Origin of the sequence: Micromonospora sp. NPDC023737, assembly GCF_040639715.1 — a bacterium.
GTDB lineage: Bacteria > Actinomycetota > Actinomycetes > Mycobacteriales > Micromonosporaceae > Micromonospora.
On record NZ_JBFAAL010000006.1, the window covers coordinates 1 to 57,111 of the forward strand.

Annotated in this window: 53 protein-coding genes and 2 pseudogenes; 19 read left to right on the forward strand and 36 right to left on the reverse strand. The window is 68.1% G+C overall.

Annotated features, from left to right (window positions below; genetic code table 11):
* The 3 genes from AB0F98_RS15405 to AB0F98_RS15415 form a co-directional block, all read left to right on the forward strand.
* Nucleotides 1–236, forward strand: a 236-nt coding sequence (locus tag AB0F98_RS15405; protein WP_357734802.1) for a transposase, incomplete at its 5' end; no start/stop codon positions are given.
* A gap of 161 nt (nucleotides 237–397) precedes the next feature.
* Nucleotides 398–1,288, forward strand: coding sequence for a hypothetical protein (locus AB0F98_RS15410; RefSeq protein ID WP_357734805.1), 891 nt, complete (start codon nucleotides 398–400; stop codon nucleotides 1,286–1,288).
* Between the two features lie 34 nt (nucleotides 1,289–1,322).
* On the forward strand, nucleotides 1,323–1,505 hold the full coding sequence (locus AB0F98_RS15415; protein ID WP_357734808.1) for a hypothetical protein: 183 nt from the start codon (nucleotides 1,323–1,325) through the stop codon (nucleotides 1,503–1,505).
* A gap of 351 nt (nucleotides 1,506–1,856) precedes the next feature.
* Here the strand turns inward: AB0F98_RS15415 and AB0F98_RS15420 are convergent, their stop codons facing one another.
* The 3 genes and pseudogenes from AB0F98_RS15420 to AB0F98_RS15430 all read right to left on the reverse strand — a co-directional run bounded on the left by AB0F98_RS15420 (nucleotide 1,857) and on the right by AB0F98_RS15430 (nucleotide 4,069).
* Nucleotides 1,857–2,039: a hypothetical protein gene (locus AB0F98_RS15420; protein ID WP_357734811.1), complete on the reverse strand. Its 183-nt coding sequence runs from the start codon at nucleotides 2,037–2,039 to the stop codon at nucleotides 1,857–1,859.
* A 116-nt stretch (nucleotides 2,040–2,155) separates the two neighbouring features.
* Nucleotides 2,156–3,021, reverse strand: a protein-coding gene (locus tag AB0F98_RS15425) for an IS5 family transposase (protein ID WP_357735689.1) whose coding sequence is annotated in 2 segments (ribosomal slippage) — nucleotides 2,156–2,688 and nucleotides 2,688–3,021 — 867 coding nt in all. Because the reading frame shifts where the segments join, the coding sequence is not laid out codon by codon here.
* A 50-nt stretch (nucleotides 3,022–3,071) separates the two neighbouring features.
* Nucleotides 3,072–4,069 (reverse strand): annotated as a pseudogene (locus AB0F98_RS15430) (IS481 family transposase).
* A 747-nt stretch (nucleotides 4,070–4,816) separates the two neighbouring features.
* Here AB0F98_RS15430 and AB0F98_RS15435 point away from each other — a divergent pair.
* Together AB0F98_RS15435 and AB0F98_RS15440 are read left to right on the forward strand one after the other, a co-directional pair.
* Nucleotides 4,817–5,254, forward strand: coding sequence for a MarR family winged helix-turn-helix transcriptional regulator (locus AB0F98_RS15435; protein ID WP_357734814.1), 438 nt, complete (start codon nucleotides 4,817–4,819; stop codon nucleotides 5,252–5,254).
* Nucleotides 5,241–5,768: a hypothetical protein gene (locus tag AB0F98_RS15440; RefSeq protein ID WP_357734817.1), complete on the forward strand. Its 528-nt coding sequence runs from the start codon at nucleotides 5,241–5,243 to the stop codon at nucleotides 5,766–5,768. The genes AB0F98_RS15435 and AB0F98_RS15440 overlap by 14 nt, the downstream gene beginning before the upstream one ends.
* Before the next feature lie 446 nt (nucleotides 5,769–6,214).
* Here AB0F98_RS15440 and AB0F98_RS15445 read toward each other — a convergent pair whose 3' ends face one another.
* A complete protein-coding gene (locus AB0F98_RS15445) occupies nucleotides 6,215–6,514 on the reverse strand; it encodes a hypothetical protein (protein ID WP_357734820.1) in 300 nt (99 codons plus the stop codon).
* A gap of 98 nt (nucleotides 6,515–6,612) precedes the next feature.
* On the opposite strand from AB0F98_RS15445, the gene AB0F98_RS15450 reads away from it, so the two are divergent.
* The gene (locus tag AB0F98_RS15450; RefSeq protein WP_357734823.1) at nucleotides 6,613–9,549 is read left to right on the forward strand and encodes a M4 family metallopeptidase; all 2,937 of its coding nucleotides are present in this window, start codon (nucleotides 6,613–6,615) and stop codon (nucleotides 9,547–9,549) included.
* A gap of 158 nt (nucleotides 9,550–9,707) precedes the next feature.
* Here the strand turns inward: AB0F98_RS15450 and AB0F98_RS15455 are convergent, their stop codons facing one another.
* Nucleotides 9,708–10,814, reverse strand: coding sequence for a LuxR C-terminal-related transcriptional regulator (locus AB0F98_RS15455; RefSeq protein ID WP_357734826.1), 1,107 nt, complete (start codon nucleotides 10,812–10,814; stop codon nucleotides 9,708–9,710).
* Between the two features lie 763 nt (nucleotides 10,815–11,577).
* Between AB0F98_RS15455 and AB0F98_RS15460 the strand changes: the two genes are divergently transcribed.
* From AB0F98_RS15460 to AB0F98_RS15470, 3 genes are read left to right on the forward strand one after another with little or no spacing between them, the layout of a single operon-like run.
* A complete protein-coding gene (locus tag AB0F98_RS15460) occupies nucleotides 11,578–12,045 on the forward strand; it encodes a 2,4'-dihydroxyacetophenone dioxygenase family protein (protein WP_357734835.1) in 468 nt (155 codons plus the stop codon).
* Between the two features lie 8 nt (nucleotides 12,046–12,053).
* On the forward strand, nucleotides 12,054–12,812 hold the full coding sequence (gene eda / locus AB0F98_RS15465) for a bifunctional 4-hydroxy-2-oxoglutarate aldolase/2-dehydro-3-deoxy-phosphogluconate aldolase (RefSeq protein ID WP_357734838.1): 759 nt from the start codon (nucleotides 12,054–12,056) through the stop codon (nucleotides 12,810–12,812).
* The gene (locus AB0F98_RS15470) at nucleotides 12,760–13,263 is read left to right on the forward strand and encodes a GNAT family N-acetyltransferase (protein WP_357734842.1); all 504 of its coding nucleotides are present in this window, start codon (nucleotides 12,760–12,762) and stop codon (nucleotides 13,261–13,263) included. Before eda ends, AB0F98_RS15470 begins: the two co-directional genes overlap by 53 nt.
* Nucleotides 13,264–13,409: 146 nt before the next feature.
* On the opposite strand, the gene AB0F98_RS15475 is transcribed toward AB0F98_RS15470, so the two are convergent.
* The 12 genes from AB0F98_RS15475 to AB0F98_RS15530 all read right to left on the reverse strand — a co-directional run bounded on the left by AB0F98_RS15475 (nucleotide 13,410) and on the right by AB0F98_RS15530 (nucleotide 26,245).
* A complete protein-coding gene (locus AB0F98_RS15475) occupies nucleotides 13,410–14,729 on the reverse strand; it encodes an amidohydrolase/deacetylase family metallohydrolase (RefSeq protein WP_357734845.1) in 1,320 nt (439 codons plus the stop codon).
* Between the two features lie 110 nt (nucleotides 14,730–14,839).
* Nucleotides 14,840–15,334, reverse strand: a complete 495-nt coding sequence (locus AB0F98_RS15480) for a RidA family protein (protein WP_357734848.1) — start codon at nucleotides 15,332–15,334, stop codon at nucleotides 14,840–14,842.
* Nucleotides 15,335–15,419: 85 nt separating this feature from the next.
* Nucleotides 15,420–17,015, reverse strand: coding sequence for a hypothetical protein (locus AB0F98_RS15485; protein WP_357734851.1), 1,596 nt, complete (start codon nucleotides 17,013–17,015; stop codon nucleotides 15,420–15,422).
* Between the two features lie 715 nt (nucleotides 17,016–17,730).
* Nucleotides 17,731–19,404 carry an FAD-binding protein gene (locus AB0F98_RS15490; protein ID WP_357734854.1) on the reverse strand — a complete coding sequence of 558 codons (1,674 nt, stop codon included), beginning with the start codon at nucleotides 19,402–19,404 and terminating at the stop codon, nucleotides 17,731–17,733.
* A gap of 485 nt (nucleotides 19,405–19,889) precedes the next feature.
* Complete coding sequence (locus tag AB0F98_RS15495) at nucleotides 19,890–20,186, reverse strand: hypothetical protein (RefSeq protein ID WP_357734857.1); 297 nt, start codon at nucleotides 20,184–20,186, stop codon at nucleotides 19,890–19,892.
* A 37-nt stretch (nucleotides 20,187–20,223) separates the two neighbouring features.
* A complete protein-coding gene (locus AB0F98_RS15500; protein WP_357734860.1) occupies nucleotides 20,224–21,021 on the reverse strand; it encodes an ABC transporter ATP-binding protein in 798 nt (265 codons plus the stop codon).
* A complete protein-coding gene (locus tag AB0F98_RS15505) occupies nucleotides 21,018–21,857 on the reverse strand; it encodes an ABC transporter permease (protein ID WP_357734863.1) in 840 nt (279 codons plus the stop codon). The genes AB0F98_RS15500 and AB0F98_RS15505 overlap by 4 nt, the downstream gene beginning before the upstream one ends.
* On the reverse strand, nucleotides 21,858–22,697 hold the full coding sequence (locus tag AB0F98_RS15510) for an ABC transporter permease (RefSeq protein ID WP_357734866.1): 840 nt from the start codon (nucleotides 22,695–22,697) through the stop codon (nucleotides 21,858–21,860).
* Nucleotides 22,694–23,806, reverse strand: a complete 1,113-nt coding sequence (locus tag AB0F98_RS15515; protein ID WP_357734869.1) for an ABC transporter substrate-binding protein — start codon at nucleotides 23,804–23,806, stop codon at nucleotides 22,694–22,696. Before AB0F98_RS15515 ends, AB0F98_RS15510 begins: the two co-directional genes overlap by 4 nt.
* 7 nt (nucleotides 23,807–23,813) lie before the next feature.
* Nucleotides 23,814–24,785, reverse strand: coding sequence for a sugar kinase (locus AB0F98_RS15520; protein WP_357734872.1), 972 nt, complete (start codon nucleotides 24,783–24,785; stop codon nucleotides 23,814–23,816).
* 7 nt (nucleotides 24,786–24,792) lie between these two features.
* On the reverse strand, nucleotides 24,793–25,446 hold the full coding sequence (locus AB0F98_RS15525; RefSeq protein WP_355142519.1) for an RraA family protein: 654 nt from the start codon (nucleotides 25,444–25,446) through the stop codon (nucleotides 24,793–24,795).
* Nucleotides 25,447–25,477: 31 nt separating this feature from the next.
* Nucleotides 25,478–26,245, reverse strand: a complete 768-nt coding sequence (locus tag AB0F98_RS15530) for an SDR family oxidoreductase (protein WP_357734876.1) — start codon at nucleotides 26,243–26,245, stop codon at nucleotides 25,478–25,480.
* A gap of 757 nt (nucleotides 26,246–27,002) precedes the next feature.
* Here AB0F98_RS15530 and AB0F98_RS15535 point away from each other — a divergent pair.
* The gene (locus AB0F98_RS15535) at nucleotides 27,003–28,361 is read left to right on the forward strand and encodes a mandelate racemase/muconate lactonizing enzyme family protein (RefSeq protein ID WP_357734879.1); all 1,359 of its coding nucleotides are present in this window, start codon (nucleotides 27,003–27,005) and stop codon (nucleotides 28,359–28,361) included.
* Nucleotides 28,362–28,492: 131 nt separating this feature from the next.
* Here AB0F98_RS15535 and AB0F98_RS15540 read toward each other — a convergent pair whose 3' ends face one another.
* Together AB0F98_RS15540 and AB0F98_RS15545 are read right to left on the reverse strand one after the other, a co-directional pair.
* Complete coding sequence (locus AB0F98_RS15540) at nucleotides 28,493–30,133, reverse strand: molecular chaperone GroEL (RefSeq protein ID WP_357734882.1); 1,641 nt, start codon at nucleotides 30,131–30,133, stop codon at nucleotides 28,493–28,495.
* Between the two features lie 71 nt (nucleotides 30,134–30,204).
* Nucleotides 30,205–31,656 (reverse strand): mannonate dehydratase, encoded by a 1,452-nt coding sequence (locus AB0F98_RS15545; RefSeq protein WP_357734885.1) that lies wholly within the window; start codon nucleotides 31,654–31,656, stop codon nucleotides 30,205–30,207.
* A gap of 427 nt (nucleotides 31,657–32,083) precedes the next feature.
* Between AB0F98_RS15545 and AB0F98_RS15550 the strand changes: the two genes are divergently transcribed.
* Complete coding sequence (locus tag AB0F98_RS15550) at nucleotides 32,084–33,049, forward strand: LysR family transcriptional regulator (RefSeq protein ID WP_357734888.1); 966 nt, start codon at nucleotides 32,084–32,086, stop codon at nucleotides 33,047–33,049.
* A 152-nt stretch (nucleotides 33,050–33,201) separates the two neighbouring features.
* On the opposite strand, the pseudogene AB0F98_RS15555 reads toward AB0F98_RS15550, so the two are convergent.
* Nucleotides 33,202–33,336: pseudogene (locus AB0F98_RS15555) on the reverse strand (IS3 family transposase); the annotation flags it as partial.
* 486 nt (nucleotides 33,337–33,822) lie between these two features.
* Nucleotides 33,823–34,197, reverse strand: a complete 375-nt coding sequence (locus AB0F98_RS15560; protein WP_318399210.1) for a nuclear transport factor 2 family protein — start codon at nucleotides 34,195–34,197, stop codon at nucleotides 33,823–33,825.
* 69 nt (nucleotides 34,198–34,266) lie between these two features.
* Here AB0F98_RS15560 and AB0F98_RS15565 point away from each other — a divergent pair, with 69 nt between their 5' ends.
* The gene (locus AB0F98_RS15565; RefSeq protein ID WP_357734892.1) at nucleotides 34,267–34,863 is read left to right on the forward strand and encodes a TetR/AcrR family transcriptional regulator; all 597 of its coding nucleotides are present in this window, start codon (nucleotides 34,267–34,269) and stop codon (nucleotides 34,861–34,863) included.
* Between the two features lie 172 nt (nucleotides 34,864–35,035).
* On the opposite strand, the gene AB0F98_RS15570 is transcribed toward AB0F98_RS15565, so the two are convergent.
* The 3 genes from AB0F98_RS15570 to AB0F98_RS15580 all read right to left on the reverse strand — a co-directional run bounded on the left by AB0F98_RS15570 (nucleotide 35,036) and on the right by AB0F98_RS15580 (nucleotide 37,767).
* Nucleotides 35,036–35,281, reverse strand: a complete 246-nt coding sequence (locus AB0F98_RS15570; RefSeq protein ID WP_357734894.1) for a hypothetical protein — start codon at nucleotides 35,279–35,281, stop codon at nucleotides 35,036–35,038.
* Nucleotides 35,282–35,374: 93 nt separating this feature from the next.
* Nucleotides 35,375–36,502, reverse strand: coding sequence for a HEAT repeat domain-containing protein (locus AB0F98_RS15575; protein WP_357734896.1), 1,128 nt, complete (start codon nucleotides 36,500–36,502; stop codon nucleotides 35,375–35,377).
* Nucleotides 36,503–37,275: 773 nt separating this feature from the next.
* Nucleotides 37,276–37,767, reverse strand: coding sequence for a carboxymuconolactone decarboxylase family protein (locus AB0F98_RS15580; protein ID WP_357734898.1), 492 nt, complete (start codon nucleotides 37,765–37,767; stop codon nucleotides 37,276–37,278).
* A gap of 241 nt (nucleotides 37,768–38,008) precedes the next feature.
* Between AB0F98_RS15580 and AB0F98_RS15585 the strand changes: the two genes are divergently transcribed.
* Entirely contained in the window at nucleotides 38,009–38,881 is an 873-nt protein-coding gene (locus tag AB0F98_RS15585; RefSeq protein WP_357734901.1) for a Rieske 2Fe-2S domain-containing protein, read from the forward strand.
* A gap of 80 nt (nucleotides 38,882–38,961) precedes the next feature.
* Here the strand turns inward: AB0F98_RS15585 and AB0F98_RS15590 are convergent, their stop codons facing one another.
* Nucleotides 38,962–41,889 carry a TIR domain-containing protein gene (locus AB0F98_RS15590; RefSeq protein ID WP_357734904.1) on the reverse strand — a complete coding sequence of 976 codons (2,928 nt, stop codon included), beginning with the start codon at nucleotides 41,887–41,889 and terminating at the stop codon, nucleotides 38,962–38,964.
* Nucleotides 41,834–42,562: a hypothetical protein gene (locus AB0F98_RS15595; RefSeq protein WP_357734909.1), complete on the reverse strand. Its 729-nt coding sequence runs from the start codon at nucleotides 42,560–42,562 to the stop codon at nucleotides 41,834–41,836. Before AB0F98_RS15595 ends, AB0F98_RS15590 begins: the two co-directional genes overlap by 56 nt.
* A 441-nt stretch (nucleotides 42,563–43,003) precedes the next feature.
* Between AB0F98_RS15595 and AB0F98_RS15600 the strand changes: the two genes are divergently transcribed.
* On the forward strand, nucleotides 43,004–43,228 hold the full coding sequence (locus AB0F98_RS15600; RefSeq protein ID WP_357734912.1) for a hypothetical protein: 225 nt from the start codon (nucleotides 43,004–43,006) through the stop codon (nucleotides 43,226–43,228).
* A 418-nt stretch (nucleotides 43,229–43,646) separates the two neighbouring features.
* Nucleotides 43,647–44,195, forward strand: a complete 549-nt coding sequence (locus tag AB0F98_RS15605; RefSeq protein WP_357734915.1) for a hypothetical protein — start codon at nucleotides 43,647–43,649, stop codon at nucleotides 44,193–44,195.
* Nucleotides 44,196–44,387: 192 nt separating this feature from the next.
* Here AB0F98_RS15605 and AB0F98_RS15610 read toward each other — a convergent pair whose 3' ends face one another.
* Entirely contained in the window at nucleotides 44,388–45,776 is a 1,389-nt protein-coding gene (locus AB0F98_RS15610; RefSeq protein ID WP_357734918.1) for an alkaline phosphatase PhoX, read from the reverse strand.
* Nucleotides 45,777–45,921: 145 nt separating this feature from the next.
* Nucleotides 45,922–46,413 (reverse strand): aminoglycoside nucleotidyltransferase, encoded by a 492-nt coding sequence (locus tag AB0F98_RS15615; RefSeq protein WP_357734921.1) that lies wholly within the window; start codon nucleotides 46,411–46,413, stop codon nucleotides 45,922–45,924.
* Nucleotides 46,414–46,603: 190 nt separating this feature from the next.
* Here AB0F98_RS15615 and AB0F98_RS15620 point away from each other — a divergent pair, with 190 nt between their 5' ends.
* A complete protein-coding gene (locus tag AB0F98_RS15620) occupies nucleotides 46,604–48,250 on the forward strand; it encodes a hypothetical protein (RefSeq protein WP_357734924.1) in 1,647 nt (548 codons plus the stop codon).
* A gap of 152 nt (nucleotides 48,251–48,402) precedes the next feature.
* Here AB0F98_RS15620 and AB0F98_RS15625 read toward each other — a convergent pair whose 3' ends face one another.
* From AB0F98_RS15625 to AB0F98_RS15640, 4 genes are all read right to left on the reverse strand, one after another.
* Nucleotides 48,403–49,056, reverse strand: coding sequence for a Type 1 glutamine amidotransferase-like domain-containing protein (locus AB0F98_RS15625; RefSeq protein WP_357734927.1), 654 nt, complete (start codon nucleotides 49,054–49,056; stop codon nucleotides 48,403–48,405).
* 275 nt (nucleotides 49,057–49,331) lie between these two features.
* Nucleotides 49,332–49,646 carry a hypothetical protein gene (locus AB0F98_RS15630; protein ID WP_357734930.1) on the reverse strand — a complete coding sequence of 105 codons (315 nt, stop codon included), beginning with the start codon at nucleotides 49,644–49,646 and terminating at the stop codon, nucleotides 49,332–49,334.
* 116 nt (nucleotides 49,647–49,762) lie between these two features.
* Nucleotides 49,763–50,527: a 3-keto-5-aminohexanoate cleavage protein gene (locus tag AB0F98_RS15635; protein ID WP_357734933.1), complete on the reverse strand. Its 765-nt coding sequence runs from the start codon at nucleotides 50,525–50,527 to the stop codon at nucleotides 49,763–49,765.
* A 266-nt stretch (nucleotides 50,528–50,793) separates the two neighbouring features.
* Entirely contained in the window at nucleotides 50,794–51,330 is a 537-nt protein-coding gene (locus AB0F98_RS15640) for a GyrI-like domain-containing protein (protein WP_357734937.1), read from the reverse strand.
* A gap of 110 nt (nucleotides 51,331–51,440) precedes the next feature.
* Between AB0F98_RS15640 and AB0F98_RS15645 the strand changes: the two genes are divergently transcribed.
* Together AB0F98_RS15645 and AB0F98_RS15650 are read left to right on the forward strand one after the other, a co-directional pair.
* Nucleotides 51,441–52,271 carry a phytanoyl-CoA dioxygenase family protein gene (locus AB0F98_RS15645; RefSeq protein WP_357734940.1) on the forward strand — a complete coding sequence of 277 codons (831 nt, stop codon included), beginning with the start codon at nucleotides 51,441–51,443 and terminating at the stop codon, nucleotides 52,269–52,271.
* A 200-nt stretch (nucleotides 52,272–52,471) separates the two neighbouring features.
* Complete coding sequence (locus tag AB0F98_RS15650; protein WP_357734943.1) at nucleotides 52,472–53,302, forward strand: RNA methyltransferase; 831 nt, start codon at nucleotides 52,472–52,474, stop codon at nucleotides 53,300–53,302.
* A gap of 375 nt (nucleotides 53,303–53,677) precedes the next feature.
* On the opposite strand, the gene AB0F98_RS15655 is transcribed toward AB0F98_RS15650, so the two are convergent.
* From AB0F98_RS15655 to AB0F98_RS15665, 3 genes are all read right to left on the reverse strand, one after another.
* Entirely contained in the window at nucleotides 53,678–54,148 is a 471-nt protein-coding gene (locus AB0F98_RS15655) for a UPF0158 family protein (RefSeq protein WP_357734946.1), read from the reverse strand.
* 72 nt (nucleotides 54,149–54,220) lie between these two features.
* A complete protein-coding gene (locus AB0F98_RS15660) occupies nucleotides 54,221–54,547 on the reverse strand; it encodes a hypothetical protein (protein ID WP_357734949.1) in 327 nt (108 codons plus the stop codon).
* A gap of 10 nt (nucleotides 54,548–54,557) precedes the next feature.
* Nucleotides 54,558–55,799: a transposase gene (locus AB0F98_RS15665; RefSeq protein WP_357734952.1), complete on the reverse strand. Its 1,242-nt coding sequence runs from the start codon at nucleotides 55,797–55,799 to the stop codon at nucleotides 54,558–54,560.
* A gap of 16 nt (nucleotides 55,800–55,815) precedes the next feature.
* Between AB0F98_RS15665 and tnpA the strand changes: the two genes are divergently transcribed.
* On the forward strand, nucleotides 55,816–56,232 hold the full coding sequence (gene tnpA / locus AB0F98_RS15670; RefSeq protein WP_357734955.1) for an IS200/IS605 family transposase: 417 nt from the start codon (nucleotides 55,816–55,818) through the stop codon (nucleotides 56,230–56,232).
* 207 nt (nucleotides 56,233–56,439) lie between these two features.
* On the opposite strand, the gene AB0F98_RS15675 is transcribed toward tnpA, so the two are convergent.
* On the reverse strand, nucleotides 56,440–57,054 hold the full coding sequence (locus tag AB0F98_RS15675) for an alpha/beta hydrolase (protein WP_357734958.1): 615 nt from the start codon (nucleotides 57,052–57,054) through the stop codon (nucleotides 56,440–56,442).
* Nucleotides 57,055–57,111 lie beyond the last annotated feature (57 nt).

The following is a 57,111-nucleotide window of genomic DNA, read 5'->3' on the forward strand; positions in this document are numbered from 1 at the left end:
GCATCCGGCACGTCATCCCCGAACGGTCCGACCAGGTCGCCCGCCGCACCGCCAAGGGCAGCACCGGAGGGCGACCACCAGCCTTCGACAAGGCGACCTACCGCAAGCGCAACGTCGTCGAACGCTGCTTCAACCGCCTCAAGCAATGGCGCGACCTGGCCACCCGCTACGCCAAACGGGCATCCCTATACCGGGCCAGCCTGGTCCTCATCGCCACTGTCATCTGGCTGCCATGATCGACAGGACACGCCCTAGTCGAGGCGTCAGCGTCGAATGAGCTCCTTGCCCGTCGTACTGCGGTAGATCGAGTCCACCGGTCGAGTATCGCCCGTGCCGTGTCGGTGGGTGGTGACAGGATGATGCCCCATCAGGCCGCACGGACATTGGAGAGACCTGCATGACCCTGCTGACGTCCGAAATGACCGACCGGCTCGCGGAGTTCCGCGAGCGTGCCCTCGGAGCGGGAGTGCCCCTCGACGAGGTAGAGCGGTGGGTGGAGCTCTCCCGCCCGGCGGTGGTCCTCGCACCTACGGGAGACGGGCCGGAGGCGGGATGGTTCGGTGACGAGCGCCGGCCCGGCCCTGGCCCGGACGGCACGTACTCGGCGACGCGGGAGCGGCACCCGGAGGAGAAGCACCTGATCGCGACGGTTGATCTGTCGGCGATTCCCACAGGCGCGACCGGTCTGCCGCTGCCTACCGACGGCCATCTGCTTCTCTTCGCGACCCCCGAGATGGGTGACGAGGACGGCTTCGGCTCCGCGGATTACCTCCCGGTGGGCACCGGGCTCGGCGACCGCGCACGCGAGTACAGCGACTACGACAACTACGAGGTCCCGAAGCTGGCCGGCGTCGGAACCCACGCGGACCTGGAGGCCGACCTGCGGGAGATCGACCCGCTGCGCCCACAGCCGGTGGTGACTCTGCCTGACCACGAGCCGACGTATTACGCGGCCAGGTACCCCGATCCCCTTGCCGCGCGGTTCGAGAACGCGAAAGCGCTTCGCCGGGCCTGGCACGATGTCCGCTGGCCGGGCGGGTGGCCCGGGGGCCACCTGCAGCTCGGGGGCTGGGCCAGTGCCCGGGGCCAGGAGTTCGGCGACCCGGTCCGGTTCGCCGCGTCCATCCGCAGGCGCGGCCGCGAGGAGCTCGACCCTGACGGCTGGGTCCTGCTGGCCCAGTGGATCGGACACCTCGAAGGGATATCCCTGTTCTGGACGATCCCGGCGGCCGACCTGGAGGACCTCCGCTTCGACCGGGTCCAGGTCATCCAGCACTGGACGCCCTGAGCTCTTCCGCGGGACGTCGAGGCAGGACCCCGCCATGACCGACCACCGGCAGCCCGATGCACCGGCACACCCCTCCGGTCCCGCTGCCGGACCGACCCTCTGGACCCGCCGTCGCCAGGCCATGCTGTCCAGCGCCCTGCGCGGAGCCGCCTACTCGGTCGGCGCGGGCAGCGTGGGACTCCTCTTCTGGTGGCTGCAGCAGCGGCTCTTCCGGTAGACGCCCACCGGGCCCGTTCCCACTCCGCCCGGGTGAGTCCGTACTCGGCCTCGCCCGGGCTCGGGGCCCTCAATCGTCTCCGGCCGGTCCCGGTGAAGCCCCTCGGTGGCGCAACCTCGTCCCCGCGCCGCCCGGTTTGGCCGGTGACCGAGTTCGCGGCCGATGCCGCGACGATCACTCGGAGACCTGCGAGCACGATCGCCAGGAGCGCAGGACCGACGACCCTATGGCGGCGGCGGTCGGTACCGGAGTAGATGGCGGCTTCGGGGACGGAGGGTGGACGCTGGCGGCTCTCGGCGGCCGGCTCGGCTGTTCCCCGGCCACCGCCATTCCCTCCCTGGTCCGTAGCCGTTAACGGCACCCGAGGTGCTCGCCGATCCACTCCCACTCCCAGCCGGTGGCGCCGCCGGGGACGTGGCCGTCGGCGACGTAGCGGACCGGGTCGTTGACGACCGGGTTGTGCGGGTGGGCGTAGCGGGCGGCATGGTCCTCGGCCGCGCGCGCCAGCTCGGCCTGCCTCTGAGGGGTGATCATGACGCCTCCGGGGTAGTCGACGAGCGGGGGCAAGACGGCGGCCCCGGCCGGGGGCTGGCCGGGGCCGCTCTGGGTCAGTTGCCGAGAAGCTGGGCGACTAGGGCGTGTCCTGCCGATCATGGAAGCCAGATGATGGCGGCGATGAGGAGGAGGCTGGTCCGGTAGAGGGATGCGCGTTTGGCGTAGCGGGTGGCCAGGTCGCGCCACTGCTTGAGGCGGTTGAAGCAGCGTTCGACGACGTTGCGCTTGCGGTAGGTCGCCTTGTCGAAGGTAGGTGGCCTGCCGCCGGCGCTGCCCTTGGCGGCTCGGCGAACGATCTGGTCCGAGCGTTCGGGGATGACATGCCGGATTCCCCGTTGCCGCAGGGCACGTCTGGTGCAGTCGTGGGCATAACCCTTGTCGGCGATCAACACGTCCGGGCGCTTGCGCGGCCGGCCAGGTCCGGGCTCGTTGACGCGGATCGCGTCGAGCAAGGCGAGGAGTTGGGGGTTGTCGCCGGCCTGGCCGGGCGTGAGCAGGATCGACAGCGGCCGGCCGCGTCCGTCGACGGCCAGGTGGATCTTCGTGCTCAGCCCGCCGCGGGAGCGGCCGATGGCCTCACCATCTTGCGTACCAGGCGTCGCCGGACTTGTCGGGGAGCCCCCTTTTTGCGGGCGCCAGCGGCATGCTGATGCGCCCGCACGATCGACGAGTCGATGCTGATCGTCCACTGCACCGGTGTGCCGTCGTCGTGAACCTGCGCCGCGGCCAGGATCCGATCCCACGTCCCATCCGCGGTCCACCGTCGCAGGCGCTCGTGGCAGGTCTTCCACGGTCCATAGCGCTCCGGCAGGTCACGCCACGGCGCACCCGTGCGCAGCTTCCACAGGATCCCGTTGATCACCTGGCGGTGATCCCGCCACCGCCCCCGGGCACCGCCCGGCTCGGGAAGCAGCGGCGCGATCACCGCCCACGCTTCATCGGTCAACTCGCCACGACGCACCACCGCGACATCGTCAACGATCAACCACTACAAGATCGGCAGGACACGCCCTAGGTGCGCTGTCCAGGGACGTTGGTCAACCTGGTGATGGGTGGTAGGCCGCCGATGGCTGAGTGAGGCCGGTGGTGATTGTAGTGATGCAGGAAGGCCGGTAGAGCCTTCCGGCGGGCTTGTTCGCTGTTGTAGAAGCGGGCGATGGCCCAGCCGTCGGTAAGGGTGCGGTGGAAGCGCTCGACTTTTCCGTTGGTCTGTGGCCGGTAGGGGCGGGTCTTCTTCGGCCGGATGCCGAGCTCGGTGCAGGCGTCACGCCAGGCGAAGGATTTGTAGGCCGAGCCGTTGTCCGACAGCACGCGTTCGACGGTGACGCCTCGGGCGGCGAACCGGGCGACGGCGTTGCGCAGCACGTCGATCGCGGTGGCGGCTTTCTCGTCGTCGCGGATCTCGGCGTAGGCGACGCGGGAGTGGTCGTCGAGGACGGTATGCGCGAACGCGGTACCGATCTGCGGTTCGTAGGTTTTGCTGCGGGCGCCGGTGCGTCCGGCTGCGGCCTCACGGTTGCGTCGGCCCTGGACCCGGCCGACGTAGCGCCAGCCGCCGCCGTCCGGAATGCTGCCGTACTTGGTGACGTCGACGTGCAGCATCGCTCCGGGCCGGTCGTGTTCGTAACGCCGGACGGGTTCGCCGGTGACCCGGTCGAGATGGCTGAGCCGGCTGAGCCGGCAGCGGGTCGGCACCGCATACACGGTCGAGGCCGGTATACCGAGCCGACCGCCGATCTGCACTGGGCCAGTCGCTGTTTCCACCGCAGATGCACGATCTTGCGGACCACCGGCCGTGGTGTCCGGGCCGGGCTGTGATGCGGGCGTGACGAGCGGTCCTGCATCCCGGCCTCGCCCTGCTCGGCGTAACGCTGGGCCCATCGTTTCGCCGTGCGCCAGGACACGTCATAGCGTTCGGCAGCCCGGGCGACCGGCCAGCGTTCGTCGATGATCAGACGCGCCAGCCGCAGACGCGCCCCTGGCGTCAAATCAGCATTACGGTGAAGCACGAAGGCCTCCTGGTTGCCGGAGCGGTTCCTGGACAGCTCCACTCCACAACCGGAGGCCTTCAGCAGTCCAGGATCTGGATCAGGTCGTCACACAACCTCGACCAACCTCCCTGGACAGCACACCTAGGCCGTGTCCTGTCGATCATGTCGAGCCGAGGCGGGATCCAGGTGGCGGCCCGGCAAGGCAGAGGTTCGTCCGGATACCGGTGTTGTATCCGGACGAACTGAGAACCCAGCCGGTCGTCGGCTGGACCCGACGCAGGCCGGCATTGATCGGCAGGACAGGGCCTATCCCGAGTGTTGCCAGGGTCTGCCCGTTGCTGGTCAGCCGGGCGACTCGGTGCGATCGCGCATGGGTACCGGGCGCTCAGCTCGCCGTTGCTGCTGCAGGCCAGGCTTCGGCTCGTTCGCCTTTCCACGTGGGCTGATAGGAAGTCGCCCTGCGGTGCTCCCAACTCATCAGGCTGACGGTGGTGCGGTCAGGTCAACGCCACCGAGTCGGGCGAGCGGGGATCGGTACTCGCCGCATGAAGGGCGGCCAGCAGTCTGGCCTCGCCCCGAGGTCAGCGTGGGGTACGCACTGGGATCGGCGAGGTCCGCGGCTGGTCGGCTCGATCCGGCCGACGCGCCACGCTTCGTGGCCGAGATTGCTCTGGCCGTCTGCGTTGTCCCGACCGCAGCGCCTTCGCGCTGACGCAAGCCGGAATTTGGTTGTACCACCGAACCATCCGGTTGTATGGTCGAACCATGCAGAACGGGGAGGTCGACGCCGCGCAGGAGGCCCTGATGCGGTTCGTCCGCAACTTCGGTCTCCATCAACCGGACCGCACCCCGTGCGGACAGCCGCTGCCGGTCTCGGAGGCACACGCCATGGTGGAGGTGGCCCGCGAGGGGCGGATCCGTCAGGTCGAACTCGCCCGCCGGCTGCGGCTGGAAAAGAGCAGCGTCAGTCGCCTGGTCAGCAACCTGGTCAGCCGTGGCTGGGTGCACCGGGAGACCGCCGACGGGGACGGTCGCGGCGTCCTGCTGGTGCTCACCGATGCCGGTAGCACCGCTGCCGCCCGGCAGGCCGACGCCCGCCGCGACCGGCTCGCCGCCCTCCTCGACCGCATCCCCGACGACCAACGCGACGCCGTGGTGCGCGCGCTCCAGACCCTTGCGGAGGCCGCTGTTGAACCGTCCTGACCACCCCCACGCCCGCCGAGCCCTGCTCCTGGCGGCCGCGGCAGCCGCGACCGCACTGGTCAGCGGCTGCACCAACGACTCATCGGCGCCGACACCGACACCGGCGAGCTCCAGCCGGCAGGCCGAGGTCGCCGATCGGGGCGCGTCCGTCATGCCGTTCGACCTGGACCGCACCACCCATCAGTTCACCAAGACCGACACCGGCGGGGTGCAGACCGTGGTCGCCGACGACCCCCAGGACGCCACCCAGATCACCCTCATCCGGCAACACCTCACCGCCGAGGTCAACCGTTTCCGGCGCGGCGACTTCACCGACCCGGCCCGCATCCACGGCAACCAGATGCCCGGCCTGGAAACGCTCCGTGCGCACGGCGGGCGCATCACCATCGACTACACCGCCACCTCCGACGGGGGACGCGTCACCTACACCACCAGCGACGCCGAGCTCCGCGACGCCCTACACCACTGGTTCGACGCCCAAGTCAGCGACCACGGCCAACACGCCACCCGCTAACACCAAGGCACGATCGCCCAGCGGCTCCCGCAGCACTTGCGTGTTTGCATCGTCGACAGCATTGCCGTGCGGCCGGTCTCCGGCGCCGACGATCACAACCAGAGCGTCGGCCCTGTACGCGAAGGTGACGCCATCACCATGTACGACCTCGACGTTCGCGCCGGCGGCATCCACCGCCGCCCGCTCCGAGACAACCGACCATCCCTCGATCGCCGGGCGATGATAGGAGCCCGGATCGAACCCAACATCGTGCGCTGACGCCCGCAACTCACCGTTGCGGGGCGCCCGCCACACCGACCGTTGCCGAACCGGGGGACGTCTACCCACCGGCACCAGCGAGGGACGGGCCACTGATTGTCCGGGCCGGATCGCTGCTGCCTGCCCGGTCCGGGTTGACCATTACCGACCGTCACCGCCTCCGCAGACAGGCCACGCGGGCCTACCGGTCAGCCGCGGATCAGGGCGACGACCCGGGCGAGTTCGGTCCGGGGTGACGCGGGCGTCGAGGAGAGTCGCGATACCCCGAGGTTCCGCGCCCGGAGCTGGTCGACATCCTGGCCAGCCGCCCGCATGCGCTCCGCGACGAACCAGTACCGGTCAACGCGTTCCGCCAGCGTGGCGCGCTCCGCGGCGAGGTCAACGCCCGGCACGACAACCGTCCCACCGTGCGCGACGAGCTGTCGGCCGAGGTGTGCCGTTCGGATCGCCTCTTCCTCGGCGGGCTTCTGGTTTGTGCAGGTGCGCAAAGTGGTCCTTGTGTCGGTGGCGACACCGCAGTGAGGGTGATCAAATCCCGTGCCGCAAGGAGCCGGCCGGGCGCTGAACCACCTTGCAGGAGCAACAGATGCGCAGAGTCAAGGCACCACCCGCCCTCGCCATCCTGGCGACGGCCGCCCTCCTCGGTACCACCGCCCAGGCCGCGAACGCCGCACCGTCGAGCACGGCGACGGACGCGGAGGCGTCGGTCCCGGCCTCCGTGGCGCCCGCTACGGACACCCCGGCGCTCGTTGACGACCTGGCCGAGCCGGTCGACGCCACGATCGCACCGGACAAGGCCGCCAAGGCCCACCTCACGGGCCACAAAGACCGCTACAAGATCGCCGACCCGGCCGGCACGCTCACCACGGCAGGCGTCGACACCCGGGGAGAGCGGGAGACGGTCCGGCTGAACCAGAAGTACAAGGGCCTGCCCGTGTTCGGCGGCCAGTACGTGGTGCGTATGGAGAAGAAGGCCGGCAAGCGTGCGGTGACCGGCACGTCGGGCAGCTACTTCACGGACCTCGACGTCGACACGACCCGTCCGACGATGCCCGCCGACGTCGCGATCGCCCGAGCGGTCGAGGACGTACGCAGGAGCCTGCACCCCGGTGCCGCCGTCGTGGCCGGGGCGCCGCGGCCCGGTGCGGCCAGCACGGACCTCACCGGCACCGACCAGGGGCTCGTGGTCATGCCGACCGGCACCGGCGTCCTCGCGCGCCGGGTGCTCGTCAAGGGCAAGGACGTCGCCACGGGCCAGCCGGTGCTCCGCGACGTGTACGTGGGCGCGACGAACGGGGTGACGCTGCTCAGCGTCAGCCGGATCAAGTCCTTTGCCACCGCGCAGCAGGCCGCCGCCCTGGCCGCCGGCGGGACCGCTGTCGCGCCGCGGACCGTGCCGGCGCCGTCCACGTCGGCCGACGGCACGACCTCGGTCGTCGGTGAGGGCACGAGCCTGCACGGCGCCACCGTGCCGGTCCCGCTCGTCCGGACCGGCGACGCGGACTCGTACCTCATGATCGACCAGACGCACACCCTCCCGGACGGCCGGACGGTGCCGATCACCACCTGGGACGCCCGCGGCCGGGACTACTACGACCTGCTCGACGGGCAGCTGCCCGAGGGCGTCGGGCCGTTCACGTCGCCGTCGAGCACGCTCGGTGCGGACCTCACCGACGCCGGCGCCGTGGACGCGGCCTGGGACGCCGCGAAGGTGTTCGAGTGGTACCAGACGAAGCTCGGACGTAACAGCCTGGACGACAACGGCATGGCGATCAACTCGATCGTCGGCATCACCTACGGCGGCTACCCGTGGGTCAACGCCTACTGGGACGGCACCCGGATGGTGTACGGCAGCGGCGACGCCGAGTACCTGCCGCTGGCCGCCGACCCGGACGTGGTGGGCCACGAGATGACGCACGGCGTGGTGGAGAACTCCGCCAGCCTCGTCTACGCCGGCCAGCCGGGCGCGCTCAACGAGGCGATCGCCGACTACTTCGGCAACGCCATCGACGTCGACGCGACCGGCACGCCGATGACCGACCCCGAGGCGAGCCTGATCGGCGGCGACCTCTGCCGCACCCTGACGCCCACCAAGTGCGCCCTGCGCAATCTCGACGACGGCGCCACCACGGCTGACTTCCAGCACCTCATGGACACGCCGCAGATGGACGACGGTGGCGTACACCTCAACTCGACGATCGTGTCCGGGGCGCTGTGGGACCTGCGTCAGGCGTTCGGCGGCCCCGTCGCCGACAAGATCGTCTACCGGGCGCTCACCGACTACCTCACCCCCATGTCCGACTTCGTGGACGCCCGCGAGGCGGTGCTCGCCTCCGCCAAGTCCTCGGGGCTGAGCAACAAGGACCTCAAGGTGGTGCAGGCGGCGTTCGACTCGCGCGGGATCACCGCGAAGTGGAAGGCGAACCTCTACGGCAAGAAGACCGACCTCCTGATCGACCGGCTCAACACCGGAATGTACGTCGACATGACGGCGAGCATGGCCGGCGGCTGGTTCGCCGTGCCGAGGGCGGACGCGAACCGCACCGAGCCGACGTCGATCTGGGTGGGCCGCACCGACGGAAAGGGCGCGCCGTACCGGATCTCCCCGAACGACGGGAACCCGCACAGCTTCCCGCACACCGACGGCAAGCGGGTCGTGTGGCTGTCGATCGAGGCGGACCAGGACTCGCCGACGTGGGAGACCGACCGCATCCTGTCGGCGCCCATCGGCGGCGGCCATGTGGAGGAGCTGTACCGCTCCCCGTACCGGATCAACGGCCTGGGCTTCGACGGCGACGTCGTGACGTGGAGCCAGTACGACCCGGAGCAGGGCTACCGCGACGTCGTGCGCTACCTGCAGGGCAACTCGCGGACCGTCCACACCCTCGCGCACCCCGACTGGGTCGGGAACGCGACGGCGCCGAGCGTCAAGAACGGAAAGATCTCCTACGTCCGGTACGAGGACTACGCGCAGCCCGACGCGAACGGCAACTGGTGGTCGCTGGGTGTCGAGGTGTACGACCTCGCGACGGGGAAGGTGACCTTCGCCGGCGGTGACCCCGGGGCCGAGACGATGAGCTACCCCCAGGTGTCCGGCACCGGCGTCGCCTGGGTCATCAACCGCGACTACGGCAGGTTGGTCGACGGCCAGTGGAACCAGGGGACGTTCAACGACTCCGTGCGGCTCTTCGACTTCGCCACGCGCACGAGCCACCTGCTCTTCGAGGAGAACTCGCCGCAGGCGATCCGCGCCGACGTCCTCACGCTGTCCGACACGACGCTCACCGTCACCGAGGAGGCCCCGTACGACCTCTGGCTCTCCACCGGCGGTTACCCGGACAACGCGCTCAACCCGAAGCTCAAGCAGTACACGTTCAACGGGGAGTACGTCGGCCCGGCGTCCTGCAGCCCGGGCGCGCAGATGTTCGCGACCGCCGGCGCGGGGCGCGAGGTGATCTTCATGGACTCGTCGGCAGGCGGTTTCGGCCTGGCGTACGCGAAGGGAGCCAAGCCCTGCAAGTGATCCCCTGTTAGGGGACGCGATGCACGACGGCGCGCCGGGAACTCGTTATCAGAGGTCCCGGCGCGCCGCCGCGTTCGGCATACGCCCTGATCGGCGGATCGCCCGCCTCATCGAGGCGATCAGCGACATGAGCGAGTCGTGACGCGGGACTGCGCAATTCAACGAGCCTCGGTCGAGGCTTGGACCGACGTGGCCGAGAATGAAGGAGGGCCGAATGCGGGTGCCGGATCGGCGGGCCCGGTGCCGCCTTCCGCACTCACCGACTCCTTCAGCCAGCCCCGTTCCGCCGCCAGCAGCGCGATCTGGAACCGAGTCCGGGCACCGAGCAGGGAACCCGCATCGCTGACATGCTTCTGCACGGTACGGCGGCTCACCTTGAGCACGCGGGCGATCGCCTCGTCCTTCATCCCGGTCGCCATCATCCGCAGGATTTCCCGTGTCCGCAGGTCCGGCCCCACGGTCGTCAGACTGCCCTTCGAGGCCGGCCCATCCTGTCGGCTGCCCAGCGACACCGGGTCGGCGCGCTCCCACACACTCTCGAACAGCGCCACCAGCGCGACCACCAGCGCGGGCGAGTGCACCACCAATGAACCCGCCGCCGGGCGGTCCCCGCGCACCGGCAGCAGAGCCGCCGCCCGGTCGAACACCACCAACTTCACCGGCAGCCGGGCCGCCAGCCGCAGTTCCCCGCCCTGACCCGTCCCGCGCAGCGCCGTCTCGAGCGACACCGCGTCGGTAAAGCCCTCCGTCTCGTACACCGACCGCATCCACACCCCCGGTGCCACCAGCGACTCCCCGACGGACGCCTGCCCGGCCGTCACATACGGCGGCTTGGCCAGATGCAGTACCTCAACCGAACTCCCCTTCAGCAGCTGACCGTAGCGCTCCGGCACCTCATCCTCGCGCTCCAGCAACTCCACCAGGTGCGCGGCGCGCGGCCCGGACACCGCCTCGTACACCTCGTGAAGCCGCTCCACGAGACCCTCGACGCGGGCCAGTTCGGCCCGCCGCCGCGCCAGCAGGGCGCCGAGCGACGGCCTCGGCGGGCCGGCCACCCACCGCGGCACCACACCGTCGATCTGCAGCACCAGTGCGGAGTCCGCAAGGTGCCGTAGTGCTCGTTCCGCCTCCGCCAGGGACACCCCGACCGCCGCCGCCACATCGGTGACGTCCGCTGATCGCACGGCCACCAGGTGCTCCAACACCCGCCCGGCGAGTGGATCCAGACCGGCTACCGCCCACGGGCTGCCTGCGATTCCGTCCATACGTTCTGACACTCCTGTGGTCCGAGCTTGCTCCACTCTGGCGGACACCATCGGCGTGGTGGTCAGGCCGCCAGGGCGGCCTCGTCGGCGGCGGGACTGCGGTGGCCCAGGCCGCTCTGCGGCCGGTGCAAGTTGTATCAGCCGCCTGGCAACTGAGGACGCCCGTACCCCGCCAATGGCCGCCGCCGACGAGTTCGCAGAGCGTGGCCTGGACGCCTCCGTCACCGACATCGCCCGCCGCGCCGGTCTCGGTGAAGGCATCTCTCCGCCACTTCGCCACGAAGATGACCTGCTCGCCGCGATCGTCCTCGACCGGATCAACGGCCCGACATGGCCGCCGCCGAGGTGGCCTCACGCGCTGGCCGTGTCGTCGAGGCCGCCGGCCCGTCTCCGGTCGACGTCGCGCCGAGCCGAGACGCCGGGATGGCTGCCGACGTGCAGGAGCCGGCTGACATGCTCAACCGTCTGAAGTTCGCCCTCGGCACGCGAAGGGGGACCAAGCCAACGGGTCGCCGCATCGCCCGGCCCCACGTGGACGTCCTCCGCGCCCCTCGCCCGCGGATGCGCCGCCTGCTGTGGTCAATCCACCCTGGCCCCTTCGCCGGCGTCGTTGAGCCACCGGGCAATCCGCTTGTTCCGACGATCGGCCCGAGTCGTATTCGGCTTCCGCATGGCCCTATCCAGCCTTGGTTCTTCACCGCACGACTCGCCCGCCATAGGGTTTTCATGCCGTGGCGAGGCGAACCAGAAGGAGCATCGACGCATGGAGCAGCTGAACCCGATCAAGGATTTCCTCATCCGGACCGCCGATCTGCCCTGGGTCCCGCAGGGCTCCGCCAACGTGTGGTTCAAGCCGCTGCGCATCTCGCCGGCTACCGGCAGCTGGGTCAATTTGCTCAAGGTGGCCAAGAGCGGGGTGGTCAACCGGCATCGACATCTCGCCGAGGTCGAGGGGTGGGTCATCCAGGGCCGCTGGCACTACCTCGAACACGACTGGCAGGCTGAGCCGGGGGCTTATGTCTACGAGCCGCCCGGCGACGTGCACACCCTCGTGGCGGATGTGGACGCCCCAGACGAACCCATGCTGACGCTCTTCTCGATCCACGGTCCGATCGAGTACACGGATGAGACCGGTAAGGTCGCCTACGTCGAGACTGCGGAAAGCAAGTTGCGTCGCTACCACGAGTACTGCCGCGAGGAGGGCATCGCCCCGCAGGACATCGTATTTTGAGCGCCGTCATGACGGACCGAACGCACCCGCAGACGGCCCGGGACCTGATGTCGATCTCGCCGGTGATTCCCGTTGTCGTGGTGACGGAGACGACCGACAGCGCGTCGCTCGCCGGGGCACTGCTCAGCGGGGGCGTCGGCATCATGGAGATCACGCTTCGGACCAGTGCGGCGTTGGAGGCCATCCGAAGGGCGACTCAGGAGGTGCCCGGCATGGTCGTTGGCGCCGGCAGCGTCAGCACCGTTCAGCAGGCCGAGCAGGCCCGAGCGGCGGGCGCGATGTTCCTGGTCAGCCCGGGCGCGACACCGAATCTGGCTCGCGCTGCGCTTGACACCGGCCTGCCCTACCTGCCGGGAGTCAGCACCGTCAGCGAGATGTTGGCGCTGCGGGAGCTGGGTCTGGACGCCATGAAGTTCTTCCCCGCGGTCGCGAGCGGCGGACTCGCCTTCCTCTCGGCGGTCGCCGGGCCACTGCCTCACCTGATGTTCTGCCCGACCGGTGGCATCACGCCGACAAACGCGACTGACTGGCTCAGCCTGCGCAACGTCGGATGCGTCGGCGGATCCTGGCTCACCCCGGCCGACGCCCTGGCAGCCCGTGACTGGGGCCGCATCGAGGAGCTAGCGCAAAGCGCCACAAGACTCACGAACGCCGTCGCATCGCATGTGTCGGCACCTGCTGAGACGTTCGCCTCCCTGGCCGGGGCGGAGCAGAGTGAGGACCACAACGGCGGCGAATGCGGCACTGCGGCCAATCGTCGATTCTGACCTCGACGCGCTGTTCGACCAGAAGCGTGACCCCGAGTCGGTTTGGATGGCCGCGTTCACCGCCGAGAACCCCGACGACCGTGAAGCGTTCGACGCCCACATGTCGAAGGTGAGGGCCACTGCTGACGTCACGTTGCGCGCGGTGATCCGCGAGGGGCGCCTCGGTGGCAGCATCGCCGGCTTCGTCATGGACGGCGATACCGAGGTCACCTACTGGATCGACCGTGCGCTCTGGGGTCAAGGTATCGCCAGCCGCACCCTTGCCCTGTTCCTCGAAACGGTTCCGGTCCGGCCGCTGTATGCGCGAGCCGCCAGTGACATCGTCGGATCGTTCAGGGGCCTGCCGGGTGCGGGCTTCACGATCATCGGCACGGAGATCTCGTACGCGAACGCGCGGAGCACCGAGATCGAGGGAACGGTGCTGCGCCTCGGTGAGCTACCGGGTGGGTGATCGGCGGTAGGGCATGGGCGGTCCCCGGGACGGCCGTCCGGCCGAGCGGTCACACCGGCACTCAACGCTGTGCCAGGGAACTACTCGAAGTAGATGGAGAACGATGGCCGCTACGCCGGTAGCGGCCATCGTTCAACACCGGCTAACTAGTCCCGGTCCCGGCCGGGCTTCCACTCGGTGGCAGCAATCCCGTTGAGGTCCCAGACGACGTCGCCTTCCCGCAGGGTCAGCTCAGCGGTCAGCTTCTCTTTGCCGTCCATCCGGAAGCCGAAGGAGTCGACGAACCCGAACCGTCCCCGGTCAAGGCTGAACACGGCGACGTCGGCAGGCGCCCCAACCGACAGGTGCCCCAGCTCAGGGTGCTGAATAACCTGTGCGGGCGTCCACGTACTGGCCTCCACCACGTCTTCCAGCGACATGCCGAGGGTCAACATCTTCGACATCACGTTGGCCATGTCCTTCATGCCGCTGTTCATCGACGTGATGTGCAGGTCCGTGGAGATCGTGTCCGGCGGCAGGTTCTCCTTCATGCCCTGAACCGCCACGTCCCACGAGAAGCTGCCGCCGCCGTGCCCGACGTCGTAGACGATTCCCCGGTCCCTGCCCGCCTGCAGGGCAGGATTGAGGCGGCCGTCGTCGCCGAGCTCCCGACGGAGGCCGGAATAGACGTGCGTGTAAACGTCACCCGGCCGTAGCTCCTGGGTCAGAAGCTGCTCGATGGTGCGCTGTTCCGAGTCCGAGCCAAAATCGACCATGACCGGAACATCGGCGATCTCGCCGGCCTGGACCGAGCGGCGCACCGGATCCCACTCCGGGCCGTTGTAATGCGCCGTTTTGATGCCAACGATGAGGTCCGGATGCTGTAGCGCCACTTCGGCGGCCGGCTCCGCCTGCATGTTCTCGAGATCCTGCTCCCGCTCTCCCCCGGCCATACCCTTGCCGACGATGTTGAGGAACGACAGCACCCGGGTCTTCGATCGATCGATGACATTCGTCTTGAATTCGTCGAAGTTCTCCCAGCCCGCAGATCCGGTGTCCACTGCGGTGGTGACGCCGGCCCGGAACGTGAACCCGTCCGGGGCGACGCTGTTCCAACCGGCGGCGTAGTCGTTGGCCGGTCCGACGAACATGTGGGCGTGCATGTCGATGATGCCCGGAGTGACGTACTTGCCTCGGGCGTTGACGACCCGCTCGGCGTCTTTCGGGTTGAGAGACTTGGCGACAGCCGCGATACGCCCGTCGCGCACCGCGATGTCCCGGACACCGTCGATGTTGTTCTTGGGGTCGATCACATGGCCGTTGTCGAGGATGAGGTCGTAGCGGGGCTCGGCCGCGGTATCGGCAGTGCCAGGCCGCTGGGTCGGTGTCGCACTCGCCTGGGTGACCTGCCCAGCCCCGACCAACCCCATCGGAAGGATGACCGAGGCGGCCAGAGCGGCCTTCCGACGCCATGAATTCAGTTTCATCAGCTGACTCCTTCTCCGAACGTTGCACCTGCGGCGCGTTCTCGCCGGCTGGTGCTGATCGGACGCCCAGCGCGGATCACCGGGCGTTCGAGATGGCCCCACGGGATGTGTCAGATGGCGGCGATGCAGTCGATCTCGACCAGGGAATCACCTGGGATGCCCGCAGCAGCCGCGATGGTGGTCCGCACCCCGGGCCTCTGTCCGAAGCGACCGAGGTAGACGGCGTTCATGCCGTCGTAGTCGTCCAGACTGTTGAGGTACACGTTTACCTTGAGCACCTTTTCCATCGATGACCCGACTGCCTCGAGGTTGCGCTCCAGTTCGTTGAGCACGTGCTCGGTGTGCGAGGTGATGTCACCGTCGAAGTGGGCGCCGATGCCGGAGAGGAACACCAGGTTCCCGAAGGTGACGACCGGGCTGAAGAGCGGGTTCTCCGGAGGTTCCCCGCCTGGCCAGTGGGCCTCCTTGACTGGCGGCTTGCACTTGCACTTGTTGCGGTGGTCTTCGTCCTGTCGGTCCAGGGCGACGGCGCCCGGGACGACGGCAGCGACGGCGGCCACCGTGGGAACTCGGCGGATGAACTCCCGCCTGGTCGACTCGCTCATGTTCCTCCCTCTCGCTGATCCGGTGCGGTGCTATTCGCGTGTGCGGCGTGACGGACCAACTGGCCCGCGCCGCTCGGCAACGCCGTCACCCACGTCGTTTGGCGGACCACTTGGCGGCCAGGTACTCCCCCATGTCGAGCGCACCGGCCATCGTCTGGCCGCCGGCCGTGCCGGTGAAGGTGAAGCTGAGGGCGTCGCCGTTCGACTCCGGGTAGTTGCTGCGGAACCGGACCTCGCGGTCGCTGATCGTCCCGGAGAGTGGTCGCGAGACGAACTCGCCGCGATGCGTACCGGTGATCTCGTTGCCCTGCTGGGTCAGCTCGAAGACGTGGGTGGACGAGCTGGCGAGGTACTCGATCTGGACCTCCCACCGGCCGGTGAGGTCGACCGTCGGTGGCAGCGTCGGCGTTTCCGGCTGGGGTGGCGGGTTCTTCAGCAGCTTGTAGAGCTCGTTCGCCACCGTCCGCTCGTCGCCGGGCATCATCATGTATGGAGTGATCGAGACCCCGGTCAATCCGTCGCTGCTGGTCGAGCTGCAGGCGATCCGGGGTTCGCCGGAGTCGAGTGCGCTGACGGCGGCACTGCCGGACAGGCGGAGCTCCTTCTCGTTCCAGAGCACCCGAAGCGACGGTGTCCGATTGGACAGGCCCGTCGGCTGCACGATCCTCGTCGTGACCCCCCGGACCCGCTGCACCCGGTTGGCGATGTGCTCGAGCCATGACGTCCATTGCGCCCACTCGGCGTCGTGGTCACGCCGTACCCACATCTCCACCGCCATCAGCATGCCGATGGCCTCCTCCTTGCCGACCTTGAAGCCGCGGGCGAAGCCGTGGTGCGGGGCGCTGTGCACCCATGCCGCGCGCACCAGGTCCTCACGGCCGAGCACCAGGCCGGCCGATTGCGGGCCCCGGATGGCTTTGCCACCGCTGTACGCGACGAGCGTCGCACCGTTGCGCAGGTGGACGTTGGGGATGGTGAGGATCTCGGCGGCGGCGTCAACCAGGAGCGGCACCCCGCGCGGCTCGGTGATGTCCGCGATCGCCCGGGTGTGCAGTTCGCTCTCGTCCACCCGTGGTCCGGCCATCACGTAGACCATCGCGGTCTGCGGCCCGATTGCCGCCTCGAGCTCTGCGCGGGTGTTCACCTCGACCACGCGTACGCCGACGGCGCTGACCGCGGCCTCGTAGACGTTGCGGGAGTGCCGAGGAATGATCACCTCGGTCTTCTGGAAGCCCGTCAGGTCGGGGATACGGACGTGCAGGTCGGGATTGCCGCCGGCGACGCAGGCGGCGGTCGCGTGGGTCAAACCGGCCGAACAGCCGGAGCTGACCAGGCCGAACTCCGCGCCGGTGAGCTCCGCCAGCCGGGTGCCGACCGCATCCGCCAGCTCGTCCAGGTGTACGTAGTGCCGCGCGGCCGCGTCGATCGCGTCCCGCACCTCGGGCAGCATCAGGGATCCGCTGATGATGGTGAACGTGCCACGAGCGTTGATCATCGGCCGCACGCCGATCGACTCGTAGATTCGCTTACCGATGCGGAGTCCGTCGCCACCTGCCGGCGCGCTCGCCATCGTGGGGGCCGCCATCGCCACTTCCTGCAGAAGTGGACTCAGGGCGAGCACGCCGCCCACGATGCCCCCTCGCTTCAGCAACTCACGTCTGTTCAATGTGCCTGGCTTCATCACAGCTCCTTCAGTCCCTCGCGCGGACGCGGATGCTTGTGCCGGCTCCTGCGGGGCCCGAGATGTGGCGGCGCCTCCGCGGCAGGCCCGCAGCGGACGATCGAGACGGCGGTTGCCGACCACGGTACGAGGGCTTTGACGAGGCGTTAAGCGCATCTCTCTGATGCGAGTATCAGCAAATCTGATTCACTCTTGAAGTGGCTCTAGTCAATGCTCAGCTTCGTTTGCGGAACCTGATCGGAATCGGTCCGACTCTCCCCAACGCGACCCCGCAACGGTCGGTAGCTGCGTAAACATCTCCCTCGCGAGGGGTCTGCACAACCAGCGCGTTGGATCGCCGGACGGCGACGGCCTCGCCTGACGGGCATAAACCAGCGGCCCGATAAATGAATTCCACTCTTGTTATCAATGCCGAGCAGGACCTCACCTACTGTCGTCCGTGCCCCGCTCGGCGCACCGGCTCCGCCATGGCGGAAATGAATGGGCACGACGGACGGCACCGTCGACGCTTCCGTTCCGCATGTCGGCGCCAACGCCATCGCGCCGGGCGTATTCAGGGCGACATTCCCGTTTGTTCGCGGCGGCTGGCTGTGTCACTGCGGACGTGAGCGTGGGCACGCCGATCACCTGCGCCGACCGGGAAGGCCCGGCGGGGCAAGCATTCGCCGCTGAACTCGACGGTGGGAGAGTTGGGCTGCCACTGACTCCCAATGCGCTACACGGCGCCCGGCAGGCGTACAGACTGGGTGTGTCGGAAGGTGTCGGTCGGATCCCAGCGCCGCTTCACCTGCTGGAGCCTGGGGTAGTTCTCCTTGTAGTAGAGGTCGTGCCATGGCACGCCCGAGGTGTTCCACTGAGGATCATTGAGGTCGACGTCCGGGTAGTTGACGTAGCAGCCGTCGGTCACTCCGTTGGAGACGGGAACGCCGCCAGTGCCGCGGTAGACATCGCGGTAGAACTCGCGCAGCCAGGCGACCTTGCCGGCCTCCTCGGCCGGATCGCTCCAATAGTTCTGATACTGCAGCTTCAGGATCGAGTTGCGGTGCGCCGCCGCGGTCGCTCCGGGCTGCACCGCGTTGATCTCGCAGCCGTACGAGCTGACCTGAAGCAGATCGCTGGCGTTCTCCGTGTTGGTCAGGTGCCGGTAAATCGTGGCGATCTGGTCGTCCGGAAAACCGGTCAGCATGTACGTCGACTTGTAGTCCGAGCATCGCGACCAGCTGCCCCCGCCGCCGGAGGACCTGATGGACTGGTACCACTGCACCGCCTGCGGGACGAAGAACTCCGGCCTGGCCGCCTGCTCGCCGGCCCGGACTCGCATCGGCCGTGGCGCGCCCAACCCCGCGCTGACCGCACTGATGAACGCATCCAGCCGCTGCGCCGCGCCCGGCGTACTAGCCTCGATCTGGGTGGACATCGAGATCTCACCGCTCGCCGCCGTATTGAGCGCCAACGAGCTGTGCAGTCCCGCATAGGGCGAGCCCGGGGAACTGTTGGCCTCGTGCCACGTCCCGAAGTTCTTCAGCAGCGTACGGAACCTGCTCTGCGTCATGTCGGCCCAGTCCCAGGAGAGGGAGTGTGAGTACACCTGTCCCGGCGGCTTCGGCAACTGCTCGCTCGGTGGCCGGTTCTCAGTGCCCGGGGTGCGGAGGAAATAGCGGGTGACGATACCGAAGTTCCCCCCGCCGCCACCGGTGTGCGCCCACCACAGGTCGCGGTTGGGATCACCCTCGTCCCGGGTGGCGACCACGGAGCGGGCCCGGCCGCGCTGGTCCACCACGACCACTTCGACCCCGTACACGTGGTCGACGGTCAGCCCGTGCAGCCGGGATAGCAACCCGAACCCGCCGCCGCAGATGTGGCCGCCGGCACCCACCGAACCGCAGGAACCGCCCGGTATCGTCACACCCTGCGACCGATACAGCTCCAGGTAGACCTCGTAGAGCGTTGCGCCGGCCTCGACGACAAACGCGCGACGCGCGTCGTCGTAGTACACGGCACGCATGACCGACAGGTCGATGACGACTTCCACGTCCGCGTTGTAGACGAAGTCCTCGTAACAGTGTCCGCCGCTGCGTACCGACAGGCGCTTGCGGGCTCGTACCGCGTCCTGGACCGCGTCGACCACCTGCTGGGTGGTCTGCACCACCCGGATGCGCTCCGGACTGCCGGTCCACCGCCGATTGCTTCCGTGGACCATGTCCGCATATCGGGCGTCGCTCGGAGTCACCGTGACCGCTTCTCCTGAACTGGTGAGCTGCGGTGCGCCCACCGGCAGACCGGCCGTGGCGGGGCGAGCCGACGCGCCGGCGCTCAGGCCGATCCCGGCCGTGCCGCCCAGCGCCGCCGCGCCACCCAGAAGCACGTTCCGACGGGATACTTCACTCATCCACAACTCCCATCCCTACAAGGTGATTGGGCTGCAGCACAGGCGGACGGACGACAATGCCGGCCTGGAAGCCTGATCCGTACGTCATTCATCAACTCGGCCGCAATTACGATCGCTCTGATGTCGATGCCCGCCGACCTTTTCGAGAGCTGCGGCCTGCGCACTGTCCGGACGTCCGCGCTTGGGTCAATTCCTGGCGCAGTCGGCTTCCTGAACCGGCCCGGGTCCGACTCTATTACGTCCTGTGGCACGGGGTAAACGGTCAGTTACTGATGCCTACATCAGGCACTCTGATAGTGCGCGGCGCATCGTCGCGTTCCACTGAGACGTAGAACGTGTCCGAGAGGGCTCTATGGTGGGTGGATCACCAGACACCCACTGTGGACGTGGACACGGCAGCAGCGGCCGCGCGACAGGCCCAGATCCCGAACGCGTTCTCACGCGTGCTGCCGGTCGGAGCATGGTTGCGGTTGAGCCGTACCCGGTCACCGGCTCCGGTTCGGCAAGCTGGCCGGATCGATGCGCTCGATCCAGTACTCGCGAGCGAGCGCCTCCACGCCCGCTGGCGAGACCGACCGCAGGTGCACGACCATGTCGCTGGTGCCGGCGACCCGTCCGTGCTTCTGCAACTCCAGGATGTGATAGCGCTCCGGGGCGAAGTTGAGCACCACATCGACGCCGAACCTGCCGCGCTGGTCGGGGTGTTCGCCCACACCAGGGGTCACCTTGCCGACCGCCTGGATGCTCAGCCAGACCTGCCAGGCGAGGAGAAGAAGTACCACGACGCCGATCCGGCGAAGCGCCGATATCCGGACGACGCTAGTCAGCATCGATCGCAGGGATGACATCTTCGGCACCTCCCGACAGCAGTTCGGTGATTCGGTTGGCGATGTGGCGGAACTCGGGCAGCTGGGTCGTCTCCCGCCAGGTCCTCGGCCTGGGCAGATCGATCGTGACGATCTCCCGGACGATGCTCGGCCGCTTGGACAGGACGACCACTCGATCGGAGAGAAACACCGCCTCGTCGATGTCGTGAGTCACGAAGAAGACCGTGGGGCGGCGCAACTCGAACACGCGGGTGAGGTCTTCCTGCAGCTTACGGCGTGTTTGGGCATCGATGCTCGCGAACGGTTCGTCCATCAGCATGACGTCTGGCTCGTTGGCGAGCACCCGGGCCACGCCCAAACGTTGCTGCATGCCGCCGGACAGCTCGTGCGGATATTTGTGCTCGAACCCTCCCAGGCCGACGAGCTCAAGGTACTCGCGAGCGGTCGCTTCGCGTTGCTTGGGTGGGACTCTCTTCATCCTCAGCCCGAAGGCGGCGTTGCCGAGCACGGTCTTCCACGGGAAGAGGGCGTGGCTCTGGAAGACGACGCCACGGTCGGGGCCTGGACCGTCGACGACGCGGCCGCCGACCTTGACCGTCCCGGCGGTCTGCTTCACGAAACCGGCGATGATGTTGAGCACGGTCGTCTTTCCGCAACCGCTCGGGCCGAGGATCGAGACGAACTCACCCCGGCCAACAGTGAAGGAAACCTCACCGATCGCGGTGATCTCTTCGCCGGTGTAGGTGTCGACGTAGTCCTTGCTCAGACCGTTGATCTCAAGCGCGGTCACTTTCCTGCCTCCGCCTGTCGAACCAATCCCCAGCGCTCGACTGTCGCCCTCTCAAAGGGCGCAAGGACGAGCGCGTCCGTCGCGTACCACAGGACACCGAGCACGATCATGCCCAGGAAGACCTCGGCCACGTCCCCGACCCGCCGAGCGTCGAACATCATGAATCCCACTCCGCTGGTCCCGACGATGATCTCCGCGGCGACCAGCGCCCGCCAGCCGTAACCCAGTCCGGTTCGGATACCACTGGCCAGCGACGGAAGGGCGCCGGGGACGATCACCTCGAGGAAGACACGCAGCCGACCGGCGCCGAGACTGCGCGCGGCTCGGATCAGTTCGTGGGGTACCTGTTCCACCCCCGCGACGATGCCGAGGACCAGGGGAAACACGATGGTGTAGACGATGACGAAGGTGACAGCGGTCAAGCTGAAGCCGAACCAGACGATGACGATCGGCAGCCAGGCGATGTCGGCGATCGCCTGGAAGAAGAGCAGCAGCGGCCAGGTCAGCCGACGCGCCCAGAACGACATCGCGATCGCGAAGCCGAGCGGCAGCCCGATGAGCAGCCCGAAGCCGACCCCGTACATCAGCCGAGTAAGCGAATCGGAGAGATAGCCGGGCAGCACACCCTTGCGCATCAGCTCGACGAACTCGCCGACCACCGTATCCGGCCCCACGAAGAATGCGCCGGGGAAAACCTTGAGCTCGGCCAGCAGCCACCACAGAAGGACGACCGGCACGAAGGGGCCGAGGACCCGTACGACTGGATTGGCGAAGAGTCGACGCCGGATCGCGAAGACACGCTTCGGTCGGACCGGTGCCCGCGTCGTGATGTCCACCTACGTCGCCCCCTTCATGCCCCAGCGCTCCACGGTGCGGCGCTCCAGTGGTGCCAGCAGCAGTCGGTCCATCACCAGCCAGAGCACACCGATGATCACCATTGCGGTGATGACCACATCGGTGGAGAACTCGGTCTGCGCCAGGAACAGGGCGTAGCCCAAGCCGGCACTGCTCGCGATGATCTCCGCGGCGACGAGGCCACGCCAGCCGTAGCCAAGACCGATCCGCAGGCCGGTCACGATGCTGGGCAGGGCTCCTGGTAGGAGGACCTCGAAGAACATGTGTAGGCGGCCGGCGCCCATGGACCGCGCGGCGCGGAGCAGTTCGATCGGGATTCGCTGCACACCGAGCATGGCGTTGTAGGTGAGCGCGAAGAACATCGCGTTCCACACGATGAAGATGACTGCCGAATCGCTGTAGCCGAGCCACAGCGTCGCGATCGGGATCCAGGCGATGCCGGCGAGCGCGACGGAGAACCGCAGCAGCGGCGCGAAGAACGCCGCCAGCGTGGGGCTGACACCGAGTGCCACTCCGAACGGCAGCGCGGTCAGCACCGCGATCGCGGCGCCGACGCCGACCCGGCGCAGGCTCGCTCCGAGGTGCCGGAGTAGGTCACCGCTCACCCACATCTCTCGCAGTGCTGCGAGCACGTCGGTCACCTGCGGGAAGACCCGCATGGGGGTGTTGGTGACGGCGACCACGGCAGCCCAGATGACGATGAGCAGGACGAACGGCAGGATGAACCAGAACGCGGACACCATCCGGGCGGTAGGGCCACGGCGCGCACCGCGAGCAACCTTGCGGCGCGCGCCCTGGCTACGAATCTCGGTGAGGGTCACGGACAGGCCTTCATCGCTGCTTCACGGTCGAACTGGAAGCCGTCGCTGATCGCCGCGGCCTGCGGCACGGCCGGCAGGTCGTCGAAGAGTTCAGGTCTCGACTGCATCACCTCGAGGATCGGCCCGGGCTCGAAGTACTTGTTGACATCGAAACCGGCTTCGACCACGTCCTGCTCGGCCAGCAGCTGGCTGATCGTGTCCAGGGCGAGGTAGTTGCACTGACTGAATCGGCCGTCGAGTTGTTCGACGTTGTACTCCATGGCCCTGCTCGCCACCTCGGGCTTGGTGCCGGGCAGCCAACGGGCGGCGGATTCCGCCGCGTCGGCCGGGTTCTTGCGCATCCACTGGTCCACGCCCGCGCGAGCGGTCAGGAACTTGGTGACGACCTCAGGATTCTGCTCGACGAAGCTACGGGTGGCGATGATGTAGCCGATGAACGGGATGTACCCCCCGCCGCGCAGCACCTCTTTGGCGCCACTCACCTGGTCGGTGATCACGATCGGCCACGGGTCCCAGACGACGGCCACGTCGATGCCGTTGGTCTGCAGCGCCACGGCCATGTCCGGTGGCGCAGTGTTGACGATCCGCACGTCGGTCGCGGACAGGTTGGCCTTCTGCAGCAGGCCGAGCAGGTAGAGATGGTTGATCGAGCCGACCGAGACTCCGATCCGTTTGCCCTTCAGAGTCGCCAGGTTACTGGTGTCGATGCCGGCCTTGTCGGTCGCGACGACTGCCATCGTCTGGTCGATGCTGCGCCGGGTGGACGAGCCGGTGTAGTTGCCGAGCAGGACCAGGTCGATCCCCTTCTGGGCCGCGGAGATGATCGGTGTACCCGCCTGCACGAAGTCGACGCTGCCCGACTGCAACGCGTTCAGGGCGTCCACTCCGGTGGGGAACGGCTGAGCCAGCTCCACGTCCAGACCTTGCTCCTCGAACTGTCCCGTCTCGAGCGCGACGGGCAGCCCGATCTGGTCGATCGCGGAGACGTACCCGGCCCGCACCTTGACGATCCCGCCCTGGCCGTCGCCGACCGGGCCATCGTCGATGGTGGAACCACCGCCGCACGCGGCCAGCAGCGTCGTGACCGCCACCGCAGCCGCAGTGATCATCGAACGCCTACGATATGACAACAGAATCACCCTCCGCTAGTGGTCGACCGACGCCCTCTTCGTGCAGCGCGGTCATAATCGCGTCGCGACGAGGAATCGGGTTGACCGCTCCGTGACCTTGCGTCGTGAGTGCTCCCGCGACCGCGGCGTAGCGTGCGGCCTCGACCGGGGAGTCCCCGTCGACGAGGCGGGCCAGGAAGGCGCCGTCGAACGCGTCGCCGGCGCCGGTGCTGTCCACGGGCACGACGGGGTGCGGTGGGATCGCGCTGACCTGGTCCTTGTGCCAGAGCAGCGCGCCCTGTTCGCCCATCTTCAGCACCACGATCCGGGGGCCGAGAGCCACGAACCACCTGAGGACGTCGTTCGGCGTCGTGCGCTCACTCAGCAGCCGGCCCTCCTCGATGTTCGGCAGCGCCACATCGCACAGTTGCACACTGCGGGTGATGACCGCCCGGGCTCGTTCCAGTGGCCACAGCGTAGGTCGATAGTTCGGGTCGTAACTGACCAGCGTCGATCCGTTGCGGGCGGCGCGCATCGCGTGGAAGGCGGCGTCACACGCCGACGTGCTGATCGCCTGGGTGATCCCGGAGACGTGCAGGGCCGCTGCCGCCTCGATGGCCGGCAGCGGAACGTCCCGCGGACTGAGACGACTCGACGGCGAATCGGCCCGGTAGTACGTGAAGGAACTGCTGCGGCTGTCGCGGGAGATGAAGTAGATGCCTGTACGTCCGCCCGGCTCCCGCACGACGTGGGTCGTGTCGACACCCTCGCGCTCCCACAGGCGCAGCAGCGCGGTGCCGAACCCGTCGTCGCCGATGCGGGTGAGGTAACCGGTGCTCGCGCCCGACCGGCTTGCCGCGATGATGGCGTTGGACGTGTCGCCGCCGAAGCCGACCGAGAACTGTTCGGCCTCGTCGAGGGACTGGTCCGCTACGGAGCTGAATTCGAGCAGCGGTTCACCGAGGGCGAGTACGTGCATCGCGACCTCACACCCGGTTGTGCTTCGCGATGCCGGTGAGCAGGGAGCCCGTTTCGTGGATCATCCTGGTCTGCTCCCGCTCGCGCGCCTCGATGAGCTGCGCGGCCCGCAGCACCTCGGCCATCCGGGCGGCCGGGACACAGACCACGCCATCACTGTCGGCGACGATCAAATCACCAGGAGAGATGGTCACGCCGCCCATGTCGACCGGCTCGTTCAACGACACCGTCCGGTAACGCCCGACCGTGGTCGCCGGGACACTGCCCCGGGCGTAGATCGGCAGGTTCGGGTAGTCACGCCGAATCTCCTCCACGTCCCGCACGCACGCGTCGAGGACGGCACCACCGATGCCCCGCACCGAGGCGCCGGCCGCCATGAGCCCGCCCCACACCGCGACGTCGGCCCCACCGGCCGCAATACAGATCACGCTGCCCGCTTCCGACTCCTCGATCGCGCGCAGGGCGTACGTCGGCGGCTCCACGGTCTCCGACGGCTCCTCCAGCACGGTGACGGCCGGGCCGACGAGCTTGCCGGGCAGGATCGGCCGGATGTCGCCGGTCAGGTATCCGCGGACCCCGAACTGCTCGACGGCATCCGCGACGGACGCGGTGGCCAGGGTCCGATAGGCGTCGATCATCTCCTGGGGCGGCACGACAAGCACGTGGTCTTCCTTTCGTTGCGGTTGTTGGTGGTCAACGGCACAGCCAGCCGCCGTCGACGACGAGGATGTGGCCGTGGACGTAGGCGGCCGCGTCGGAGGCCAGGAAGACCGCCGCGCCCACGATGTCCTCCGGCGTGGCCCACCGGCCGGCGGGAATCCGGGCGGTGATCTCGGCCCGGCGCTCCGGGTCGGCACGCAGTTGGGCGGTCACCGCCGTCTCGACGTAACCCGGGGCGATGGCGTTGACGTTGATCCCGCGGCCGGCCCACTCGTTGGCCAGCGCCTTCGTGAGCCCGCCGATCGCGTGCTTGCTCGCCGCGTAGGACGGGACGAACATGCCGCCCTGGAAACTGAGTACCGACGCGATGTTGATGATCTTTCCGCCGCCGCGCTGGAGCATCCGGGCGCCGGCGGTACGAGCGAAGTGGAACGCGGCGTGCACGTTCACCTCCATCACCTCGTACCAGTCGCCGTCGCTGAACGTCTCGGCCGGCGCCCTGCGGATCACGCCCGCGTTGTTGACGAGAATGTCGATGTCGTGGGAATCGAACAGCGACTCGACGAACGCGGGCCGACCGGCGATGTCCAACAAATCGAACTGGATTGTCGACGCCCGAGCACCGATCGCCCGCGCCTGATCCGTCACCTCTGAGAGGTCGTCGCGCTCGGACAGCAGAACCAGTTCGGCGCCGACAGCCGCAAAGCCCAAGGCAATAGCACGTCCGATCCCGGTGCCGGCGCCGGTGACAAGGGCACGCCGGCCGTCCAGGCGGAACATCGGCGGCGTCTCTTCCGTCACGGGCACAATGTCCCCTCACCTCTCGCCGGGCTGGTCCCACCATTGGTGGTGCGGACGAGACTAGGCGAGTTGTTGCCGGCCGTTAACAACGGAAATCAAATGGGCGTATCCGCATAACGGATGGCGGCGGCGTGACAAGCCGACGCGCACCGGGGCACACCGGACGCCAACCCGGTCGGTGCACCATGAACGGCCGGGTGGACCCGATGCCTGGCAGCTGCCGGCGGCCGGGCACCCCAGCGCCGGTCACGGCGAGGACCGGGGTGCGTACGACGGCCGTGCCGGCGTTCGGCGGGAACGTCCCGTCGAGCGGAGACAGCGACAACCGCTGACATAGGCGCTTGTCGACACCGACTGTCAGCGCCGATTCGATATCCGAATGATCGGATCCGTAACTCGAACTTAACCGGCCGCGGCGCATACCTATAGCATCTGGCCCCACAAACAACCGATCATCCCCCGGGCCGAGCCGACAAGCTCTTTCACTGACCATTTCCGGCGGGCCGGGACTCGGCGAGTCGCGGCCCGTCCATCGCTCGACCAAATCACCGCCGGGTGCGGCGCGACGCCAGAAGGGAACGAGGCCAGAAGCGTAAGGCATTGACAACCACGGGTTCGCCGAGAAGCTGTGGCACGTCCCGCCGGCCTCGCCGTCGGGCCCGTTTCCGATCCTGTTACCCGATTTCTGAAAGCGCACAGAGAGGGCAAGAACCTCATGACAGCAAATTCGAACCTCGGACGACGGGGGTTTCTGGGCATGGCCGCGGCCGGCGCGGGCGGGCTGAGCCTGGCGGGACTGGTGTCGTCGCCGATGGAGGACCAGGTCGAGTACGCCACGCAGAACGTGTCCAAGACCTCCAGCCCGTCGGACCTCAAGATCACCGACCTGCGCACCGTCACGTTGCGCGGCGTGCCGTTCCGCAGCACGATCGTCCGGATCGACACCAACCAGGGGTTGTACGGCCTGGGTGAGGTGCGCGACGACGGCGACCGGCGGTACGCGCTGCTGCTGAAGAGCCGCCTGGTGGGCCAGAACCCGCTCAACGTCGAGAAGCTGTTCAAGATGCTCAAGCAGTTCGGCGGGCACGGCCGCCAGGGCGGGGGCGTGTCAGCCGTGGAGATGGCCCTCTGGGACATCGCCGGCAAGGCCTACGGGGTGCCCGTCTACCAGCTGCTCGGCGGGAAGTACCGCGACCGTGTCCGCGCCTACGCCGACGCCGCCGTGTCGAACAACCCGAAGACCTACGCCCAGCGCATGAAGGACCGGGTCAAGGAGGGCTACACCTTCCTGAAGATGGACCTCGGCATCGAGATGATCCAGGACGTCAAGGGAGCCTTCAACGGCAGGAACCTGTGGCCGGGAGACCTCGCCCAGTACAACTTCACTCCCGGCGGGTACGGCGCCACCCTGCACCCGTTCACCAGGGTCCAGCTGACCCGTAAGGGCCTGGACGCGATGGCCGACTACGTCGAAGCCGTGCGCGACGCCGTCGGCTACGGCGTACCGATCGGCCACGACCACATGGGACACTTCGGCATCAACGACCAGATCAAGCTGGCCCAACGCCTCGAGGAGTACACGCCGGCGTACATGGAGGACGTCGTGGCGTGGATGTACACCAAGCAGTTCAAGCAGTTCCGGGAGTCGACGAACGTACCGGTGATGACCGGCGAGGACATCTACGGACTCGAGGCGTTCAAGGAGCTCATCGACGCCGAGGCCGTCGACATCGTCCACCCGGACCCGGCCACCGCCGGCGGCATCCTCGAGACCAAGAAGATCGGCGACTACGCCGAAGAACACGGCGTCCCGATGTTCCTGCACTACGCCGGGTCGCCGGTGGGAGCGATGGCCGCCGTGCACATCGCCGCGGCGACCCAGAACTTCGTCGCGCTGGAGAACCACTCGTTCGAGGTCGAAGGCTGGGACAACATCATCAACGGTCCGGCCAAGCCGCTGGTGAAGGACGGCTTCTACACCGTGCCGCAGGGGCCCGGCCTGGGTGTCGAGCTGAACGAGCAGGAGGTCAAGCGCCGGATGGACCCCGCCGAGGGATACTTCAACCCGACGCCGGAATGGGACAAGGCGAACTCCCACGACCGCATCTGGAGCTGACACGCGAGCGGCCGTCGCACCCCCAACGCCGCGGCGGCGGACCAGGTACCGAGAAGGGGGCCGACCCATGCGGTTCGGCCCCCTCCCGCGCCGCCGCCCATCCGTAGGACCCGACCGGACCGCCCGCGTGGTCAGTGCTCGTGGCCGTGGTGGTGACCGTCCTCGCCGTGGCGGTGCCCCACGTAGAAGTCGACCGTCCGGCTGCTCGCTGTGCCGGTCACGACCGCCTCGGTGGTGAGAAGCGCCCCCGTCACCGACGCCGCGGTGCGCAGCGCGCGAAGCGCCACCGACACCGGGTCGACGATGCCCTCGCCCAGCAGGTCGCGGTAGTCGCCGCTGCGCGCGTCGTATCCGATCTGCTCGGGCAGTGAGGCGACGTGGGCGGCGACATGCGCCCCGTCAGCGCCGGCGTTGGTCGCGATCCACCGCAGCGGCTCGGCGAGCGCCTCGCGGACGACGTACACCCCGATTTGCTCGTCGCCCAGGGCCGGCAAACCGTCCAGGGCGGTCCCGGCCTTCACCAGCGCGGCCCCGCCGCCGGCGATCACACCGTCGCGGGCCGCCGCCCGGCCGGCGGACAGCGCGCGCTCCACCCGCTGCATCCGCGCCTCCCGCTCGACCTCGGTATGGCCACCCACCCGAAGCAGACACACCCCGCCCGCCAACCGGGCGATCCGCACGCGCAGCCGGTCCCGTTCCCAGTCGGAGGTGGCCTCGGCGAGACGGGTCCGGATCTGCCGGATGCGCTGGTGCACCGCCGCCTCGCCGCCCGCACCGCCGACGACGGTGGTGTCGTCGCGGGTGACGACGACGCGGCGGGCACTGCCGAGCACCTCGAGTCCGACCCGTCCCAGCCGCAGGCCGGCCTCCGGGGCGATCAGCTCGGCACCGGTGAGGGCCGCCACGTCGCGCAGGGTCTCGATGCGGGTGCCGCCGAGTTCCGGTGCCTTGACGGCGACACTGCGGAGCGACTCCTCCACGTTGTTCAACAGCAGGGTGGCCAGGGCGTCGTCGACGACGTCGTCAGCGATGACGAGCAGCGGCCGTCCGGTCGCCACCACCCGCTCCAGCAGCGGCAGGAGCTCGGCGAGGGCGTCGATCCGCCCGTCGTGCAACAGGACGTACGGGTCATCGAGGACAGCCATCATCCGCTGTGGATCCATTGCCATGTACGGGCTCAGGTAGCCCGCCGGTAGTCGGAGTCCGTCGAGCAGATCCATCTCCGTGCCGGCTGCCTCGGACGCCTCGACCGTCACCACGCCGTCCGGGCCGGCCTTGTCCAGTGCGGCGGCCACCAGTTCCCCCAACTCCCGGTCCCGGACGGCGTTGGTGGCGACCCCGGCGAGGTCGGCCACACCGGCGACGGGTCGGGCCCGGCCCCGCAGATGCGCGTCGACCGCGTCGACGGCCCTCCCGATGCCGCGCTTGAGCGCAACCGGAGAGGCTCCCGCGGCGATCGCCCGCAGTCCGTGCCGCGTCATCGCCTGGCAGAGCACGATCGCGGTAGTCGCGCCGTCACCGACGTGGCTCCTGGTGGTCTCACCGGCTTCCCGCGCCAGTCGCAGGCCCAGGTTCGCGTACGGATCGTCCAGACTCAGGCCCGCAGCGACGGTGTCGCCGTCGGCGGTGACGCTCGGAAGGCCACCACCGGGGCGGCCCAGCACGACGGTCCGGCCGTGGGGACCGAGAGTCACCCGGACGGCGTCGGCCAGCGCGTCGACGCCTCGCTGCAGGCGCCGCCTGGCCGACTCGTCGAACAGGATCTCGGGCATGGACGCGTTCCTTCCGGTGGAACCGGGCAGCGGGAGCCGGCGCGCGGGCCGCCTCCCGCGCCCACGGCTGCTCAGGTGGGCAGTTGGGCCTTGAGGTACGCGGCCATCGACGTCAGCGAGGCCCGGGCCTCCGCGTCCTCGACGTCCTCGGCCACATCGGCGAACCGGTCGATCGCGGCCTCGCTCTGCTCGGCCAGCCGGTCGGCTGCCGTCAGGTTGGCCTGCATCCGGGCCCGGTCGGCGAGCTTGACCGCGCCGGCGGCGTAGAAGCGGTTGACCAGCGCCTCGGCGTCGTCGAGCACCGGCTTGCGACCGCGCTCCATGATCAGCGCCGCCTGGAGCATGGCCCGCGCGTACCCGGTGTCGTACAGCTCACCGCCGTGCCCGCCGCCGCCGACCCCGGCGTACTGGCCGACGATCGATCCGTTCTCGCGGTCGAAGTCCAGTGCCCGGGGGTGCTCGGCGAGGACGCCGCGGTCGTAGCCCTGGCGGACCAGCTCCCGCATGAACGCGAACATGTCGGTCTCGCCGTTGTCGGGGAACACCTCCGCATACCGCTCGCGCGGCTTGTCCACGGTCACGTTGCGGTAGTGGATGTGGTTCACCCGGTCCTTGGCACCGACGTAGCGCAGGAACTCGACGGCGTCGTGGCCGACCTCGGGCGTCACTCCCGCGTGCACGGTCAGGCCGTTGGACGGGCTGTCGTAGGTGTCGATGAGCCGCTTCCAGTCCGCGACGGACGCGAGCACCTGCGGGTTGCCGCGGCTGATCACCGCGGGCGGGTCGTTGGGGTGCACGGCCAGGCGCACCCCGGCGGCCTCGGCCACGGGGATCACCCGGTCGAGGAAATACTTGTAGTTGTCCCAGATCTGCTCGTAGGTCAGCAGCGGCGTGCCGGGGCGCGGCGGCAGGTCCCTCACCGCGACCCCGTCGACCTCCCGGTGGTAGTCGAAGGCCGTGTAGCCGGCGCCCAGCCGATCCTCGTTGTCGATCAGCTCGTAGTAGCCCTCGGTGAGGCGGTGGACGTAGAAGTTGTATTCGACCACGCGGATGCCGGCCTGCCCGGCCGCGATCAACGACTGCTTGATGTACTCGATCTGCTGGTCCCGGCCGTCCTGACCACGCACGATGCTGTCCGTGATGTTGATCAAGTACGCAGTTATGTGCAGACCAGCCGCCTCCAACCGCTGCCGGTCGGCGATGAGGGTGGCCGCGGTCCAGGGCAGCGGCGGAGGGTTGGTGATCAGGGCACCGGTGACTCCGGCCTGCCGCCAGCGACGTACTGTGGCCTGGCTCGGATTGCGGGAGAACCACTGGCAGAGGCGCGGCGTGTTCGCGCTCTCCTTTACCTGCTCGGGCCACTTCAGATACGGGTAGGCCACGCCGCTCGGCCCGGTGGTGACCGTCTCGCCCCCGGCAGCGGCCGCGGCTGGCGCGCCGCTACCCGAGATGGTCAAACCGGCGGCCGAGACGGCCGCCAGTGATGCGCCTTGCTTGAGGACGTCCCGACGGGACTGCGCCATGATGCGTACCTCTCGATCGTCGGTGCATGTCAGTGAGTGACCGCGTCATCAACACGGTCGCGGTCGGACCGGCCATGTCGGGTCCGACATCGGCTTCGAATTCACGAGTTGTCGACAGTGGCCAGCTACCACTTGCCGGGACACCGCCCGGACGCACATCGCATTCCGTGCCCACGGCTCCTTCCGACGAGATCGACGGGCAGAGTCGACCAGCGGGACTGTCGGTGGCTGCGACCGATCGAGTCTCGTAACAAGGCAGTAACGATGGACCTAGGTTCGTGTTGGCAGACGCTAGCCTCGACCGTCACCGGCTGTTAAGAACGAGTTACGGATGATGGCATTCACATCCTTGATTGCTCTCTACCGATGCCGGTCCCTGCCGAGACGTACGAGTCAACGGCGTGCCTGGCCTGCAAGGGGGTTCTAGGTGCTCAGGACGGATACCCGACTAGAGTGGTTCGTCTCCTTCCTCGGGGTGGTGGACACAGGAAGTTTCGTGGCCGCGGCGGAAGCGACACACCGTTCTCAGCCCCGAGTGAGCATGCACGTGGCCGCGCTCGAACGCGAGGTGGGACTACCCCTGTTCGACCGCCGGAAGCGGCCGGTCGCGCTGACCGAGGCCGGCGCCGTGCTCGCGGTGCACGCTCGGGCGGTGCTGCGCGAGCTGGTGGCAGCCGAGGCGGCGATGGCGCCATGGCGCGGCGGGGCGCGGGGAGTCGTCACGCTCGGGTGCTACCCGAGCGCGAGCGCGGCCTTCATCCCGACGCTGCTACGCGACGTCTCCAGGACCATCCCGGACGTCAAGGTGGTGCTTGTCGAGCGCGCGACGCTGGATCTCGACCAGGCATTGACAACCGGCGAGGTGGACGTCTGCCTCCGCCCGATGTCACCTGCGCCAACCGCTCCCTCGGTCGTCGGCCATCCACTGTGGGGGGAACCGTTGGTGGTGCTGCACCCGATGGAGCACCCACTCTCCGAACTCCCGGAACCATTGACCGTCGCCGCCGTGGCGGCGTACCCGCTGATCTCCATCGGCCGCCTCGACGACGCGCAGTCGTCGGAGTTCGAGGTCTACCGGCTCTTCCGAGAGCACAACTTCGAGCTCGAACCCGTACAGGCGACCAACCAGCCGCAAACGCTCGTCGAGCTGATCCGCGCGGGGCTGGGCGTTGGCGTGACCAATTGGCTTGCCGTGCACATCGCCGACACCAATGGGGTGCGGGTACGCCGAATCGAGGGCAACTGTGGCCGCCGGGTAGCCGCATACCGCGACATGTCCCGGCCGATGAACCCGGCCGCCCGCAGCCTGCTCGAGCGCATCATTCAAGCACCCCGACCGCCCGGCACACGGCCGCTCCCGGCAGCCACGGATATCTCGGAGACGAGCAGCTGAGCGTCCAGCGGGTTACGGCGGAGCGGGTCGTGAGGCGACGGACGAGCTTACGCAGGCCGGTCTGCCATCCGTCCGGGCCCTCGGCGCGGCGGCAGTCAACCGACAGCGAAGTGAGGTTCCCCCGGATTGTGAACACCGGGTTATGCCGCGACCTCGAAGAACGCTTCGGCCAGGGTGTAGTCGTACGACGAGCCGGCACGCCCATTGAGCGGCGGATGCCGTGCCGCTGGCAGGCGTCGGAGAAATCTGCCGCTGCCGTATTCTGCGCCCCTGTCGGAGTGGAAAACGGCGGCTACGAACAACTGCTTATCTGGGCGCGGACACACGGCACGGTGCAGCGTGCCGCCATCGAGTGCACCAGCTCTAATGGCACCGCGTTGACCCGACACCTACACGACCGGGGCATCAACGTCATCGAGGTCAACCACCCGACCGAGCCACGCGCCGCTAAAGCGGCAAGACGGACGCCATCGACGCCGAAGCCGCCCCCGCGCGGTCCTGGCCGGTCGCGCAACCACCGCAGCAAAGACGACCAACGGTGCAGTTGAAGCACTGCGCCTGTTCAAACTCGCCAAAGACTCAGCGAACAAAGCCCGTACTCGGGCAATCAACCAACTCAAGGCGGCTCAACAATCAGCGCCTACGCACCCGCTGCGCCACCACCCGGAAGCCCGCGGACACCTCAACGCCCGGTAAGCCAGAGCCCTAATTCGGCGGGCATGAACCTCACTGAGGTCATCAGCGTCGAGGCGCCGATTGACGTACCTGTGGAGCTATTCGGATGGCACCGTCCGGGTGGCTTGGATGGCCCGGCGCAGCCGACCGTCAGCAGCCAACTCCCCGAACATGTAGATCTCCGTGGTGATGGTGCCACCCTTACGCAGCTCCGCGATGAGCCGGTACCGGGCGGCGACATGGTCGCCGTCCACGAGCGCCTGCTCCACTTCGACACGGAGACCAGCTGCCCGTTTGCGGGCTGGACGGATGTGATCCAGCAGCCGCTTCCGGTCCAGCAGCACGCCGTCGTTGACCAGCTCATAGTCCGGCGTGTGGTAGCGGTCAAGCACGGTCGCCGGATCCTCGTCGCCCAGCCCCGCTTCCTGCGGATAGTGGATTAGATAGCTGGTCAGATCGGTACGGGGCGTCATTTGATCTCCCTGAAACGACTTACCTTTGACAACGTGTCTACGCTAATCCTCAGCGGTAGATTAGACAACATGTCAGAGATAACGGGTGGTCGGCGCCGGCGGCGGCGTTCGGACGCCGAGCGCAGCGCCGCCGCTGTACTCGACGCCGCCGTCCAGGTGCTCGGTCGGCATCCGGACGCGAAGGTGGAACAGGTCGCCGCCACAGCTGGCGTCACCCGCCAAACCGTCTACGCCCACTACCCTTCCCGGCCGCTGCTGGTGGCCGCGGTCATCGACCGCATCACCGCCGAAGCCGTCGCCGCCCTCGACGCCGCCAACGTGGACAGCGACACCGTCACCGAGGCGCTGCTGCGCTGGCTGGACGTCACCTGGCGGCTGTTCGACCGGTACCCGCTGCTCCTGCACCCGTCGGCGACCGCCGTTGACCAGGCGGACTCCGAACGTCAGCATGTGGCGGTCAACGGGGGCCTGGAGCGGCTGATCAGGCGCGGCCAGGCCACCGGCGAGTTCGACGGCACCCTCAGCCCGGCCTGGTTGGTCTCCGCGACCATCGCGCTCGGTCATGCGGCCGGCGGCGAAGTCGCCGCCGGCCGCATGACCACCGCGCAGACCGCGGCAGCGCTACGCCACAGCATCTTGCGCCTCTACGACGCCCGCGAGCCCTGATCAGCGACGGTCTCCTGCCACTCCCGGGTCCACTCGATCTTCACCGGTGCACCCAGCCCGGGTCCGGGTTCGGGGATGCCAACGTCTTGGCTCCGATGACGTTTGACAACAGCGCGACTCGCGGCATGAGGGGGGTTGCCGCGAGTCGCAAGCCCGAGCCGCTCGGGGATCCTCACGCACCCGACTGCGACGATCTGGAACGCCGTTGGTTACGTATCACCCGCAGGACGCCTTGATGAACCAATACGCCGACGCCAGTGTTGGACACAGCAAGCCCCGATGCGGTCAGCAGCGCCAGCTCGATATTCACCACGTCGCTCGCAACAAGCAAGATCGGCCACCCTGCAGCGGCGGCGATGAGAGACACCCGCCACCAGCGTCCGAGCACAAGGCCGAAGAGCATAAGCGTCGGGATCACGGCAGGCCCCTTCGATGCTCTTCCAGAATACGCGCATCGGCTGCTGGAGTAGACGAGAGCGGGTGCGATGCCCCGGTGACCCGCGACCTACGTCTACGCGAATCGCTCCAATTCGGTCGCGGCTAGTCGGCGCACGCTCGGGTCGGTGTCGTCGACATAACGGCGGAGGATGCCTGGAGCGGCGTCGGGTGCGAGACGTCGTGCTACGACCGCGATCCGCTGACGGACCAGCGGGTCGGGGTCGTCCGCCAACTCGACCAGGAGTTGCGTCCAGTGCGATCGACTGGCGCCGGTGCTGGCGAGTCCGCTAATCGTGGCTGCTCGAACCGCGGCCTCATCGTCACGCGCCAGCATCGTCAGCTGCGCCGTCACGCGGGGATCGGAGTCGACGGCTTTCGCGAGTGCTTTGGCGGCCTGAGCGCGCAGGTGCGGGTCTTCCTCGGCGGCCAGCGCCAGCAGCTCGTCTACCGCCGCCGATCCACCAATCGAGCCTAGGGCGTTGACCGCTTCCTCGCGGACGCGCCTCTCGGGGTCGTTGAGAAGGCGCCGCAGAGTCGGGGTCGCTTCGTCGCTGCCGATCCTGCCAAGCGCGTACGTCGCCGTCGAGCGGACGCGGACGCTCTGGTCGTCGGCGAGGGCGACAAGTGGCGCTACGGCGTCCGCGCGGCCGGCAGCGGCGCTGAGACTGCTCGCCGCCACCACTCGTACCTGCTCGTCCAGGTCACGCAGGGCCGTGACGAGCACCTCGAATGCCCGGTCGTTCGTGGCCGGATCAGGGATGGAGCCGACCGCCATGGACCGGACTTTTGGATCCGAGTCGACCGATGCAGCGGCCAACAGTTCAATATCCTGTGCCTCGGCCACAAACCCGAGCGCCCATAGCCCTACACGCCGAAGTTCGGGGGTGTCGCCCGTGACGCAGTCGAGCACGATGCGTCGGCTGGCTGCGCGATGAGCGTGCAGCAGTTCGATGATCTCAGCTTGTAGGCTGTCCTGATCGTCACCAAGATCATGCGCGGAGGCGCGCAACAGCGTCGGCAGTGCCTCCACGCCCTCAATACCGGCCAAGACACCAGCGATCAGGTCACGGCCGTAGAAGTTTCCCTCGTCAAGGAACTGATCCAGTGCCTCGCGCAGCTGCGGCACGACGCTGATGTCGCCGGATGCCGCCAGGGCGGTGACGGTCGGGGCGATGTCGTCGTAGTCGTCCTCCAGGTCCACGGCGTGGCGGATCTGCCTCTGACGCTGCCCGGCTGTCGATCATCCAGGCACCATGCCACACCCCAGTCTGGAACGAGCCCACGCGTCAGAAGAAGTCTGATGGTCTCTGCCGCTGCCTGGGCCGCGGCCCCTCACCTCAGCCAGCGGAGGCCCCTGATGAACCGCACCGACCCTCTTGTCGAGCTGATCTCCGACCGGCTCGCCGGCGACCAGCCGCCAGCACAGATCTGCGTCCTCGGTCCCTCGCCGGGTTCCGCAGCGTCGGCCGGAAACACACCCTGCCGGTCGGCAAAGAGCGTGTAGTCCAGCCAGGCCGGCTAGCACTGCCCCATCGGCCCCGTCCAGGCACCTGCTCCCTGATCACAAGTCGACCGGGAGCACCGCGCGGTGGCTGTGGTGTCAGCCCTGGCGACAGTTCCAGGGGCCGGTGCCGGCGTACGTGATGCCCGGGTTTGTAGACATCGCAGAACATGGCCCGGCCGTCGGCGGAGATCGACGCAGCGGCCCGCTTTATCGACGAGACCGCGGGCCAGACGCAGTCTCCCGCGTTCGGTCAAGGGTGCGTCAGCGTGGGGCACGAGGATCTCCCGGATGTCGCGGAACCTTCGACAAGCTCCACCTCACCCGGAGGTCCCCACCCACTTCACGATCCAAGTCCTGTCACCAACGTCCATGGCCTTAGATGGTCCTCGCACGCGCTTCGCTCAGCGTCGGGCAGCAACCCGGCGAGCTGGTCGCTCGCGGCGGTCACCAGGCCTGGCAGGTGAACCGGTTCACGACCTCGCCTGCTCGGCGAAACCGGGGACGGCACCCTCGGCCATCTTGAGTCGGGTCCAGACGTTCATGTTGATGACGATCCCGATGATCTCAAGGATCTCCTCTTGCGAGAAATGCTCAGCGAGCGCGTCGTGTCGGGCACCGAAGTTGTCGGCGACGGTCGCATCCGCGACGCGAGTGAGCGCCTCGGTGTAGGCGAGGGCGGCGCGGGCCGCGTCGTCGTGGAAGTCGGTCTCCCACCAGGCGGTCAGGGTGTCGATCACCGGTCGGGGGATGCCGGCGTCGCGAGCTGCCTCGTAGTGGAGGTTGAGGCAGTAGGTGCAGTTGTTGATCTGAGAAACCCGCAGGCGCAGGAGTTGGGCGAGCTGCCGGTCGATACGCAGGTGAGCCTTGTAGCCGAAGGTGTCGGCGCCGTGGCGGGCGAGCTTGGTCAGGTCCTCGTTGGCTGAGCTGTCGGCGCGCTTGTTGGTGATGGTCACATCGGTCATCTCGTTGCTCCTGTCGTCGTCGGTGATCTTGCAGCGAAAATACCTGGCGCGAGGCGGGTGCCGCTGGCGCGCATACGGGTCGGCGCGATGCGGAGGACATGCAGGGGTCGCTGGCAGTGACTGGGGCGTCGGCGGTGAATCGACTGACGGTGGTGCGAGAGGCCTGCCGCGCCGAACCGGTGCGACGCGCGGCTCCGATGGAGGCCGGGTTTACGCGCTCGGCAACGGGGAAGGGGCGGCCATGCGCACGGAACTGATGAACAAGCTGGAGCAAGCTTCCGCGCTGGATCCCGTCGGGGACCGGCTACAGCCCAAGGTTTGGGCAATACTGAGGCCGCAGCGGGTCAAGGATGCCCTGCACGGGGTGTGGCTGGGTCATCCGCTACACCCGGCGCTGGTGCAGGTCCCGATGGGCGCGTGGATCAGCAGCGCCGTACTCGACCTGCTGCCAGGGCGGCGGCGGATGCCCGGACAGGAGCAGGCCGCCACGACCCTGGTCGCGGTCGGCACGGCGAGCGCCCTGCCCGCTGCGTTGACCGGCCTCAACGACTGGTCGTGGCTCTGGCAGGAGGAACGGCGAGTCGGGCTGGTGCATGCCGCTGCGAATACCCTGGCGGTGGCTCTCTACGCGGGCTCGCTCGCCGCGCGGTTGCGCGGGCAGCACCAGCTCGGCCGTACGCTCGGCCTGTTCGGCCTGGCGGCGGTGAGCGCCGGCGGCTATCTCGGTGCCCATCTCGTCTACAAGCAGACCGCGCAGGTCAACCAGGGCGCCCCGGACATGCACCGGGTCGAGTACGGGTGGCGCCGGGTAGCCGAGGTCGACTCCCTGCCCGAATCCCAACTGCTGACCCGGCAGGTCGACGACGTGCCGGTGGTGGTGTACCGCGACGGCACCGAATTCAATGTCATGCTGGCCCGCTGCGCACACCAGAGCGGGCCGCTCGGGCAGGGCACGATGATCCAGGTCGACGGGCAGGCCTGCGTCGTCTGCCCGTGGCACGGCAGCACGTTCCAGTTGAAGGACGGCCAGGTCGTACACGGCCCCGCCAGCACCGACCAGCAGGTGCTGCCCGTACGGGTCGTCGACGGCGTGCTGGAGGCCAGACTTCCCTGACAGCGCCAGTGGCCGCTGCCCGCGCCGCGCCGCTGCGGCGCCCCCCGTCCTCACGGGGACAAGCGGCCGCCGTGCGGGCTTCAACGGTGGCACGGATCGTTGATATCCAGGCCGCTCAGGTAACGGTCGTACGGCGCGGACGGCTTCGGTGTGTCGACGAGCCCGCAGAGCGTGTCCAGCCATGCGTCCAGGTCCACCGTCGAGGTGGTGAGTGATCCGTCGGAGGCGAGAGTGACCAGGTTCCGCCCGGACACCATCGTCATCCGCACGTCTTTGCTCCGCCGCAGCGTCCAACTTCCGGCCGGCTCGGCGGTGCCCGTGTCCCAGAATCGGAGCATGACCTCCGGCCCCGCCAGGACTGGTTGCATGAGCAGGCGGCCGTCCTGGCTGAAAGTCGCGCGACCACCGGCCGTCCCCGCCAACCCGGTGGACAGCTCGCCGCTCTCGACGTCGACGATGAACAGCCGGCCGTCGCCGTCGAGCAGAGCGACCTTGTCGCCTCGCGCGCTGACCGTGAGGTCCACGTCGAAGGTGGCCTCCGACGAGAACGGGACAGTCTGGATCTCCTCCAGCTCACCGTCGGTCCACCGCCAGACCGTGATGGCAGTGGTGAGGTCCATGAGCGCGAGGGTGCTGCCGTCGTCGCTGGCCGCCACAGCGTGGAACGCGCGGTCCTCCGCGCCGATCGTCCGCATCGCCCAGGTGCGCGTATCGAAGAGCAGCGGGCCGTCCCGCCCGAGCACGACGATGTGCACGCCGTCGGCCATGAAATGGATGCCGTCGTTGGCGCTCAGCGACACGTCGTAGCCAAAAAAGGTCTGATCTCTCCCAACCTGCTCGCCGGTGCGGAGATCCCACAGCGTGAGTCGTGCGGTGTAGCTCGCCTCTCCCTCGTCGAGGAACACCGCCCGGGTTCCGTCTCGGGTGCTCGCGATCGCGTCGTCGATCGGATCGAACTCGATGGGAAGAGTACCCAGGCGTCGGATGCCGACATCGTCGTCTGCTGCTGCCCACACCTCGGTGGTCGAGCCGACCCTACGCAGGGCGAGCCGCCCGTCGGGCGTGAGTTCGCCCGCCTTCGGCACCATGGTCGGCACGGCGTGGCCGACATGCGATTCACCGGCATCGAAGAGGGTCACCGCACCGTCGACCGTTCCGACAGCGACCCACCGGCCGTCGCCGGAAGCGGCGACACTGGTGGCGGGCCAGGCGAACGAGCCGAGGGTCGCCTGGGATCGGAGGGCCGGATCGTAGATTTCGACGGCTCCGCCGCGGGCGCCCACCACCTGTGCGGGATTATCGGCGGGCAGTGTCGCCAGCAGTCCGCCGTCGCGGTCGCTTCCCTGCCGCCGTCCCGCGATCAGGTCCCACAGTTCGGTCCTGCCGTTGGAGTCGGTGCTGATCAGCGCCCGGCCGTCGGGGAAGAGTGCGGCGAGTCTCTCCTCGGCCTTGATCTGATGTGGCTTGCCGACGACGGTCCATGCTCGGCTGCTGGGTGAAAAACGACGGAGCCGACCCGGTTCCCAGGCGAGCAGGCGGTCCCGGTCGTCGAATGCCAACTGCTCGGCACGGCTCGCGCTCTGAACCAGAATCGCACCGGTCCGCGCATCCCAGATGGCGAGCTGGCGATCCTCGGTGCCAGAGGTGTGGTAGGTGGTTGCCAGCCATCGTCCGCTCGGTGAGAACGCAGTCGCCCACAGCCCGTCAGCGGCGTTGGACAGCTCCGTGGGATCGCCGGCCTGCAGGGTCCGCAGTCGCGTCGCCTGCCGTACGTCCCAGACCTCGATCTGATTGGGCCAGACCTCGAGCGCCAGGAGCCGGGCGTCCACGCTGAATTCGAGCCACCCCCCACCCATCGGTACGGAGCCAGTGTCCAGCCTGCGCTCGGCGCCCGTGCGGATGTCGTAGAGGTGGACCACCTTGTCGGATTCGTAGTGCGAGTAGTAGGCCATGGTCGAACCGTCGCGGCTGACAGCCACCTCCGTGGAAGGCCCGCCCGCGGATCCCCGATATCCCGCCACGGCGTTGGCGCCGCCGCGCAAGTGGCGTACGACGTGCTGGTTTGCCTCCACCGCCGCGGCGACGGCCCGCACGGATTCGCTCGTCGGTTGGGCGACATGGGAGTACAGCGCGAGTTGGGCGGCGACACGCGAGTCCTGGTCGGACAGTTGCAGGGACTGTGCCGCCATCGCCTGGGACGCGGAGGTGTGCGCCCGGTCCAGGGCCTCGTTTCGCTGCTGCACGGCGACGATGGACACCCCCATGACGGCGGCAAGGAGGAACACGAGCACGGTGAAGGCGAAACGACGCACCCAGGTGAAGTTGCGGTGCTGACGGATGTCCTCACTGTCGATCTCGTCCTTGGTACGTCCATGCAGAGGCGCGGCGAGCGTGGCGACGGCGTCCCGGAACTCACTCTGCCGCAGCGAGTATTTTTTACCGATCCGTACCTCGGCGAGGTCTACCCAGAGCGGCACGTTCGGGAATTTCCCGCGCAGCGTCTCCGGGAGCGCGTTCGTACGCGACCAGTCGAAGTCGTTGGCGTTCGGGTCCCAAACGAGTGTTCCGGCGCTGACCGCGATGAGCAGACGTTCCATGGGCCGGTTGGCGATCCAGAAGTCGATCTCCTTACCGACCCACGGCGACGCCGCCGCCTCCGGGGAGGCGAGGTAGATGAGGTACTTGCTCTCCTGAAGCTCGGCCAGGATGGATGACCACAGGTCGTGGTTGGCCGACAGGCTGGTGGTGTCCCGGAAGACGCGGATCACCGGGGGTCGAGCCCACGGGCGCGCAAGATTCTTCAGCCCGCGTTCGAGGGCCTTGGCGAGCTGCTTGTCGCGCTGATGGCTGTACGAGATGAAGGCGTCGCGCTTGATGAGCCGACCTCCCTGTCGACGTCCCGAAGGGTTGGGACGGATCGGATTGCCCGTGGACCGTGAACCCGATGGGCGGTCAGCCGGCGTTGCGCTGAGACGGCAGATGTCCCTGGTCCGTCGACGCCGGGTCATGGCCGGCCAGCTGCCCGTGCAGCAACGCGTCGACCGTCTCGTCGCTCATGCCGGCGAGTTTCCCGAGGCCCAGCACGTATGAGCCCAACCGCATCTGCATGGCGGAGAGCTCGGCGCGGCATTCGGCGTTGCCTGGCCACTCCTGCTCGGGTCTGCCGGGCGACTCCTGCTCCCAGAGGTGTAGCTCCGGATGCCAGCGCGAGAGGAACGGGGCGAGTTCGTTGTTCATCATCGCGAGCGCTAGGTGCTCGACCGAAGGGGCGGCACCGACGTGCCGGCTCGGTTCCACCTCATCGAGGATCTGCCGCGTGAACAGCACCAGCGCGTGCAACGACGACAGGGCCTCCCGAAGCCGCCCGGTGCCCGGCGCCAGGGGGCGGATCGCCACCCGGCTCGTCATCTCCTTGAACAGCCGCCAGGCGACCTGTTGCGTGTCGCGGGTGAGCACGAAGTTCAGCTCACTCAGCTGGGGCACGGTCACCTTCACGTCCGTCAGACGGATCCCACCTGCGCTGTACGCGTGCACCACCACCGCGGTCACAGCACCCGCGGTCGCTCCGGCGAGGATGAACAGGTTCTGCCCGTCGAGCAGGCTCGCGTAGTAGATCGCCACGCCGACTGCCGCACCGACAATGAGGCCCACCAGGATCTTGAGCCACCACCATCGGCGCATGCCGCCCCACCCACTCCCTGTGACATGGACAGATCTGGCATCGGTCGCCAGGCTTGCCATCCAATCACGACAAGGCATGTCCCGGGGTACACCAGATCGTGAGTGTCCGGGAACTCAAGCAGGGCACAGTCCCCACAAGGCGATGAAGCACGGCATGTAGTGGATCGGGCGATCATCGAGCCGTCGCTACCCGCGCTGGCCGACATGGATGCCAGCTCCGACCGTCACCGGTAGCGTTCGCCTCTAGCGGTGACGGCCGGAGGTTCTGTTCCTATCGGATACAGGCTTACCTGGAGATGGCGGATGTCGGCTCAGCCCTGGGCCTTCGGTCCGGTGTGAGACCTCGCGTGGCAACACTTCCCAGAGGCCCGGGAGCAGATCGCGGACCTGGTCTGCACCGAGTTGCAAGGCGCGATCGACGCCGACTGGATGCCGCAACCGGTGGATCAGCACAACTACGCGCTACACGCCGTCGGCCCGCTGATCCGGGACCTCGGCCTGGTCGACCTCGACCTCGATTTGGTGCGGCGCTTCTGCCTGTTCTGTCGTGACCTGTTGGGCTACACCGGGCCGGACGAGTACGAGGTGTCCCACGTGCTCGGCATGTACGTGCTCTACGGGTTGGACGGCCCGTCCGGGTCATCCGGCAAGCCGACCCGGAGCTGATCGAGCTGGTACGGGCCCGCTTCCCGGGGATGTGGGCCGAGGAGTGAGAGCCCCTGACAAGCGTGGTCAGCCGACGCCGTGACCCGCGCGGTGTGAACGGTCGCAGCACCGCTCCGTGGCGAGGAGCACTGCGCCGCCGGACAGGCATCTCCGGCGGCGCAGTGATCGGTGCGCGGTGTGCCCCCGGAGTTCACCTCCGTCGCCGGTATCCTCTCGGGCCTGACCTTGGATCGCCCCCGCACATGAGCAACCGCGCCCGGACCGCCGCATGATGCAACCTGGGGCGAGGCCACCTTGCTCTTCCCGCCGGCTCAGGCCCACGGCGGCCGCTCATGGCAGGACGAACGAGAAGCCCCTGCAGGTTCAGCGATTCAACTGAACGTCGATCTTGGCGCGGCGAGCGGTCTCCCCTCGGCTGATGCCCAGCCCCGTGGGCGATGAATCGTGCGCGGCGAGAAGGTACGGAGTCGTCGAAGACGACCGGAACTTGGGCCGGCCAAGTGCTTTCGAGATGGGGCGGGGCGACCAGTTCCCCGCACGAGTCCCACTCCAGGCTGCCCCAGCCGCGCTGGGCGAGGCGCGGGTCCAGAACGGCGCGGGCGGCCAGGGCGAACGATCTGCCCGAGCAGCCCGCCGACAGGATCGGATCCAGGCACCGGACCGGGACGCCACCGTGAACGGTGATCTTGCTGGTGCGGTCGCGGGAAACACCGGCGATCAGGAGCCCGATGTCGAGGAGTTTACGTCTGGCATTAACGCGGAGCTTGCCGTCGCCGCTGCTGGCGAGGCCGGAAAGGCAGCCGGCGCAGCGGACATCGAGCAGAGGAAGACCCGGGCGCCGAAGGGTCCAGGACAAAACGATATGAGGACGCGTAGACATGATCCCTCTGAAGACCTGACGGAAGGCATGAAAAAGGAGCCGACGGCAACGTCGGCGACCGATGCACGGCGAAGGTGTCAGGTCTAAAGAGCAGGCGGCGTCACGCGGGGTGAGGTCCTCTCCTGGGTAGTCCGGAGAAACAGATCAAGTTCCAAGGTAGGGCGGGCCGGGCGGTCGGAGCCATCGATTTTTCGGCCTGGTATCTACCCCATCAGCCCATGCCCACGTGCGGGCTCCCCGACCGAGTGGAGACCGGGAAGCGCCGCACGGTGTCTGTCGTCAGCCCTGGCGACGGTTCCATGGACCGGTGACGGCGTACGTGATGCCCGGGTTGTAGACGTTGAAGAACATGGTCCGACCGTCGGCGGAGAATGTCGCGCCGGCCAGCTCGCCGTACGCCGGATCCTCGGCCGTGCCGACATTGACCCGGTTACGGGCGAAGACGAACACCTCGCCGTCGGCGGTCGTACCGAGGATGTGTTGGTCTCCGACTCCGTCCTCGCACATCATCAGACCCCCGTACGGGGACATGCAGATGTTGTCCGGGGCGTCGAACTCGGGGTTCTCCGGTGCCGGAGTAGGGCGGGTGAAGATGGTTTCCAGGCGCAACGTGTTGGCTCGGGGGTCGTACCGCCAGACCTGGCCGTCGTGGTCGCGGACCGAACCCAGCTCACGCCGGGCGAACGACGAGACGAAGTAGGCGCAGCCGTCCTTCTCGCCCCACCAGGCGCCCTCGATCTTGTACCCGCCGGTGATCGGCTTGCGGTAGTCCTGCGCACGGACCGACTCCGTGGTCGCCAGCGGATCCGGCACGTCAAGCCACTCGATCCCGGAGAAGGACGTGCCCGCCTCGGTCACCACGGACAGGTCCGGCAGGTCCGGGACGTGCAGAGCCTGCAGCACCCCGCCCGCCCGCAGGCTCCCGTGACCGCGCAACGGCCGGCTGGGCAGGAAGCGGTAGAAGCTGCCCAGCGGCGCCACAAACGCGTCCTCGGTCTCGTAGACGATGCCGGTGTGCGGGTCGACCGCGACCGCCTCGTGCTGGAACCGGCCCATCGCGGTCAGCGGTGTCGGATCGGTGTTGCGCGCATCGTCGTAGGGGTCGACCTCGAAGATGAACCCGTGGTCCTTCGTGTACCCGTTCTTCCCCGCCTTGTCTTCGGTCTCCTCGCAGGTCAGCCAGGTGCGCCACGGGGTCGGGCCGCCGGAACAGTTGATGGCCGTGCCACCCAGGCTGACATGCTCGGAGGCAGCACGTCCCGATGCTTTGACGATGATGGTGCTGGTCCCTCCCCCGCCGGCCGGGTCGTACGTGCGTTCCGGCGGAGCCACGACCCGGATCGTCGCGGTCGGGGAGCACTCATGGTTGCGGACCAGACGGGTGCCGCGCGCCTTGTCGGCGAAGGCGCCCATACCGTCGAACCGGCTCGGCACGATGCCACCGTCCAGGCGGACGGTGCCTTCGCGGGACAGCACCGTGTAGCGGAAGCCCACCGGCAGGTCGAGCATGCCGGCCGGGTCAGGCACGAGCGGACCGTACCCGACATCCGGACCGGACACCCCCAGCGCGGGTGCCGCGGTGAACAGGGCGTCGACCGAACCGGCCACGGCCACGGCGAAACCGGCTCCGGCTGAGCGGGACAGGAACTGGCGGCGAGACAAGGACACGGATGAACCTCCTAGACGTCGCGGCCCGCTACGACCCGGCCGACATCGACGCAAGCTGATCGATCCACTACGTCACATCCGGACTCCCCCCGTCAAGGCATCGACCGGTTTTGATCACCACGTCGATGGTGGTGCACTCAGGGAGTCAGTCACGGTACTGATCGGGTACCGGTAGCTCGAACCGACGGCACAGCGCCAGGACGTCAGCACGGTCATCCGCATCACCCGGGTAGGCGTCACGGAACTTGACCGCCCACGCGGCGGCGACGCAGCCCACGACCCGGTCTGCGATCGTGCCGCGGCCGGTCAGGGAACCGGCCGGATAAGCATGACCGGCTTCCGGTGGCCCGAGCACGCCATTGCCGTCCGCGTCGAACACGATCACGTGCAGATCGACGACCGCTCCCGCCCGATGGCGCATCAGGAAGTTCCACGCCGTGGCGCCGGCCTCCCCAATCACGACGAACCCGTGACCCGACAGCGCCTCGACGAACGCGCCGAGATGACGGGCCTCGACCGCGACGTCGAGATCCCCGTGCTCTCGGGTCTGGCCGCCCAGCAGCGCGTCAACACCCCAACCCCCGTCGATCCACAGCCGCGCCCCCGCGCACTCCGCCAGGCGCAGCACACGGAGCACGTCATCCAGCGTGGTACACGCGCCGGGCGGAGTACTGGTAGGCACCGAGGAAGTATGCCGATCCGACGCCCGCCGGCTCGACCGGGTTTTGGTGACACCGTGTAGCGCGTTGTCTGCGGCACCTGAGCGCAGCGCCCAGCGGGTGCTTCCCGGTGTTGAGGGTGGCCGGGCCCGCATGGATGATCAAAGAGTGGATCAGCCTGCCGCGACTCCGAAGACGGACGCACTCGAAGATGCCCTCAAGGCGTTCCTCGATCCGGACACGGCCGGCCGGGGGTCGATCGGCTGGATCTTCGGGGATTCGAGTGAGCCGCCGACGGGGATCGGTACCGTCGCCATGCTGATCGCGTCGCCGGCAACACCGCACGCACACAGATCAGTCCTCATTCAGTCGCTTGTCCACGCGGTCAGGACGGCGGAGGCGCACCCCGAACCCATCCACACGTATCTCGCGGCGCACCGCGGCTTCGTGTATCGACTGGTCGACCTGATAACTGAGCGAGGACCGGCACCGTGGCGCTCGCGCGCCGTCGCGGAGCTTGCCGCCCGAACAGGTCTGACCCGGGCGGAGAGCGCGTTGCTGCTGGCGGGTCTGCCGGTGCGCAACTGGGACGAGCACAGCTTCCTGTCTGACGAGCAGATGGTGACCCTCCGCATCACGGCAAACGAGGCCAAGATCGGCCGGATGGAGCTGCTCACCCTCGCGTACCCGGACCGGATCCGGTTGGTCGATGCGGCCATGCCCGATGATCCCGCCGCCCTGTGGGACCAGGGGCCTGATGTTCCTCAGCTCTCCGCCCATTGGATCGAGACGCAAGGGCGGCGCGCACCGGTGCGCGAAGACCTGCTCGCCGAACTCGCCACGGTCATGGGCTTCCCGACTGGCATTCTCAGGACCTTCGCCGAACCTACGCCCGGCGACTGGTTGCACACCGATGGCGAATGCAGCAGCGTAGCCGGCTGGATCAGCACCACCGCCCCGGCCGGCGGGGAACCCTTCAGCGACCGTCACCTGCCAAGCGCCGCTACCGGTCTCGCGTGGCTGGCGTACCACCTGCCTGCCGGAGACCCCATCCGAGCCAATCTCGGTCGCGTGTACGAACTCATCCGGCTCAGGCTGCGCAATCCCAAACTCTTGATCGGCACGGTGCGTCTCGACCCGAAAGAGGCGTCTACCCACCACTCGCCCGCCGTGGTTGCCGGGGTACGCCTTCGTACTGGCCAGACCTGCTATCACCTCCGTCCGGCCTACATCACCGATCCGCACGATCCTGCTCTCGACGTGATCCCCGATCACAGCCCGATCTCGATCCGCCTCATGCTCGATCCCGCGTTCGGCCGCATGATCACCGCATTGGAATCCAGTGGACTCCCGGCCGGCACCTATGCCCAGAACGCAGTGCTCACTGCTCCCCACCTCGTAACGCAGGTCGCCGACAAGTTCCGCCTCGACGCCGCCGCGGCGTCGCTGTATATACAGATGCTGACGCTGCCCGATCCGACCGACGCCAACATTCGCCGATGGAACAACTGGGACACCACAGAACTGGCCGACCTCGGCTCTGCCCTCGTACGCAGGGGCCTGCTCATCGAAGACACCCGCACCGCAGCAGCGCGAAGATTCTTTCTCCCCGGTCCATGGCTGGAGCGCAAGTTCGTCCCCCCGTTCGAAGCGTGGAAATCCTCGCTCTACGGGTTCAGTCCAGACCAGGAACCGCCTTACCGATGGACACTGGTGAGCCGCCCAGTCGCCGAACTGTTCCAAGCCGCCGCAGAACGCATCCTCGCCGGCGACACTCCGAATGAGTTCGGCGTGTCGATGACCAATAAGCCGTAGGCGGCCACACAACGGCCAATGATCCCGCGCCAGACATCCGCTCATCGGCCACATGTCCGGACACTCCGAGGGCTGCTGGATGGTCACGCTCCGCAGCGCCCGGATCGCGGCCCGAGCAGGCGCCTCGCCACGCCGATCACTGCTGGCCGCGGCTACGCGGGGAACAGCCTCCAGTGCCCCTCGGAAACGACCTCGACGACACCGTCGGTCACCTTGATGGCCGTCTGGTCGTCGATTGCGTACGCCGGACCGGCGATCTCGGCCGCCCATTTCTCGGCGCCAGCCATAGTGTTGTCCGGCTCGAGACCTAGGTGCGGGAAGATCGAGAAGTCGACGACCCCCAGGGTGCGGTCGTCGGGCGCGGACTGCCACTCGACGAAGTCCGCACCGATCCGGGGGGTCAGCACCATGCTCCCACCACTCAACCCCACCCAGACGGTGTCCCCCAGCGACGGCAGGAGATCCGCCAGCCCGGACTGCCGCATCCAGTGGCACAGGTACGTCGCATCGCCGCCGGCCACGAGCAGGACGTCAGCCTCCCGGACCCAGGGGACCCACCGCTCCTCACCGATGCTGGGCAGCGCTGTCAGCTCGAGGACGCCCAGCGACTTCCAACCCAGGCCGCACATGGGTAGCGGCGTCTGCCCGCTGATGAAGCGCCAGGCCGAGGCCGGCCCACCCATGGGGTGAGCCGCCGTAGGGATGCAGAGGGCACTGGAGTCGGCGATCGGCTTGCCCAGCAGGTCGACCAGCGCACCGCGGATGCTCGGATTCTGGACGCCTGCGGACGTGAGAAGAAGCTTCACGCTTGCCTCCTGTACGTACCGGTCATGACGCTCTCCCCCAGAGTTGAGAGATCGGCTGCATGGAAGTACAGACTGGACACCATAACGAAGTTCATCGCTGTTGCGACCCCTCAAGCCCCCTGCACGCGCATTGGCATGTCCGGACCTCCGAGGGCTGCTGGGTGGTCACGCTCCGCAGCGCGCGGATCGCGGCATGAGCGGTCGTGCGAGCGGGCCTTAGCTTGCTCGGCCTCGCCCACGCGGTCGGCGTTCACGGGGCCGTGCGCGGTTCACGGCTACGAACCGATGTTCGACCGGTCAGCCCTGGTATGGCGGCCGTCCAGGCGGATCGTCCATGGGTCGATCCGATCGATCCGCAGGTGGGTGCCGCTCCACGGATCCCGGACGAGTACCGCCCGAACGTTCTCCTCGGACTCCGCCTCCATCACCAGCACCACGCGTACGTCGTCGAGCGGACCGCCCAGAACGATGATCCCTTCGTCGACCAGCAGGTCCATGTACGACGCGTGCGCGAGCCAGCCGATCTGTTCCTCCATCGGCCTCGCAAGATCCCACTGCGGGCCGGCGTGCGACAGGCGAACGAGATACATGGCCTCGTCCTACCACGTGGTCCCACACTTTTGTTGTCAGCTGGTCAGCGCAGCGGCCCGTCTGGCGCCACCACTCGCGGCATGTCCGTGTGGCCGCAACAAGCACGGACAAATCGCTACCGGGACGAGGAGGCTGCGGTCCACACGGCCAGCGCCTGCTGGACCAGGTCGGCGTTGCCGACGACCGGTTCGCCGTCAGGACCGACGACAGTATCTTCCAGCCCGATGCGGGTGGGCAGCCCGAGCCGGCCAGCGTGGGCCACCAGCTGCCAGCACGCCGCCTCCTCCCCGTGCAGCAGACGTTGGCCAGCGACGCCGAGCTCATCGAGGCGCACGAGAATCGCGTCGGCCGTAGCGACGGCCGCCTCGGCGGCGCCATCGACGATCTCCACGAGAACCCGCGTCCAACTGGCCGCACCGAAGCCCGCCAACTCCTGCGCATCGGCGGTCGACCACACCCCTGCCTCTACCCCGACCCCGGCCCGCTGCAACGTCTCAACCAGCTCGGCAAAGCCCGCCTCGCTGACGTTGACCGAGGCGACGTCCGGCCGCGCCGCTACCGGCAGATCGGCCCAACGGGCCACGGCCGCCACCCGCCGTCCGGCATCACCATCGCTGATCCACAGGCCCGTGCTCACCCCCACCGGCACGCCCGGACAGGTCCGGCGCACTGCGGTGACAGCTGCGGCCACATGATCGAGGTGCAGCGTCTCGGCGCCAACGTGATCCCGTGGATGCAGGTGCAGCGCCTCGGCCCCAGCGGCCACCGCATCGACCGCCGCCGAGGCCAACTCATCGGCGGTGATCGGCACCGCAGGATGCTCGTCGGATCGCCGGCCGCCGTTGAGACACGCCTTGATCCGTCTGATCCTTGACCCCACGAAGCGTCCTTCCGCCGGTAGCGGTCGTCACCCTAGCGACGGGCACCGACAAGGACAGCCGGAACAGCATTCAGGGAACGGCCCGCGCATTCACCAAGACATCCGCTTCTCGGCATGTCCGGACACTCCGAGGGCTGCTGGGTGGTCACGCTCCGCAGCGCGCGGATCGCGGCAGATCCGGATATTCGCGCTCGGTTGCCGCGGCCGGGCCATCCTGTTGGCCGCCGGGCCGGATCCCTGATGCTGTCTGGATGCTCGCCAGATCGTTATGCCGGTTCGACGGGCAGCCAGAGTTCACAGGTCGCGGTGCTGAAGTCGTCCGTAGCCTCAAGCACCGCGACGATCTCCGGACCTGGCCGCAGGCGCCACGGGTTGGACGGGAACCACGCGGCTGCGGCCGTGGTCCAGGCGTTCTGCAGGGTCTGCGGATGCGGCCCCGTGGTCCGGATGACCACCCATCTGCCGGCTGGAACTTCGATGATGTCGAGGCCGCCGGGGACCGGTGTACCCGGGGAGACGGCGACCCCGTGAAGGTAGGTCAGCTCGCTGCCCTCGGCGTAGTCGGGGTCAAGGTCGTCGCTGACCGCGAGCAGGCCGGTCGGCTCAGTGTTGCCGAGAGCCTTCAAGCGTAGGTGCTCCTCCATTGGCAGTGTGGTGATGTGCCGCTGGATGTGCGGGTTGATGCCTTGACGGACCAGCCGGATGCGGGCCGCGTGCCCCACGAGCCGGATCTCGGGATGGTCGACGATGCGGGTGTCCACGTGTTCGCTCCCTTCGACGGTCAGACGGAGTGCCGAGATCATCAAGCCTCCGTCCGATGTCAACCTTGGTCGCAGCGCACCGGTCGGCACCCGACAAAAGCGGCGCGGAAAATGTCGGGTGATCGAGACCGGTGCCGCCGCACGATGGGGGCATGAATGACACGACCTTGGTAGCCCGCTTTCTTCGCGACGGCTTCGTAAAGCTGGAGGGCGCCGTCGCGCCGCGCGTGGCAGCGGACTGCGCGCGGCTGCTGTGGCGGGAGACGGGCTGCGACCCGGACGATCCAACGACGTGGACGCAGCCCGTGCACTGGGTGCCCGGCATGGCGCAGGGGCCGTTCGCCGCCGCTCCCAACTCCCCGTTCCTCCATCACGCGTACGACCTGCTCGTCGGCGCTGGACGTTGGGAGCCGCGCTACTCGCTGGGCACGTTCCCGCTGCGCTTCCCACACAAAGAGGAGCCGGACGACGCGGGCTGGCACATCGAGGGCAGTTATCTGCCGGAGGGCGAGAGCTGGTACTTCACCAACGTGCGCTCCCGGGGCCGGGCACTGCTGATGCTGTTCCTGTTCAGTGAGGTCGGTGAGAAGGACGCCCCGACCCGGATCCGGGTCGGCTCACACCTCGACGTGCCGAAGGTGCTGGAGAAGTACGGGGAGGACGGAGCGAGCGGACTGGCCCTTGCGCCCGACCTGGTGGCGGCGTCCGAGCACCGGCCCCTCGCCCTCGCCACCGGATCTCCGGGCGACGTCTTCCTTTGCCACCCATTCCTGGTGCACGCGGCGCAACCGCACCACGGAGCGCGGCCTCGCTTCATGGCCCAACCGCCGCTGATGCCAGCCGCACCATACGAACTGGAGCGGGCCGACGGCGCATACTCACCCGTAGAGATCGCGATCCGTCGGGGTCTCGGACAGGACGCCCTCGGTCCGGACGGGGATGGCACCGACCGCGGCCGGGGCGACTTGCTCCATCGTTCCTGAGCGCCTAGCCGAAGGTCTTGTCGGAAACCTCGGGGAGTCAGGGTGAGGTCCAAGGCGCGGCGCCGGTGAGGTTGCCGTCGCCAATGGGATGCCGGAAAAAGGCGTGCGTGGCGGATCCCGGCCGGCACCCAGCACAGCGCCCCGAGACCGGTGAAGTGTGGCAGGCAGGGCATGGGCGGGCTACGTGCGACGGAGGCGGGTTGGCAGTGGTTCTGCGAGTGAGTGGCCGCAATGCGCGGTTCCAGCAATGGAAAGCTCTCCTCGGCAATCGGACCAAGCGGCAGCGACGCGGCGAGTTCCTCGTGCAGGGCGTACGCCCGATCACCATGGCCGCCGAACACGGCTGGACTATCCGGCAGCTGCTCTACGACACCAGCGCTCAGCTGTCCGGCTGGGCACGCGAGGCCCTGGACACAGTCCGGGCCGAGAAGTTCGCCGTCTCGCGTGAACTGATGCACGAGCTGGGAGGTAAGGCAGACACGGTTCCAGAGCTGCTGGCCGTGGTCGCGTTGCCGGAGGACAACCTGCGCCGTATCCCGGTCGGTCCGACCATGCTCACCGTCGTGTTCGATCGACCCACCAGCCCCGGCAATATCGGGACCCTCGTTCGGTCGGCGGACGCCTTCGGTGCCAGCGGCGTCATCGTCACCGGCCACGCCGCCGACGCGTACGACCCGAAGGCGGTCCGGGCGAGCACCGGCTCGCTGTTCGCCTTGCCCGTGGTCCGGGTGCCCTCCCACCAGGCCGTTCTATCCTGGGTCGCCGACGTCCGCGCCGACGGCGTCGGCATCGGCATCGTGGGAACCGATGAGCGCGGCATCCTGGACGCCGCCGAGTACGACTTCACACAACCCACCCTGACGTTGATCGGCAACGAGACCACCGGCCTCAGCTCCGGCTGGCGGGAGGCATGCGACCAGCTCGTCCGGATCCCCATGTTCGGGTCCGCCAGCTCCCTGAACGCGGCGACCGCCGCGACTGTCGTGCTGTACGAATCGGCACGCCAGCGGGCCGCCGCCGCCCTGCGGTAGCGCACTGATCACAGGCGGCCGCTCCGCGGCTATCCGCCACCATCCCGCTGCCTGACCCGCAGCGCCCGTCTGCGCACAGGCGCCGCAGCCGGACACCACACGGGCGCGGGCGGACGTCGTCCTCGCCGTGATCGTGCCAGGCGGATCCGGCGACCACCCGAATGCCGGTCATGGCGCCGTACGCGCAGATCGCCGATGGCAGCCGCTCCGCCAGGACCTCCGGCCGCATCGCAACGACTCCTAACCGACTCCAAGGCATGAAACGCTGCGGACTGGCGGACGGCACTCGGCCAGCGCGGATTTCGGCATGAGCGTGCGACCAGCGGCAGATCTGCGCGTTCGTGGTGCAGGAAGTCACGCGGCGCGGACGCCATCTCAGGAAAGGTCGGGATCTGGGTGCTCGGCGATGAAACGCTCGCCCGTTTCGTCATCGACCAGCGCGTTGTCGACCAGCCATTCAACAGCCCGCCGCTGCGCGCGCACGTTGCGGAAGGCGCGCCACGCTGGCAGTAGGTGCGGATACTCCTCGTGCAACTCGTTCTTGAACCGGCGGAAGGCGCCCTTGCCCTGGATCGCACGGGCGAGTCTCCGACCGGCCGCCGCGTCACTGATCCTCTCAGCAAAGTCGGCCATATCCTGGTACCAGACGTACGACGGCAGCGGATCAATACCGACCAGGTCGAGGTCGTCAAGGTCGACGGGCGCGTGCCCGTCGATGCCGCCGTCCGTCGTCCAGAACGCGATCTCGCCGGTTTCCGCGTTAATCAACCATCGGTGCTCGTAGTCGGTCTGGTCCTCGAGCGCGGTGGCGAGCCCCTCCAGGTCTAGCTTGCCCAGGTCAAGCATTCGGCAACCATAAACCCGCTCCTGCCCCCGTTGCGACCCACGACCAGCGGCAGATGAGTGCGCGTCCTCGCGTTACTGAACCAAGCGCCGAACCTCGGTCCGGGCACCGGGTACTTCGTCGCTCCGAACGGTGCGCTTGGTCGCCTCGAGATGCTCGACGCGATCGTCTGCCGCTTGCGCTGGCCCGGCCAATTCTCCGCGCCCGAAGACGCCCTCCATCGCATCCAGCGTCGGCTTGATCAGGTTGTCGAGGTCCCACACCTCGTCGGCGTTGCGCGCTTCAGGCGTACGAAACTGGACGAGAACCGAGAAGCGCTCAGCCCACGGACCAAGCCAGTAGTGGTGAATGCCTCGCGGACCGTGGCCTTCCACGCGGGCTCGGCTGCCGACGATTGACATCCTCTCCGCCCTAAAGGACGGAGATTCCCTCCACGCTGCGCGTGGACTGCGCGGCGTCCGGGTGGGTTACCGCTTCTCTGCGCGCTGCCGGCACGGATGCCGGTCTTACGTGCGCTCCACGGTCGTTTGAGTTGTCCGCCTGCCCGGCGGCCAACACGTTCAATGCCGCATTCACGTCCCGGTCGTGGGCTGCTCCGCACCGGCAGTCCCACGCTCGGACGTTGAGCGTCATCTTCCCGCTGATGCGGCCACATGCCGAGCACATCCGGGTGGACGGGAACCATCTGTCCACCCGGGCGAACGTACGCCCGTAACGGGCGGCCTTGTACTCCAGCATCGCGGTGAAGCTGGCCCACCCGGCGTCGTGCACCGATTTGGCGAGCCTGGTCCGGCCGAGACCGGCAACGCACAGGTCCTCGACGTAGATCGCTTGATTCTCACGAACAATCGTCGTGGACAGCTTGTGCTGCCAGTCCCGCCGGGTGTCGGCCACCCGGGCGTGGGCGCGGGCGACCTTGACGACGGCCTTCTTGCGTCTGTTCGAGCCTTTCTGCTTGCGGGAGAGGGCCTGCTGCAACCGCTTGAGCTTGCGGGCCGCGCGGCGCAGGAACTTCGGCGCCGTGATCTTCGTGCCGTCCGAGAGCACCGCGAAGTGCGTCAGCCCCAGATCGATGCCAACCTCCGAGGCCGACTCGGGCAGCGCCTGGCCCGTGATCTGCACGACGAACGAGGCGAAGTACCTGCCGGCCGCGTCCCGGATGATCGCCACCGACGACGGGTCCGACGGCAAAGATCGGGACCACCGCACGTCCAGGTCGCCGACCTTCGGCAGACGCAGACGGCCGTTGTCGAGAACCTTGAACCGGGAGTTCTTGGTGAACCGGATGGCCTGCCGGTTGTCCTTGCGCGACCGGAACCGGGGCGGGGCGACCTTGCGGCCCTTGCGCTTGCCAGTAACCGAGGCGAAGAAGTTGCGGTACGCGGTGTTCAGATCCGCGAGGGCCTGCTGCAACACGACTGAGGACACCCCGCCCAGCCACGCCCGTTCCGGGCTCGTCTTGGCCAGCGTGATGACCCGCTTGGACAACTCGGTGTCCGAGACGTACTTCTCACCCGCTTCGCGTGCCTGCTGGCGCAGGCGCAGCCCGTCGTTGAACACCACCCGCGCGCACCCGAACGCCTGCGCCAGCGCGGTGCGCTGGGCGGCGTCCGGGTAGACCCGGTAGTTGTAACGGAGCTGCACGACCGCCACGTTATCATGTTGGTCTATGGCTGAACGTCAAAGGATACGCACGGGCAGACACTGCGTTTTCGCGATGCACGTCCACTTGGTCTTCGTCACGAAGTTCCGGCACAACGTATTCACCGACCGGCACCTGACCCGAATGGAGGCGATCATGCGGGACGTGTGCGCCGACTTCGAGGCCGAACTGGTCGAGTTCAACGGCGAGAACAACCACATACACCTGCTGGTCAACTACCCGCCCAAAGTCGCGGTCGCCCGGCTGGTCAACTCCCTCAAAGGCGTCTCCTCGCGCCGCCTACGGCAGGAGTTCCCCGACCTCGCACACCACTACTACCAGACCAACAAACTGTGGTCAGGCTCGTACTACGCAGGCTCCGCCGGTGGTCCACCGCTGAACGCCGTAAAACAGTACATCGAGCAGCAGAACCATCCCGGTTAAAGCACTGCCCGGGCCTCACCGCCCTCCCAGCGCGGGCCTCCACCCCCGGCCTGAAGGCCCGAGCACTGGCCCGCATTCCAGTAGCTCGCCGGCGGGCCCACAACCTCCACGATGACGAGCGTCTCGAACCTCGTGAGAAACCATGGTGGTCACCGCAGCCGCTGCAACGAAAGGCTCCCGCCCTCGTTTCGGCACGAGCGTGCGTGGTCAGCCGGTTGGCGAGCACCATCCATCGGCCATGGCGATGATGCGAGCGGTCACCGTGTCCGGATCCACGAGTTGATGCAGGTGAAGCCCTGGAACATGATCGAAGTCCCAGCCGCGTTCCCGTGCGTCCTGCGCGGCTTGTTCGTACGGCGGACCGAACAGCAGATACCCACATGGTGCGTTGTCCCAGCCGTCCGGAACGGGAACCTTCTCCTCGTAGTAGCTGAACGGCAGGCGCGGCTGCTCGGCCGAGACAACACGTCGGGTCTGCGGATCCGGAAACATCGGCGCGACATCGGACTCGTCCCACCACGCCGTCCATTGCGGCAGCCTGCCAACGGTCGCTTTGGGCCGCAGAAAATCCAGCAGCTCGGGCGGTGCCACCGCCGTCGGCCCGCTGCGAGCGGGCAACGCCGCGTCGACGAACATACAGCCGGCCACCGGACGCCGGGCAGCCTCGACGATGACCGGGACGAAGAGACCGGCGTTGCTGTGCGCGACCAAGACGACCGGGATGCCCAGCGGCAATTGGCCGGTGGATCTGCCGACGGTCTCTGCGACGGACGGCCAGAACGGCGGTCCCGCATCCGCAACGCGGAGCAGTGGGGGCACCACCGTAACCGCACCCGAACTCTTCAGCCTCGTCGCGACAGGCGCCCAAGTCAGAGGACC

Bases quoted from the DNA above. Each gene is read 5' to 3' on its own strand.
- eda (WP_357734838.1), top strand. From the start codon at position 12,054: ATGACGGACCGAACGCACCCGCAGACGGCCCGGGACCTGATGTCGATC.
- AB0F98_RS15580 (WP_357734898.1), bottom strand. From the start codon at position 37,767: ATGACCGATGTGACCATCACCAACAAGCGCGCCGACAGCTCAGCCAAC.
- AB0F98_RS15640 (WP_357734937.1), bottom strand. From the start codon at position 51,330: ATGATCTCGGCACTCCGTCTGACCGTCGAAGGGAGCGAACACGTGGAC.
- AB0F98_RS15585 (WP_357734901.1), top strand. From the start codon at position 38,009: ATGCGCACGGAACTGATGAACAAGCTGGAGCAAGCTTCCGCGCTGGAT.
- AB0F98_RS15565 (WP_357734892.1), top strand. From the start codon at position 34,267: ATGTCAGAGATAACGGGTGGTCGGCGCCGGCGGCGGCGTTCGGACGCC.
- AB0F98_RS15545 (WP_357734885.1), bottom strand. From the start codon at position 31,656: ATGGCGCAGTCCCGTCGGGACGTCCTCAAGCAAGGCGCATCACTGGCG.
- AB0F98_RS15435 (WP_357734814.1), top strand. From the start codon at position 4,817: ATGCAGAACGGGGAGGTCGACGCCGCGCAGGAGGCCCTGATGCGGTTC.
- AB0F98_RS15535 (WP_357734879.1), top strand. From the start codon at position 27,003: ATGGCCGCGGCCGGCGCGGGCGGGCTGAGCCTGGCGGGACTGGTGTCG.
- AB0F98_RS15410 (WP_357734805.1), top strand. From the start codon at position 398: ATGACCCTGCTGACGTCCGAAATGACCGACCGGCTCGCGGAGTTCCGC.
- AB0F98_RS15475 (WP_357734845.1), bottom strand. From the start codon at position 14,729: ATGAAACTGAATTCATGGCGTCGGAAGGCCGCTCTGGCCGCCTCGGTC.
- AB0F98_RS15450 (WP_357734823.1), top strand. From the start codon at position 6,613: ATGCGCAGAGTCAAGGCACCACCCGCCCTCGCCATCCTGGCGACGGCC.
- AB0F98_RS15480 (WP_357734848.1), bottom strand. From the start codon at position 15,334: ATGAGCGAGTCGACCAGGCGGGAGTTCATCCGCCGAGTTCCCACGGTG.
- AB0F98_RS15485 (WP_357734851.1), bottom strand. From the start codon at position 17,015: ATGAAGCCAGGCACATTGAACAGACGTGAGTTGCTGAAGCGAGGGGGC.
- AB0F98_RS15460 (WP_357734835.1), top strand. From the start codon at position 11,578: ATGGAGCAGCTGAACCCGATCAAGGATTTCCTCATCCGGACCGCCGAT.
- AB0F98_RS15490 (WP_357734854.1), bottom strand. From the start codon at position 19,404: ATGAGTGAAGTATCCCGTCGGAACGTGCTTCTGGGTGGCGCGGCGGCG.
- AB0F98_RS15645 (WP_357734940.1), top strand. From the start codon at position 51,441: ATGAATGACACGACCTTGGTAGCCCGCTTTCTTCGCGACGGCTTCGTA.
- AB0F98_RS15415 (WP_357734808.1), top strand. From the start codon at position 1,323: ATGACCGACCACCGGCAGCCCGATGCACCGGCACACCCCTCCGGTCCC.
- AB0F98_RS15560 (WP_318399210.1), bottom strand. From the start codon at position 34,197: ATGACGCCCCGTACCGATCTGACCAGCTATCTAATCCACTATCCGCAG.
- AB0F98_RS15590 (WP_357734904.1), bottom strand. From the start codon at position 41,889: ATGACCCGGCGTCGACGGACCAGGGACATCTGCCGTCTCAGCGCAACG.
- AB0F98_RS15655 (WP_357734946.1), bottom strand. From the start codon at position 54,148: ATGCTTGACCTGGGCAAGCTAGACCTGGAGGGGCTCGCCACCGCGCTC.
- AB0F98_RS15595 (WP_357734909.1), bottom strand. From the start codon at position 42,562: ATGCGCCGATGGTGGTGGCTCAAGATCCTGGTGGGCCTCATTGTCGGT.
- tnpA (WP_357734955.1), top strand. From the start codon at position 55,816: ATGGCTGAACGTCAAAGGATACGCACGGGCAGACACTGCGTTTTCGCG.
- AB0F98_RS15420 (WP_357734811.1), bottom strand. From the start codon at position 2,039: ATGATCACCCCTCAGAGGCAGGCCGAGCTGGCGCGCGCGGCCGAGGAC.
- AB0F98_RS15630 (WP_357734930.1), bottom strand. From the start codon at position 49,646: ATGTATCTCGTTCGCCTGTCGCACGCCGGCCCGCAGTGGGATCTTGCG.
- AB0F98_RS15455 (WP_357734826.1), bottom strand. From the start codon at position 10,814: ATGGACGGAATCGCAGGCAGCCCGTGGGCGGTAGCCGGTCTGGATCCA.
- AB0F98_RS15520 (WP_357734872.1), bottom strand. From the start codon at position 24,785: ATGCACGTACTCGCCCTCGGTGAACCGCTGCTCGAATTCAGCTCCGTA.
- AB0F98_RS15515 (WP_357734869.1), bottom strand. From the start codon at position 23,806: ATGATCACTGCGGCTGCGGTGGCGGTCACGACGCTGCTGGCCGCGTGC.
- AB0F98_RS15660 (WP_357734949.1), bottom strand. From the start codon at position 54,547: ATGTCAATCGTCGGCAGCCGAGCCCGCGTGGAAGGCCACGGTCCGCGA.
- AB0F98_RS15540 (WP_357734882.1), bottom strand. From the start codon at position 30,133: ATGCCCGAGATCCTGTTCGACGAGTCGGCCAGGCGGCGCCTGCAGCGA.
- AB0F98_RS15605 (WP_357734915.1), top strand. From the start codon at position 43,647: ATGCCCAGCCCCGTGGGCGATGAATCGTGCGCGGCGAGAAGGTACGGA.